Genomic DNA, 57,671 nt, shown 5'->3' on the forward strand with positions numbered 1-57,671 from the left:
ATCAAAGCAAAAAACGGCGCATGGCACAGCCATGCACGTCGCAGCGTCGAGGCGCTGCGACTTCGCGCGGCGGGGGAGAATGGTAGAAGTTTCAAGTGGAACTATCCTCCCCGCCGCAAGACGTTTTTAATTTGTCAAGTAGAAAGCGAAGAATTGGTGAGAAAGTCGTGTGGAACACACACCAGGAAAACAAAGACAGCGCTCTGGTCAAAACCACAGCGTGTAGAGATAGAGCATCAGTTATGGGACGCATCGCAATCGTTAGACGGCTTCTGCAAGCTGAACGACGGTTGGCAAACCCTGCCGCGAACGGTTGGTAACGTGAATCACTTCATCGTACATCTCGCCTCGCTGCCACAGCGTCCAGAGGATCTTCATCCAGCGGTTCGCCAAGGCCCGGTACGCACGGGGTGTGGAGTGCCCTTTATCCAACTGCTGCTGAAGGTAAGCCTTCGCCCAGCCGGAATGTCGCAGGCTTTGTCGTGCCAGATCGTCAGCGGCACTCCGCAGGGGATGCGAGCAGTTGTGGCGGAACTCCACCGATTTGCTCTTGCCGCTCCGCCGGGTGATGGGCACAGTGCCCGCCACCGCCTGCAACGAAGCGGCAGTGGGAAAGCGATTCCGGTCGTCACCGATCCAAGCCAGCAGTCGGGCGGGAGTCAACGGACCTTTGGTTCCGGGAAAAGACAACCACCACTCCGCTTCGGGATGGGTCAGGAAAACCTTTTTCATCTCGCGGATGAGGGCTGCCTTCTGGTGATGCAAAGTTCGCAGGATGGGAACCAGCATTTTGACGTGTTCAACATAGCCTGCCTGCACCGAAGCATGGGGCATGGGCACTTGCAGGCGCTGGTAGATCAGGTCCAACCGATGCATATGACGGTAATTCTGGCTGCCCAGAAAGGCTTCCAGATCGGCATAGGTGATCTTTTCAGCCTCCTGTGGGGTTGGGAACTGTTCCAGGAACGCCAGAGTGAGCGGCGAACGTACGAAGGAGAACAGGGTCAGCGCCACCGGATAATACTGGCGCAGATTGTAGATCAACTGGTTGCTCAGGCGGCGTTGTTCTCCCAGCGCACGGTCATAAGCACGGGCGAGCTGTCTGAGATGAGTGACGATCTGGCTCTGACGACTGTATGGACGGCAGTCGGGATCGCCCAACCGCAGCAGATACGCCAGCAGAAAGGCATCACCCTTGTCATCTTTGACGCGGGTCGGGCGGCGATGTGCCAGGACGTGAGGTGGTGTGATGTAAAGATCAGTCCCCTGCTGAACCAGCCAGTCCACCAGCAGTCCGTCAGAACGTTCGATGTTGATGCGGATGTCCGGCAAGGTTTTGAGCAGTTCATAGAGTTTGCTGAAACCCGCCATATCGTGTGTGATCTCGAATTGGCTGAGAACACGCCCATCGTCTGCCATGAGGCACAGATCATGTTTATCGGTCGCCCAGTCGATGCCCAGGTAATGCATGAGAAATCCTCCTCGCTTGAATGGTGGTTAAGATCACGCAGGACATGGGCTGGCCGTTCGCTTGCTAAGGCGCTCGTGGCGCGACGTTTTTACGACAGCCGCCATATCACAACGTCGGAGAACGGTCTTCTAGGGTCCTCATGGGACGGCAAGCTAAGGGTTCTCTCCGACGCTGGCAGCGTGCTCTCCGAGTGTAGTACAGGGAAGCCTGCCGCCATAGTGACCGGCAGAGGAGATGTGCGACCATACACTAATCTTGGGGCTGTGGTTGTGCGCTGTCAGACAGTCGCTCGAACACAGGTAGGTATGAGTCAACAATCGCCTCTATACCCCAAGATTAGCAAGCGAGCTAAATCCGCTCGCCACTCATGCGCCGTGGGGGCTGATGCAGCGGCTGTCGCCCCTGCATGAGTGCGGCGGTGCAGAGATGCCGCCGCACTCGTGGACGCGGTTCGCCGCGCCCACCGAACGCACCCGTGACCGGGATGCGTTCCCCATCTGCATCATGTCCGTTCAGCAGAAAAACGAGGAACAGAGGTCATGAACCATCGTCAGACAGTCACCGAAATCAGCAGACGCCTGCCGCGCCTGAAACGGCGCGACGTGGCCGAGGTGCTGGAAATCATGACGGAGTTGTGGCTGGAGACGTTGGCACAGCCCGATCAGACAGTCACCGTCGCAGATCTGGGCAAACTGACCGTCGAGGTGCAGACCGTCCGCAGCGGTGGCGCGGTAGGACGGCGCATCCTCAAACGGGTGTATCTGCGCTTTCGTCCAACGGCAAAGTTTCGCCAGGCAATCATCACCGCCTATATAGAGGAAGGACAACTCAAATGAAGAAGAAACCCAACCCGTACAGTGAACGCATGACCGTCAATCTGACTCCCGACCAGATGCGGCGGCTGGAGGAACTGCGGAATGTCCGCAGCCGTGTCGGAAACTTTGTCAGCAAGAACGACCTGCTGCGCGATGCGGTCAACTTGTACTTGGCAGCGCAAGAGGATTTGCCGGGGTCGCGTCGGGCGATTGCCAAAGGTATCGAATCGAAGGTAGACGCACTGGACACCAAAGTTGAAGCACTGACCACGCTGCTACAAGGCTTCATCGAGCGCGTGACGCGCAAACGTGAGGGCTAGATGGACAGAAAGCAGATGTGCATTGCCAATGTGCAGTACAAGAAACCGTCCGCTGACGGCGCAAAGCAGTCGAAGAATCTGCTGCGGTATCTGACTTATCGGGAGAGCCGGGATGAGGCGGCGCGGCATGTCGCCGGACGGGAACGCTGGGTCGATCATGGTATGGGTAGTTCGGTAGCCGAAATCGCGCAGCGCTGCGACGACCTCAAGAGTGAGCATGTACTGACATTCTCGCTAGTCATGAACCCTAACCCCGACCTGATAACGATGGTCGCGCCGGAGGAGCGGGAACAGTTTGTCCGCGAATTGACGGCAAGCGTGGTTGACGATTTCTTTGAAGCACGAGGGATCGATACAGGGGTCGAGATGAGCTATGTCATGCACCATCGTTTGACCGACGATCCACAAGCACCCGGACTGCATGACCCACACACCCATATTGTCTTGCCGGGGACGATGTATGACGAGGAACATGGGCAGCGCGTGCCGCTGTTTTTTAGCCGCAACCGCAAGGTGAATCACATTGACCTGCTGCATGATGTCACCGAGCGCACGATGATCGAGCAGATGGAACGTTACGTCGGTCCCGACTGGGAACAGCGTTATGACGAGTTAGCCGCCGTTCGTGAGCAGGAGCGCCAGATCATCGAGGACGAACCGCATGGGGGGATGCTTGATGACAAAGGCGCAAGCTGGGATGTCTGGTGTGGCACACGGCGGACGGATGAGCAGCAAACCGCCGTTGGCTTTTATCGCTGGTATGCAGCACCGACTGAAGACGACCCGGATAACCTCCGTCTGGAATTTCGTCCACTGGTGGCGGGACTACCACATGAGCAGGCAGCCTTTTTCGCGCAGGTACTGGCACAGGCGATGAATAGCGAGATGGACAAATTGAAGGAACTCGCGGGATTGATTAACGGGATGAGTGCTGACCAGCGGGAGGCATTGATCGAGGAAATGGGTGGATATGAACGGGTAGCAAGGGATGTATCACCCGATTTTGAACTTTAGCCGAGAAAGTACACAGGCGAGAGCAGCGCCTACCGTCGCCAAACGTGTGCGCTCCAAACCCCTGTGTACCTACCAGATAGGAATGCAACGAGTATGACACAGAATGGAACTGTGAACAAGACGGGCACATTCGACGCGCCGGGTGCCGGGAGACGCGATTTCCTGAACGCACTCTATCAAGGAAGCCCGGACAATCTTTATTTCGAACTGCGCTGCATCCATCCGACCACCGGGGAGGCACGTTCGCTATGGGGACGAATAGGGAACAAGAGCGAACTGGCAGCCGCGCTCAAACAAGCGGAGGCACTCAACCGCGAGGGGTATGGGGTGTACTTTGCTCCCTGTCTGCGCCGGATGAAGCAGGGTAAAGCAGAAGCCTCCACACTCGTTCCGGCGTTGTGGGTCGATATTGACTGTGATGGGGATACCCACCAGCGTGACCAGAGCCTAATGACGCTCAGAGGTTTCGACCCATCGCCATCCTTCATCCTCGACAGCGGGGGCGGCTGGCATGGCTACTGGCTGCTGGATGAGCCATTCCAACTTCAGGGCGAGACAGATAGGCAGAAAATCGCGGGTATGCTGCGTGGATTGTTCGCGGCATTAAGTGGCGATCCAGAATACGTAAAAACCGTGGCAGGCATCATGCGCCTGCCTGATTCGGTGAATACCAAACCTGAGCGCGGCAATGTCGTAGTTACTGTGGTCGCGAGCTACCCGGAACGGCGTTATTCACTGGCTAACTTCACCTGGTTGGAGAGTCAGCCGCGTACTGAGAAAATAGGCGGCCTGAATGTGATCACCCTGAATGGGAATGGACATCATCCTCTGCCACCACGCACTGAAAACTATCTGGCATCTGGCGCTGCGGACGGCAGCCGCAACACTGAGCTGTTCGCGGCATCCTGTCAAATGCGCGATGCGGGTTACAGCCAATCCGACGCGGAACGCGAACTCATCCCTCGCCATCTTGCCAGCGGCAGCAGTGAACGCGAGGCACTGGCGACAATCAAAAGCGCCTTCAGCCACCCGGCCCGGGATCCCATTCCAGAGCCACGACAAACCGCCCGCCAGCAGGTGGAGCAGCTCGTTAGCCGCTTTGGGCAGCCAGAAGCAGAGCGTGAACGTCCGACGATGGAGCAGATTAGCTCGGCTGTGACCGCCTGCGCTCACCTCAATGCTGTCGAGTGGGCTGCCGAGCGCCAGCGCCTCAAGATACTGTGTGGTGATGGGCTGAAAATCGCTGATCTTGACAGGCTGTATCGGGAAGCGAAGCGCGAACTAGACCGCGCCGCCTTTGCCGCCGCAATCGCAACAGAACAGTATCTCATCGCTGATGGATGTATGGTGTTTGAGAAGCAGACTGAGCGTGGCACCAGTCGCCAGATCGTCGCGGGATGGGTCGGGCGGGTGCTGGAGCGCACCTCCCGCATGGACGATGATGGACAGGTCGAACACCTGACCATGCTGGAATTGACCTGCGGGGAGGAAATGCTGACGCTGCATGTGCCAAGCGAACTCTTTGGCGACCCGAATGCCTTGCAGCGTTTTATTGCCGGACATGCGGGTGAAAACTTCACCGTCCGCGCCGGGATGATTCGCCATCTTGCGCCTGCGATTCTGGCGCTATCAGGTGCATACCCGCGTCGGAAAACGTACCGTTTCATGGGCTGGACAGAGATCAACGGTAAGTGGGTTTATGTTTCACCGGAGATGAGTGTCAGTGTCGATGGACAGTTGGGTGAGCCGCCAGAGGTTGAGCTTGAAACACGGTTGAGGGACTATCGCTTGTGCAGTGGGAACTGGCAGGACAGTTTGGAAGCATTTAGAGCAGCAATTGCTACGCTTCCCAGACACCTCGCACCGTCCTTGATTGCCTTTGCCATGCTCCCTGTCGTGCAGCGGTTCTTTCCCGCCGCCGCGACCCGCCCGGCGGTGCATCTGGTCGGAACATCCGGCAGTGGCAAATCGGAAATCGCATCACTGTTGACCAGTTTCTACGGGCAGTTCACCCGTGACACCCCACCGGGTCAGTGGGGCGATACTATCAATACCGTCGAGGCGCTGGGTTACGCGCTGGCGGATACCCTGTACTGGGTGGATGATTATAAGACCATCTATGCCGACGAACGCACCTTCACCCGCTTTTTACAGAGCTATTCACGCGGCATGGGACGTGGCAGGCTGACCCGTGAGGCTAAGCTGCGGCACGAGCGTCCCTGTCGCGGATTGCTGTTGTCTACCGGCGAGACGACGATTGAAGGGGAAGCCTCGATCCTGTCACGCATGTTAGTGCTGGAGATTCCGCCTTGGGAGAAGCGTGATCCGGGTGGCGCAGCGCTGGCGAAGCTGGAAGTGATACGCCATTATCTCCCCGGTTTCACTGCCCGCTTTATCCAGTGGATTGCGGCAGAGGCGGATGAAGGAACACTGGCCAAAGAACTGGCAAGTCGCTTTGAGTCTAATGTAAAGGGCTATCGCGACAGCCTCACGAGCAAGCTGGGACGGCAGGCGAACACCGGACGTATGGTGCAGAACTGGGCGGTACTGGTGACGACCTACCAGATGCTCAGGCAGTTCATGGCGGTATTAGACTGCGACGATGCGTTACCCTCGTGGCAGGACAGCATCGTGGAAACAGTGAAAGCTGTGCAGCAGGAACGTGCCGGGCAGGTATTCATTGACACGCTGGGGCAGCTACTTGCCAGTGGCGAACTCATGTTGGCACGCGATATGCGCGAACCGGAAGAACCACGACCCGGAACAACCATTGTTGGTTATCTCGATGAACGCTACGTGTATCTCCTCCCCGATGTCGCTCACCGCGCTGTTCTGAGGGTGCAGGCACTTAAATTCAACACCCCGGCGATTGGCGCACAATTGAAGGAAGATGGCTGGTTGATTCCCGGTACAAACAACCTGACGGTGCAGCGACGCATCCGGGGGATACCCACACGCCTCTGGCAGTTAAAAGCCGATGTTTTGGGGTATGACGACTGTGACGGTGGTTCAGTGACAGCATAACAGCGCGAATCATCGCAGTAAAGGAGCATAAAAGTGCCTGTTTCAGGTGTGACAGTGGTTCAGATGCTGTTGGCGAATCAAATAAAGCGGCAGCAAGGCGGGCGAAGGCAGAGAGGCGGGTGGTCGCCCGCTCTTTGCCATTGAGCCAATCCAGTACGCGCATCAGGTTCATGGCCGCTGCGGTCATTAAATGCTGGAGATGCACCCTATCGAGACCCCGGTAGCGAGTACGGCGCATCCCCAGCACCCCAACCGCCTGCGAAATCGTGCCTTCAACGCCAGCGCGCTTTTTGTAAACTTGCCTGAAATCCTCGGTTTGCTCGCGCTGACGGGCTGCTTGTAAAGCACTGAACTCCGGTTCAGGGATGAAACCAATCTGTCGTCCGTCTTTAGAGGTTGTGCAGCGCTCCCGCACGGGACAGACCCGACAGGCTTTGGTGGAAAACTTCGCCTGAATAGCGGGTTTGCCACGACTGCCCACTCGTTCATACCATTCGCTGCTGTGCTGTCCCTGAGGGCAGGTGACGATACGCTTCTCGAAATCCATCTTAAAGCAGGTGAGATCGAAAGCCCCCTCGGTGTTGGCCTGCCAACTGACATCGGGACGCGCCGGACCGAACAGATCAACGCCATACTCGTGTTGGGATTGGACGAAGGCTGCCCCTGAGCCGTAGCCGCTGTCCACCAGATGTTGACCGGGCAGCCGTTGCCGGGCGTGCAAGTCGGCATGGATGGGTTGGACGGCTTCACTATCCGCCTCCGTTGCCAGGGCAGTTTGTACATGGGTGATGAGGTGGGGCGCATCGTCGTCACACGTTTCCGTCAGATGCACCTTGTAGCCAACCCAGTAGGTGTTGCGTTTCTGACTGCGGCGGGCATCGGGGTCGTAGGGCGAAGTCAGGATACGCTCGCCCGGTGGCACATTTCCACTGCTACGCCAGCGCGTCTGGTCATCCTCGTCCTGGTAAAACTGAAGCACCCATATCCGCCGCAGTAATTCGACCCGTTGCAATTGGCGCAGTTCTGAGGGTGTGTCGGGAGCGTAGACCTGGGTCAGTAAATAGAGGCCATCGCGCCCAATCTGCTCACCCAGTGCCTCGCGTTCGGCTGGTTTCTGGGGCAGGCGATACTCATTAAACGGACGACTGTAGCGCTCAAACCAGTCCGGTGGCGCGAGCGCTTTGAGCCAATCCGGGGCCGTGACCGCCAGTTCATTCAGCGCGATCCGCAGGGTCTCACCGACAAATTCGATGCGGTTCAGTTCACGCACATTCGCCAGGATATGGGTTGCGTCCGTGCGCTGCTTGCCGCGTGTTTTGAGTAGTCCTCGCGACTGAAAGCCTGCCAGCATAATCTCAAAGAGCCGCACTTCGGCACCCCGGGCAACTAACCGTGACCGAAACTCACTCAACACGGAAAAGTCAAAGCCTTCATCCGTCAGTTCCAGACTCAGCGCATACTTCCAGTCAATCCGTCCCCGCACCGCATCGGCTGCCTGTCGATCCGTCAGGTTTTCGGCGAACTGCATCACCGTCACCAGTGCCAACCGCCAGGGCGCTTCAGCTACTTGTCCCACCTTTGGAAACAAATCCTTGAATTGCTCATCGCTGAATAGTGTCCCCAACTCATCTCGCATCTGCATATAGCGATTGCCTTTGCGAAAGGCGGCTTTTGCCACTTTGACGGTTTCTTCAGGCACATCGGGAATGTAGCGGGGATGCAGCGTCATGGCTTATCTCCTGTAGGTTGTGACAGCAAAATGGGACTTCTCAGCCCCATTTTCCCTCACAATCCATCCTACGTCGATTCGCCAACAGCATCTGGTTCACTTGAGAGAGGCACTCTCTCTTGTGTCGGAACTCCAAAATCACTGTCACAGGTGAACCAGCGAACCTGTCACAAAATCACTTTTGGGCTACAAAATACAGAATTCCACGTGGGATATCCAACATGCATCAACAGGCTGAATTTGCCTCTGTGACACCTGTGACGCTGGTTCATAGAAGGTGTTCAATTTTCGCCTCTAGGGGTGATCAGAATTAGATCATTTCCCATGGTTTAACAGATTCCAAGTATTGCGTCCTACTGGATCAGATCAAAGGGAATGAACACTGAACGAAGAAATACTATCCTGAAAGTGAACATAGATGAACGCAAAGTGGGGTGCATAAAGCCGCCTTGGTTATGAATAATTCCCCAAAAGAACCATCTTAAGCAATATTTTGGGATAAATAGTTGTAACATCGAGTTTAGAAACTGAACCTATCTATGATAGTGGAAAGCACAATCAAGTATGGCCTCGTCCCGAAAAGCTCTACATCGGGCGCACAAACTGAATGTGCGCCTATTTATCGTTGTTATTGCCCTCCTCATTTTCTCGCTTGATGGGCCGCCACAAGCCAGCGTTATTGCCCAGGATGCCCCGCCGCCTACCGACGACGGTGGTGCGACAGAACACACAGTTCAGCCGCCCCCGACTGACGTGCCTCCGCCCCCTACTGATGTACCACCCCCACCGACGGACGTGCCGCCTCCTCCTACCGATATGCCTCCGCCCCCTACTGACGTACCTCCGCCGCCGACGGACGTGCCGCCTCCTCCTACCGATATGCCTCCGCCCCCTACTGACGTACCTCCGCCGCCGACGGACATGCCGCCTCCTCCTACCGATGTACCCACCGAGCGACTGATCACCATCTGTCATGTCGCAGGGCGCGCCGACGACCCGGCCAGTTACAACACCTTAACGCTTCCCTACAACGCTGTATACGGTCAGGGTGGACACTTCAATGAAGATGGCAGCCCGCAGGCTGGTCACGAAGACGACAGCCTCGGCGCCTGCCCTGAGATTCCGACGCAGCAGCCAACCAGCACGCCGTCTTTGACGCCAACATCCACACCCACCAATACCCCGACGGACACGCCGACCAGCACGCCTACGATTACGCTTACGCCCAGCGCGACTCTGGAGCCATCCCATACACCTTTATCACCCACTGAAACTCCCACACCAAGCGAAACGCCGGTCACACCTTCACCCGAATCGACTGAGGAAGAAGCAGCCGTAGAAACGCCAATATACCCGGCGCTGCCGGGCATTCAGATAGGCGACCCAGCCTTGAGCAAACTCGGCACCCTGTTTCCCGGCGACACCGGCCTCCCGGGTGAACAACTCACCTGGACAGTCACCGTCAGCAACACGAGCGCGCTGCCCGAAACCGGCATCATCGTCAGCGACACCATCCGCAACGACCAGCGCATTGACGCGGTACGCACCGATCAGGGAACCATCAGCTTCAGCGGCCAGGATGTCACTGCCAATATCGGCACGCTCAATCCGGGGCAAAGCGTCAACTTCTATATAGACGTAACAGTGCTGGGCAGCCCGTCCGACGGCCTGCTGCGCAACACGGCCACCAGCAACTACGGCACAACGACTTCCGCGACGCTGGCTGTCCCCGCCGCGCCCATCAGCGACCCTGATCCGGTAGTCGTGGTCAACCCGTCTGCCGAGAATGTATTCGCAGGCAATCAGACCTGTTTCACCGCCACCTTCACCAACGGCGATGACCCAGGCACGGATGACCCCGGCTACGGCCCCTATCTGCTCGTGACGATTCCGCCCGGTGTGACCTTCGACAGCGCCACCTTCCTGGGCAGCAACCTTGGCTCGGCAGGGCTGGTGACGCTCGTGGGCACGTTCACGACAGCCAACGGCCTGACACTCATTGACCCGATTTCCGGCGCGGCGATAACTGGCCTTGACGGTGGTGAGTTGTATTTGATTAAGCTTCCCATTGGCTCGGTGGTAGAAGGCAATCCGCCGCTGGTGACGACTCTCTGCGTCACCACCGACCCGCTCGCGCCAATATACGTGCCGCTGCCCATCACCGTGACCCCGGTTTTCGAGTTCGGTAACACCCCGACGGGTGACAACGGCTCGATTGTCGGCAATACCGTGACCAAAACTATCACGCCTATTCTGGTGACATTTGAAAAGGCCAACACCGTCCCTGAAGGCGAGCGCCCGCCTGGCCCGACCTGGACATACAACTACATCCTGACGGCTACCCTCGCGCCGGGGCAAACATTGACGAATGTGAACTTCCGCGATGTGATGCCCAATCTGGGTATAGGCGGGCCGCTGCGCTTCGACTACGAAGAAGGCTCGACGATCATTGGCGGGACATGCTCGGTGACTGGCCCGACCATTACCGAACCAATACCCGCCAACGGCGCGACGCTCACGGTCAATCTCGGCAACATGACCGAGACGAGCAACACCAATCCCTGTACTGTGACCGTCACCTACAGCGGCTACATTCTCGATATTCTGGATGAAGCAGGCAACTCGCCCAACGAGCTTCCCGTCACCAACACCGCCTCATTCGACGGCGACCACCCGCTGCGTCCGGCTGGCGACCCACCGCTGACCGACAGCACCACCATCCGCGCCGAGCACAACGTCTTCCAGAAATCGGTCAACCCCGGTACGGCTGTGCCGGGAACGACATTGAACTATTCTGTCGTCTTGCAGATCACCGACTACGGCACTATTGACCAGATGGTGATTACCGATACCGTACCCGACGGCATTGACTTCGTGGTCGGTTCGGCCAACATCACTGTCCCCGGCTACAGCGGGCCAATTACGCCCAGCGTCGTCACTAACGGCGACGGTACGCTAACGGTTACGTTCTGCGTGCTGGATGCCGGCCCAACCTGTGTCGTCAACCCGCCCGCGACCTTCCCAGCAGGGACATCGGGCACGCTGACGTATCAAGGCGTGGTGCGCCAGACCTACCGCGCTACCGGCCAGCCCGTGCGCGCCGCCGACGGACTCGCCAATACCGTGCTGGCGGACTACTCGCTCACCGATGGCTCTTCGCAGCAGGACGGCTCCAGCGCCATCGTCGCCATACCGGCGGTCACGCTGGACAAAACCACGTTCAGCACCCCGGCCAACGGCGTCGGCTTCGTGCACGGCGAAACCGTGCGCTTCCGCCTGACGGCCACCATTCCATCGGGCGACACGCGCAACATCGTCATTCAGGACTTCTTCCCGCTGCCCGTGTTCGACGCGGCAGACGGCGACTACGGCATCGCCGCCGGCGGCCCGACGGCGCTGGATTCGATTACCAACACAGTCGGCGAGTGTTCGACCTACCCGCTGGCGATTGTGGACAATCCCCCGGCGCAGTTCGAGCGCTGCGGCATCTACTTCGTCGCCAGCCAGAGCGACATCCCGCTGAGCGATGTCACGCCCTACAGCGTCTCGGTGAATGCGGCCACCAACAGCATCAGCATCAACATACAGGACACCAACCAGCCCAGCGGCCCGCGGCGCGTCACCTTCGACGTGGTGATCGCCGTCATTGACCGTCCCTTTGCCGACGATCTGTACCTCTCCAACCAGGCGCGCATCATCTCGCAGAACACGCCCGGTATCACACTCATCGCCGACGCGATCGATTACGTCAATGTGGGCGCGCCCGTGCTGGAGATCACCAAAGGTGTCGCCTCCACCTCCGGCAGCGGCACCATCAGCCCGATCACCAACCCGATTGACGGCAACCTGACTGACGCCGATGCGGGTAATCTGGTCACGTATGTGATTACTGTCGAGAATGTGGGCGGCGCTCCAGCCTATGCGGCGCGCATCTTCGACGACGTGCCGCCCGACCTCGTTGGCTGCGTGCTGGTGAGTGTGACGAACGGCGGTGGGACGCCGCTCGCGTTCACGGGCAATCTGTTCGTGTCGCCGGGGATTACGCTCACCAACCCGCTGCCGGGACTGCGCGCCGGGGCCAGCGCGAACGCGGCGCGGGCGCTGGTGACGGTGACGTGCGCGCTGGCGAACGGCGTCTCGCCCAGCCAGGTGATTCTCAACACGGGCAACGTGGACTGGCGTCCGCTCGACCCGGTGACGCAGCCCGGCCTGGTCAGCCCGCCGATGGGTACGTACACGCCGATCTCGGATACGGCGACGGTGACAATCGCCGAGCCGACCATCAACAAGACGGCGGATCGCACGCTGGCGACCATCGGCGAGATCGTGCGCTACACGATTGTCGCCGACATCCCCGAAGGCGCAACCGATAACGTCGCTATCGTGGACACCCTGCCCGCAGGGATGGCCTTCGTCGGTTGCGTGAATATCACTGCCCTGGCAGGGCTGTCCAGCAGCCTCGGTGCCTTCTCCTGCGGCAACATGGCTCCCACAATTGCAGCCGTAGGCGGCCAACCGGCCCGTCAGGCCACCTTTGACCTGGGCGACCTCACCACGACTGTCGCCAGCTCCAACAGCACACTCACTGTTACGATTGTCTTCGACGCCGTAGTCACCGACGTGGCGGGCAATGTGCGCGGCACCACGCTCACCAACGACGTGGACATGACCTATACGTCAGGCAGTAGCAATTTCGCCATCACCGACGACACGCCGCCTACCGTGACGGTCATCGAGCCGACCTTGCAAATAGACAAATCGGCCAACCCGGTGACGGGCGACGCAGGCGATACCATCACCTTCACAATAATCATCAGCCACACCGCTGCCAGCAATGCCGACGCCTTTGACGTGCAGTTTTCCGACACGCTGCCTACCGACATGACCTGCGTAAGCGTGACGAACACCGCCGGGGTTGCGCCGATTACACTGTCCGGGTGTGCGACGCCCATCGCCGCTTTCTGGGACACAATCCCTGACGGCCAGAGCAGCACGCTGCAAATCACGGCGACGCTCAACAGCACGGTACAGCCACTTCAGCAAATCACCAATACTGGCAGCATTCCGGACTATGACACGCTGCCGCAGGATAACGCCACCGACCTCTCGCCATTCCATCCGGGGCCGGAAGACCGGGAGCGCAGCTACAACACAACCGACCCCGCTCTTGTGACCGTCAACCCGGTTACGGTTGCCAAGACACGCACCGCAACCAGCGAGACATTCACATCGGGCGCGAATGTCGTCATCGGCGAGACCGTGACCTACCAGGTGACGCTGACGGTGCCAGAAGGCGTGTCGAATAACGTGGTCTTCACCGACCTGCTGGACAATGGCCTGGTATTCCGCGACCTGCGCGAATCCCCCATCGGCTTTGCGACCATCACTTTCCCGGCGGGCGTCACGTCGAGCATCGGCAGCAGTACCACCATCTTGAGCAATGCCGACGCCGCTGTAATTCTTCCAGCCGGGCGGCAAACGACCTTCAACTTTGGCACCATTACCAATACCAACAGCAGTAACGGCACGCCGGAACAGATCGTCATCACCTATGAAGTCGTCGTGGTGGACATCGGCGCTAATGCGCGCGGCAGCCAGCGTAACAATGCCGCCCAACTCAGCTACACACGCGGCACTCCGCCCGGTGGCACGCAAACGCAAACCGTTTCTGCCGCGAATGTGATTGTCGTCGAGCCGACACTTTCAATCAATAAGACCGCCAACCCCGTCACGGGCGACGCGGGCGATACCATCACCTTCACGATGGTCATCAGCCACACCGCCGCCAGCAACGAGGACGCCTTCAACGTCGTGCTGACGGATATTGTCCCGGCCAACATGACCTATGTGGCCGGATCGTTCGCCAACGTCGCGGGCGTGGCCGCTACACTCAACGACAGCGCCGCGCCGACACTGACCGCGACCTGGGCATCCCTGACCGAGAATCCTGACCAGACCAGCACCATCAGTTTTCAGGCGACCATCAACGCCAATGTCGGCTCTGGCCTCGTGATTACCAACACCGCTAACGCCGTCTACGACAGTCTGCCGGAGAACGGCAGCCACCCGGCTAACGAAGAAGACCTTGACTCGCCCTACGTTGCCACCGACGGCGAGCGAGATTACACCGCTACCGACCCGGCAACGGTGACAGTAGTCGCCCCCAACTTTGCCAAGTCGGTTTTCAGCACCAGCTTCGCTGACACCGGCACCGGCCAATTCACCGGCGCGCCCGACCTGGCGATTGGTGAGCGCATTGTCTTCCGCATGGTGGCGCAGATTCCCGAAGGTGTCTCCCCCATCACCATTACCGACCCCCTGCCAAACGCGATGAGCGTTATCAGTTCGCGGGTAGTGCGCATCGGCGCGAATCTCAGCGGCTTGGCGCTGGCCGTCGGCGACCCCGGCGCTGTCGCGGGCAGCACTGTCACCTTCACCTTCGGCACACTGACCAATGCGCCAGACGGAGTGAACACTGCTGCCGACGAAATCGAAGTTGAAATTGAAGCGCGCCTGCTCGACAATGCGGCCAACAACAACGGCAATCTTAAGACCAACACGGCAACGCTTAACTTCGGCATCGGCACAGTAACCTCTTCCGTGACAATGGATGTGGTCGAGCCAGTCTTGACCGTCCTCAAGACATTCACCCCGCCGACGGTCACGGCAGGCGGCGCGGGCGGCGCGTTCACCATTACCGTCACTAACACCGGCAATGCCAACGCCCACGAAGTCACTATGACGGATACCATCAACGCCCTTCTCAACGTGACCAGCATCACCGTCAATCTGGCGGGCGCGCCCGGCACAACCCTGCTGGCAGACAATTCCACCACCGGCAGTCCGGCGGATGTGGATATGAGCTTTGACCGCCTCAACATCGGCGGCTCGATTGTTGTCACCGTCAATTACACAGTCGCGGCTTCGGTCACACCACAGAGCGTCGTCAACACAGGGATCACCACCTATGACGACCTGCCCACTTCCAGCCCGGATAATGCCTTTGACCGCAACAGCACAGCAAGCGACCCCGACACGCTCACCATCGTCCGTTCCGCCGATCTGCAAATCGTCAAGACCGTCAATGACTCAACGGTCTACGAAGGCGATACGGTGACGTTTACCCTCGCCATCCAGAACAACGGCCCCTCGGATGCCAGCAACGTCGTCGTCACTGACACGCTGCCCGCCGGGCTGACGTTCGTGAATGCCGCACCACCCATCTGCTCTGGCTCACCGCTTTCCTGTACGGTAGGCAACCTCGCCGTTGGCGCTTCGACCAATATCATCATGACGGCAACCGTCAACGCGGGGCAGGCGGGCAACATACTCAACAACGTCGCCAGTGTATCCGCCACCGAACCCGACCCCGTGCCCGGCAACAACACCGATAACGAGCCTGTAACCGTCCTCGCTTTTGCCACCATCGGAGATCGCGTGTGGCACGATATTGATGCCGACGGCGCGCAGGATACAGGCGAGGTCGGTCTGCCCGGCCTGATCGTCACCCTCACCGGAACGGACGATACCGGCGCACCCGTCAGCCTGACGACCACCACAGGCGCAAACGGTATCTATACCTTCCCCAACCTGAAAGCGGGGACATATACCGTCACCGTGACCCCGACAGCGGGTATGGTGGCAACAGAAAACACGTTCGCGGGCGATGTCACCGAAAACGACACCACACCCAACATCGTGACCGCCGCTGGCGCGAACATCACCACAGTGGACTTTGGCTATCGCGGTGACAGCAGTATCGGCGATTTCGTCTGGCACGATGCTAATGCCAACGGTATACAGGATGGAATCGAAGCGGGTATCCCCGGCGTTACCGTTACGCTGACGGGCACGGATGCTTTCGGCAATGCGCTCAACCTGACAACAACGACGGACGCGGCTGGAAACTACACCTTCGACAATCTTCTGCCCAGTGGCGCAGGCGGATACATCGTCACGGTCACGCCGCCTGCGGGCACATCACCTGTTGCCGATACCTTCGCGGGTGACACCACCGAAAATGGCATCACACCCGGTATCGTGCTGCCCGCCAGCACCGATATTGATACAGTAGATTTCGGGCTGCGCGGCAACGCCTCCATCGGCGATACCGTCTGGCGCGATGACGACGCTGACGGAGTACAGGATGCGGGCGAACCCGGTATCCCCGGCGTCACCGTCACATTGACAGGCACAGACACTTTCGGCAATCCTGTGAGCGTCACGACGACCACCGACGCCAACGGCAACTATCTCTTCGCCAACCTGCCGCCCAGCAATGCGACGGGCTACACCGTTGCCATCACGCCACCTGCCGGAGTCTCGCCCACCGCCGACACTTTCGCGGGCGACGCCACTGAAAACGGTACGACGCCGAACATCGTCCTCGCTCCCAACGCCGCCATTACCACCGTAGATTTCGGCCTGCGTGGTGCAGCACAGGTCGGCGATAGCGTCTGGCGCGACGACGACGCTGATGGCGTGCAGGATGCGGGCGAACCCGGCATCCCCGGCGTCAACGTTACATTGACAGGGACGGATAGCACAGGTGCGCCTGTCAGTTTCACGACGACCACCGACGCCAACGGCAACTATCTCTTCGCCAACCTGCCCTTCAGCGACGCGACAGGCTACACCGTCGCCACCAGCGGCGTGCCGCTCAATGGCCTCGCGCCTGTCGCCGACACCTTCGCGGGCGACACCACTGAGAATGGCACAACGCCTGCTATCATCGTGGATGCTGCCAACAACAACATCACCACTGTAGACTTCGGCTATCAGGGTACTGGCTCGATTGGCGATACCGTCTGGCGCGATGACGACGGCGACGGCGTACAGGACGCGGGCGAACCCGGAATCCCCGGCGTCACCGTCACCCTCACGGGTACGGACGCCAATGGGGGCGCGGTCAACGTCACCACGACCACCGACGCCAACGGCAACTACCTGTTCGACAACCTGCCGCCCAGCAACGGGACGGGCTACACTGTCGCCATCACCCCACCTGCGGGCGTATCCCCCACTGCCGACACCTTCCCCGGCGACACCACCGAGAATGGTACGACACCCAATGTCGTCCTTGCCCCCGGCGCGGACATCCTCACGGTGGATTTCGGGCTGCGCGGTTCGGCTCAGGTTGGCGATACCGTCTGGCGCGACGACGATGCCGACGGCGTGCAGGATGCGGGTGAACCCGGTATCCCCGGCGTCACCGTTACCCTGACTGGAACCGATAGTTCTGGCGCACCCATCAGCTTCACCACAACCACCGACGCGAATGGCAGCTATCTGTTCACTAACCTTCCCTTCAGCGACGCGGTAGGCTACACCGTCGCCACCAGCGGCGCGCCGCTCAACGGCCTCGCGCCTGTGGCCGACACCTTCGCGGGCGACGCCACCGAAAATGGCACGACACCTGCCATTATCGTGGATGCCGCCAACAACAATATCACGACAGTGGATTTCGGCTATCAGGGCACTGGCTCAATCGGCGATACCGTCTGGCGTAACGACGACGGCGATGGCGTGCAGGATGCAGGCGAACCCGGTATCCCCGGCGTTACCGTCACCCTGACAGGCACGGACGCCAACGGCGGCGCGGTCAGCGTCACCACGACCACCGACGCCAACGGCAGCTACTTGTTCGACAACCTGCCACCGAGCAACGGCACAGGCTACACCGTCACCATCACACCGCCTGCGGGCATATCCCCCACTGCCGACACTTTCGCGGGCGATGTCACTGAGAACGGCACAACGCCAAACATTGTCCTTGCCCCTAACGCCGACATCCTCACGGTAGACTTCGGCCTGCGTGGTTCGGCTCAGGTTGGCGATACCGTCTGGCGCGATGACGACGCCGATGGCGTGCAGGATGCGGGCGAACCCGGTATCCCCAGCGTTACCGTCACCCTGACAGGCACGGACGCCAGCGGCGCGCCTGTCAGCTTCACCACGACTACCGACGCCAACGGTAACTATCTGTTCACCAACCTTCCCTTCAGCAGCGCGGCAGGCTACACCGTCGCCAACAGCGGCGCGCCGCTCAACGGCCTCGCGCCTGTCGCCGACACCTTCGCGGGCGACGCCGCCGAAAACGGCACAACACCCGCTGTCGTAGTGGACGCCGCCAACAACTACATCACCACTGTAGACTTCGGCTACCAGGGTACGCAGAGCGTCTCCGGCAGCGTGTGGCGCGACGACGATGGTGGCGGCACACAAAACGGTGTCGAACCGGATTTGTCAGGTATCACGGTGACACTGACGGGCACGGATGCCAACGGGACGCCTGCCAGCTTTACGACGACCACCGACGCCGCTGGGAACTACAGCTTCGACAATGTGCCGCCCGGCGACTACATCGTCACCGTCACGCCGCCTGCGGGCTTCAGCGTGACCAACGACGCTTTCCCCGGTGATGTTACCGAGAACAGTCAGACGCCTATCACCGTCACGGCGGGCAATGACGTAACCGCCGTAGATTTCGGCTATCGTGGAACAGGCTCGCTCGGTGATCGCATCTGGCACGATCAGGATGGTGACGGCGCACAGGACGCGGGCGAACCCGGCCTATCCGGCCTCACCGTCACTCTTACGGGCATAGACCCCTTTGGAAACGCCGTCAACCTGACGACTACAACGGGCGCGAACGGCATTTACACCTTCGCCAACCTGCCCCCCAGTGGCGCAGGCGACTACACCGTCACCGTGACAACGCCACCTGCGGGCACAACGCCGACCTTCGACCTTGATGGTATCGGCACGGCCCACACGACGGCTGCTGCCCTCGCGCCCGGTCAGAATCGCACTGATGTAGACTTCGGCTATCAGGGCACTGGCTCGATTGGGGATCGCGTCTGGCGCGACGATAACGGCGACGGCGTGCAGGATGCGGGCGAACCCGGCATCCCCGGTGTCACTGTCACCCTCACAGGCACGGATGCCTTCGGCAACCCCATCAATGCAACCACCACGACAGGCGCGAACGGCATCTACATCTTCGATAACCTGCTGGTGGGCAGTTATATCGTCACCGTGACACCCCCGGCGGGCATGACTCCTACCTTCGATCTCGACGGTGTTGCAACGCCCGACACGGCGAATGTGCCTCTTACCGCAGGGCAGGATCGTACCGACGCCGACTTTGGCTATCAGGGACTCGGTTCGCTCGGTGATCGTGTCTGGCACGATCAGGATGGCGACGGCCTACAGGATGCGGGCGAACCCGGTCTGCCCGGTCTCACCGTTACACTCGCTGGTACGGACGCCTTCGGCAACGCCGTCACCTTGACGACGACAACGGGCGCGAACGGGGCATACCTGTTCGACGACCTGCCGCCCAGCGACGCAGCAGGCTACACCGTTACCGTGACAACGCCACCCGCTGGCACTATACCGACCTTTGATCTGGACGGGATTGCCACACCCGATGTTGCTGTTGCTACACTCGCCGCCAGCCAGGATCGCACTGATGTAGATTTCGGCTATCAGGGTACTGGCTCGATTGGCGATTTCGTCTGGCTCGACAGCGACTCCGACGGTGTGCAGGATGCAGGCGAACAAGGCATCGCCAACGTCACCGTGACGCTGACAGGCACAGACGCTTTCGGTAACACGGTCACATTCACCACGACCACTGATGCCAATGGCTTCTACCTGTTCGACAACCTGCTGGCAGGTGATTACCTTATCACGGTCACGCCGCCTGCGGGCATGGCAAACACCTTTGACAGCAACACGGGAGAAGACGATGATACACCCGTCACGCTTCTCCCCGGACAGGATCGTCTGGACGTGGATTTTGGCTATCATCGCCTGCCACCGCCGCCTGTGAGCGCCGCCATCACACCAACCAGCACGCCCGTCCCGACAGCCAACACACCGGAACCGGCTGCCTGCACGTTGGGCTGTACCTCAAATCAGGTCTATCACACCAACCGTACCGGCGACTGGGAAATCTTCCGCCTCGGCAGCGTCCCCGGCCAACCGGACTCGGACGCCAATCTGACGCAGAATACGGCGGATGATGTTGAACCGTCGCGTTCGCCGGACGGCCAGTGGATCGCCTTTGCCAGCAACCGCGACGGCAACTGGGAAATCTACGTCACGCCGATGGACGGCGACACGACCCGCACGCAGCGCGTCACCCGCAACACCATCGCCATTGACGCCGACCCGGTGTGGGGTCCCGGCAATCTCGTCGCCTATGAATCCACCCGCGACGGCAACTGGGAACTGTATGTGGTGGACATGGAAACGGGTGCGGAGTATCGTCTGACTGACAACACCACCAGCGACCTGAACGCTTACTGGTCGCCCGATGGCTCGAAACTGCTCTTCCAGAGTGATCGCACCGGCCAGTGGCAAATCTACGTCATGGACATTGCCACCGGGCTTGTGACGGCCCTCAGCGATGGAAGCGACAACGACCTCGACCCACAGTATTCGCCCGATGGTCAGCAGATCGTGTTCCGCTCCATCGGCGCGGATGGCAGGAGCGTCGTTCACCTCATGGACGCCAGCGGCCAGAATCGCGTGGCAATTTCCGACGCAGCGGGCGATGCCACCAACATGGCGTGGTCGCCCGATGGCAGCCTGATCGCCTACCAGTCCGATCTGGACGGCGACCTCGACATCTACGTCTATCAGCTATCGAGCGAACAGACACGCCATCTCACCGACAACACCATCGCCGACTATGCTCCGACATGGCTGTGCGGCACGACAGAAATCATCTTTACCTCCGACATCATGGGCAACCCTGACATCTTCCAGGTCAGTGCGCTGGCAATCACTGCGCCTGCCGTTGATGTAGCCGAGGAAGCCCAGCAGCTTACCGCCCATCCGGCGGTGGACATCTACCCGATGGACGCCCCCTCCGAAGAGAATGCCAGTCAGGAGGGCAGGCTGCCGTCGCTGCTCGACAGCACTCTGGGACACACCAGCTTCCTCCAGCCGGATGTCTCCATGACGCCGCCCGACCTGTCGCTGGAGCGCGGCGAACCCTGGCGACCAGTCAGAACTTGCCGGGGCTAATCCTGATGTAAGGGCACCAGCGACTGTGCCTCCTCCTAAAATCGGCGTCTGTACGTTCTCGCACAGACGCCGATTTTATTTCCGCTGTAATCCCATTCGGCTGTCATGAGATTACAGAGTTGTTACCGAACAATCGTAACTAAAGCACCGTTCTTCAAAGGTTATTTATGAATATCGTAAACCTGCCTATCGCCATAGGTCTAGTACCATTTGTCACAAAGGTAACTTCTCCTTTTGTAACATGCTGTTCTCAATAAGAATGAGCAACTTCGCATTAGAAGCACTCTCCCCCTCGCACAACGCCGGCGCGGCGATCATACAGCGCATGACCCTTCCTATCAAACATCGGCAGGCAGTACGCTGCCCCCATCCCTACGGGACGTGACCACCGAACTACCTGCCTAAAAAGCCGCCCGACAAATATGCATTCAGAGAAGCCACTGGATTAGAGGCGGCTTTTTTGTTTGACAGGCTCCTTCCCTGCGCTGTTCCCGCGTGGTTGAGCGTTGTGCTCGACACGCTGGCGAAACCAGCAATAGCAGAGGGAGTAACTTCATGCACGACCAGACGATTTGCAGCAACCGATTTGATATTCGCCCGTTTCCGCGTGTTGCGACCTATCCGACAGGCTGGGCAGGTTATCGTACTTTTGCCGAGATTATGGAGGACTGCACACCGTTGGCAGCTACTCTGATCCGAAAACATGGGATCGCGTTCCAGGATTTCCCGGATGCACTTCAGCGCGGGTTTATGGTCGTCTGGGAACGGCTGGCAAAGGATACCCAAATGTTTGCTCATGCGGACAAATACATCGTCGCACGGATTGTAGAAGCGAACTGCGGCACGAATTACTGGCGGCGGCATGATCGCCATCTCAGCCTGGACGCGCTGGAAGGTGTCATTACCGAAGATCACCCCGACGAGTGGATGATCACCGGGCTGGAAGCCAACCGCAGTGAGGTCTGGGCAGCCTGGGCAACCGCTGCTGATATGCGGATTGACATCGAACGCATCTTTGCACGACTGGTCGCCAAATACGAAGCTCAGCCAGAACCTCACCGTTTCCGCTACATAGTCGCGCTGTATTATGTGACGACACAGGTCAAGCTGGAGGATGCGGCGCTCATCGCTGGGATCAATCATCACTATCTGCTGGACGATTACGCCAGTATCGTTCGCAAGGATGTGCAGCAGGCATTCGGTGAACTGTACCGTCCAGGGTTGCGCTGGATTGACAAATTCAAACGTGGACATCAGACACCGGCATTGCTGGTGCTGGAGAAGTATCAGCGCAATCCGCGCATGATCTACGCCATCCGTTCGCTGCTGGAGGAGCAGCCGCCGACAGAGGCACGACTCCAATGTCCATGGCCCAACAACAATCAGTATCGAGCAAAGGCGCACAAAGCGCTGATGAAAGCCTACGGCTGTTCCGCATGACGGGAGCAGTCGTTTTTATTTCTATGGCTGGTGAGCAATCGCCAGTCACTATTTTTTTGCTTCAGACATAACTTGATATGGTCCATTTTCCGCCTTTTGAGACGATTTTTGTAAAATTAACGGGCGATTTGCCAAAATTGACGGTCAGATTTGCCAATTTTACACAGGTCACACGACTTGACTTTGATAAGCTGATTGCATCGGTAAAACGTGGACGTACCACACACTGAGCAGTCAGCTTTTTGATTCTGCCGAAAACTGGAATATTTCAGACACCTTCGCAAGATTTCCAACTCGAAACTGGAAAAATACGGAGGTTGCAAAGGGGTGGTTTGCTACGCTGGAACCATGAGTAAAACGGAGGAGTGCGACGTATGGAGAAAACCAACATCCCTACCCTACCGGTTCGGCAGGTAAGACGCAAAAGAATCTTTGCGATCCGGTTGACGGACAGGGAACGCGCCGAGATCGAGGCACTGGCGAAGCAGCTCAGACTGCCCGACTCGTACATGGCGCGGCATTTCATACTGGAAGCGGTGGCGTATCACCGCCAAGTTCAGCAAGGAGACCGGGTTGAAGGCTGAACCCACATCACATGAAGCAACTCTACAACTGAATAACGAGCAGGGCATGAATCTGGAAAGCGTTTATCGCTCACTGCTCAGGATTGTTGCGCGGCTGGATGAAAATGAGTACACTGAGGGTAATTCGTTGTTGCGCCAGACCACCGAGGTGGTACTCGATGATCTGGCTGACCCCGCGAGTGATGTTGGCACATCGCAGGGCTAGGAAGCATTGTACAATATGCGCCTTGCTCTTGCCGTATCACTTTCGCGGGAGCAGGGCGTTTTGTTTGGAAAGGAGAATTGGCGATGGCAACCAAATATAAGCGCCCCGAACAGACCCTCGTTGATCCGTATCGGTTTGAACCGCTGCCGGTGGATCGTCCCTGCGCCATCTACTACCGCCAGTCCACCGACGCGCAGATTGGCAACATCAACACGACACTTCAAACCGTCGATATGTTTGAACATCTCGTCCGTCAGGGTTGGGCGCGGGACAGCATCGAGATGATCGACATGGATGCGGGTGTCAGTGGGACAACCAAACTCACTGACCGCAAAGGCATGGCGCGGCTGATGGCACTCATCGAGAGTGGAGAGATCAGCCTGGTCGCGGCGCAGGAAGTAGATCGTTTCTTCCGTGACGTGACCCAAATCCAGACCAACCTGTTCATTGATGCCTGTAAACGCAACAATGTGCGGGTGATGACCCCGCGCATGGTGTATGACTTCAATCACCCGATGATGGGTGCTTACCACATGAAGATTTTCCGCGAGGAAGCGCAGCACGCGGCGGACTTCCTTGAGTATCACATCAAAGGGCGGCTGCACAAAAGTCGCGCCTATCTGCATGAGCAGGGATTATGGGCAGGACGCGCCATCATCACCGGGTACATGGTGGACATGCGTCCGAAACTGCCCGACGGCAGCCCCAACCCGAACCACCGTCGCTATGTGCCTTTCGCCCCCTGCGCCGATGCGATCCGGGTCTATTTCGAGTTGTTCAAACGCTTCAATCGCAACATGCAGAAAACCTGGGAGTACGCCGAACAACACGGACCCTTTCTGCCTGAACCGGAGGAAGTCACACGCCTGACCCCCGAAGGATTCCGTACGGACATGCGGATGGACTATCGTTCGATGTTTACCGGGCGGATTGTGCCGTCACTCTCCGGGATCGACAAACTGCTGACCAACGTGGTTTACATGGGGCATTGGGTGCATCAGGGCGCGATTACCCGCTTCTATAACCACGAACCCATCGTAGACGAAGACTTGTTTATGTTCGCCTTCAATGCGCTGTCACCGTTGGATTTTTATGGCGATCCGAACCCGGCGTATCATCCCTACCGCACCTACAACCGCCACGAGGCGAAAGACCGAACGGAAGCGCCGCCTGTGTACAGCGGTGTCGTTTTCTCAGACGATGTACCGGAATATCCGCACCACCGGATGCATACCGGGTGGAACTGCTATAACAAGGTGTACCAGTATGCGCTGCGAAATAAACGTGGAGATGTTGTTTTCAGCGTGAAAGCCAGTCGGATGGATTTGAGCATTGATACCCTGCTGCTGGAGCGTCTGAAAGCAACCACGATTGATGAAACCGCGTGGCAGGCAGCCTTAGCCAGCACTCGTGAAGATGGTCACAGTGAACTGCGCCGGATCGAAAATGAAATTCGCGGTGCCGAACGTGCCAAGACCGCCATCCTCGAAAACCTCAAGACGTTGCAGCACCCGGAGATGGTGCGTAACCTCGAAGCGAGTTATGCCGCGAACGAGCGCGAGATTGAGCGCCTTCGCGCTGTACAGATTGAATTGAGGCAGGGCAAGCGCCAGCGTGAGGTGCTGGAAGATGCCCGCCCGGTGCTGAACAAGATCATTGCCCGCTGGCAGGATGTCCCCGCAGCGAACCGCCGGGAATTGTTCGAGGCGCTGGCAGTCTATGTCAAAGTGAAACAGATGGATGAAGTGCGGCGCGAACTGACGATTTTCTGGCGGGACGGTTCGACTTCTTCGCTGATCTTCCGTTGGGGTGACTTTCGTCAGCACTGGACGCAGGCGGAATTGCAGCAACTGCGCGAGATGGTCGATGCAGCTCGTCCACAGTGGGAAATCCTGAAGGCATTTCCACACTGGAACTGGCACACCATCACCTGTCGCTACCTCAATCACTTTTCCCCGGATCGACGGTTCACACCCTACTACAAGGGTGAGAAGAAGTATCCCTACCGCATCAAGTGGCACGAAACCGAAGAATACAGGGCAGAACAGCAGGCTCTTAGTTTGGCAGCGAGTTCTACCTCTCTTCGGTCAGGTGATGGTTATAGACAACCCACAGGATGATCGCACCGTCCGCCGCCCACTTCCACGCGTGACGAAGATAGGCGAACTCGACGCGCTTGGACGCTTTCGCCAGCTTATCATGGTCATACGGGGGATTCGCCCACAGGATGCCGAATGCTTCGTTTGAGGCGACCAACCGCTCCACATCGCAGCGCACTGCTTGGGTCGGGCCAAACCGCTCCACGCACTTTTGCGCCCGTTCGCCATCCAGTTCATTCGCGTAGGGGGTGACATTCCATGCTTTCGCCGCCGCTTCGAGAAACTCCCCTTCTCCAGCATACGGGTCAAGCATCCGGGTCACGGGCGTGGCTGGCGCGACCAGGGATAGGATTGCCGCGTAGTGCTGCGGGGAGATCGGCAGATACCCGAGAATTTCCTTGCTTTGTGCGCGAGCCATTTGAAAACCTACCTTCGGAAATACAAAATGCCCGATCCGCGTTGGGTCAGGCGTTGACGAACGGAATGAGGCTGTTTCAGGGAAGCGCGATAATGGTTTGTTCAATACCGCCCGTGATGAGGCGGGTCCAAGAGTCGATATCGAGGTCAATCCCGTAGACGGTCAGCCCACCTGCGCCGCGCGTTTTTCGCACCAGCATCGCCGCTTGCCCCGCTGACCACAGATAGGAAGCCCATGCCTCGAACACGGGGATTTTGACGAGCTGCGCGACATGGCGGTGAAGCTGTCCAACCGCCTGCGCTTCGCTGACATACAGGACGAAGGTTGTCGATTTCCCGCCGTAGTTCGGATGAATGACCATCTCGTGCAGGAGGATCAGGGATGTGAACCGGGCTTCGGGAATATTGGCGAAGAAATCCTGATACATGCCCGAATTGCCCTCACCGGCTGTCAGTTCGACCGAAGGCGCATCCCACGGGACAACTGTCACCTGATCGCCCTTCGACAGTTTGGCGCGGATCGCTTCTACTGCCATGCGCGGCCCACCCATATTCAGGTAGATGCACACACCCTCATGCACTGCATATCCATAGCACCAGACGTTGCCGGTGATGCTGCCCGTCAGTTCCCCGACAAATGTCTGCTCAATGCGGACAGCACGCCCATGGACAGCAGGTTCCCGTTGAACTGATGCGAAGGGCTGCGTCTTGATGGCGCGAATCGCTGTTTGCACGGCATCCAGCGGCTCACCTTCGGCGGGCATGAGTGCAGGCTTGAGGACGCGAATGGCGAGGGGCTGCACTTCCTCCGGTGTAGAAATAGGCTCGCGCGCCGGTTCAACATCGGTGCTGATTTCCTCAGCGGGAGGCTGCTGACCGTATTCGAGCATCGTCCGCTTGATTTCCGCATCAGTTGGCGGCAGCACTGCGCCGGGCGGAACAACTGTGCCGCGCACAATCTTGATACCGGGGATCGGTTTGTGCAGGGTGAGTTCGCGCTCGAATGACCAGCAGATGCCGATCTGCTCGAAGACCACGTCGTAGCTCCAGCCGTGCTTGGCGTTGTGATGGTAGAGCTTAACGACTTTCCCGCGTGTTCCCGTCGGGATCGGCTTGCCGTCCGCCGTTTCGAGTTCGTGGCGTGCGTAAGCGGTGTCATGCAGTGCAAACAGTCGTGGAGGCGGTTCAACGATAGGAGCAGACTTGATCTGCATCCCCAGAAGGGCAGCCGCTTCATCGACCGTGCAGGGTTCATCGTCGGTGAACGGGATACTTTCGACGAGCGCGTTCATTGCGGCGACCCGCTCTGGTTCTTCAAAGCGCCACTGCTGGTTGTAGATCGCGTAAATGGCTCTGTTATGCTGCAATGCAGTGAGGATCGCGGGCAGGGGATTGCCGACACGCGACTGCGGCGGGAGGTCGAATACCCACAGGGCTTTCGTCTCTCCGAAGCGGTTATCCATCGTCGTGCGCGTGGCAAACACGCCATTCTCACCTTTCACGATTACATCGCCGTTCGCGGCTCGCTCTTTGCCGATGATCCGTCCTCCGAAAATCGAAAGAAGCGGCGACTCCGGTTCTTCTTCAGATGCTTCCGTTTCGGACTGCGTTTCGCTGGTCACTAACGCCTGAATCGCAGTGGGCAATTCTGTGCCAATCCAGTACCACTGCTTGCGGCGGGAGCTGAAGCGCGCGCCATGCCGCTTGAGCAATTCCCGGTGCGGATAGGTCTCGCCCGATAACCACCACCACGGCTTTTCAGAAGCTGTGCGCTGGCTTTTCTCCGCGATGATGCCGGTGACCGTTGTCTCACGTTCACCCGTCGATGGCGACGGCGGACGAAATCCCGTCGGATCGAAGGTCGGACCCACACGGTAGCCGGGTTCGGTGTAGTCGGGATGGCTGTTATCGGGGAACGCCCACCACTTTTTGTCGCGCCACAGGAACACGCCGGCACGGTGGCTCTGGCGTGTGATCTGTTCCACTTTTGCCAATTCATCTGCCGTCAGCGTGAGCAGGATGTGCCCATGCCGCACGACCACATCGCCATCGATCTGGACGTAGCGATACGATGCCTGTCTGGGCGATACATCGCGTGCGTTCTCGCGGTACAGCGTTAGCAGCACAGCGGTGACGGCTGTGGTGTAGCCCATTTTGTACGCGCTGACCAGCTTGCCCGTCTGCGGTGCGGTCACACGCTGCGCGCCGTAGGTGTCCACTGCGATGATATGAGCGTTCATGGCTGTGGACTCCGGTCAAAGTTGATCAAATGCGCTACTTTGCCGCGCTGCATGGCGTACTCGTAACCAGCTTTCGTACCGGGACTGTCGCCATTCCAAATGAACAAACAGCGCTGCGCGTTGTCCACCATCCAGCGGTCGCGTGCCGTGTAGCCACCAAGCAGATTGCCGCCTGACACGCGGTACAAATCGCGCGTGACCTTGATATACGATCCATGCTTGCAGCCGTAGTTGCGCGGGAAGTTGGCGATCCCCGCGACGATCACCTTCGCTTTGAGGCGGCGGCATTCTTCCACAACTGCCATATCTACGCCTTTCGGATTGTCGCCAACAACGATCGTCCAACCGAGTTGGTGGGCGCGCTGGACGGCGCGGCGGGCATAGTCGAGCATCTCGCTAGTCGCGTAGCGGTTGCCCGCGATAATCAAGTGCGTAGTCGTTTGAATGTTCATCAGCACCTCCCACAGAAGTGCATCAGGTCGGGAAATAAAAAACGCGCCACCTCTCAGCCCTAGAAGCTGAGAAGAAGCGCGGAGAGTAATCCGTTGGGTTCGCCCATCACCGGAGATTGCCGCCTGGATGCGCTCCATCCTGCCATGTGGCCGAGACAAAGCGTTGACCCTTCCAGTAGAACAGCTTCTTGTCTGCGCCGAAGGCGCTCGCTGTCCCATCCACGACGGTGTACGGTATCCGAACCGATTTGTTCGGGAGCGTTTGATACAGTCAGTGCAGCGCGAGCATCTGTAGGAGTTCGTCGGCGTTATACGCCGGGCAGTTTTACAGCGCCGTCCTTTCGATCCGGCGCAGCCTAAGCACGAAGCTTCCGTCTGCTCGATATACCGCTGTATTTTTGGTAAGGTGCGACTTTCGCAAATCTCTGTAGCACATCTGGGTGCTTACCAGCACCCGAAGGGCGACCGGAGGGCGGTTGAGCGAAGCGGCACAAGCCCAAACCGCCCTCCGAGTCGAAGCCGCAGCGATGCACCGCATCGACCGGCTTTGCTGGTGGGCTGATGTGCTACCTTGCGAATGAAGTCGCACCCGAAAACAGTGGAAAGAGCAGCGAGATCGAGCTTCTTGAGCTGAGACAAAGAACAGGGTCGCAAAAGCAACCCGATTAAATAAATAGCCCAATCTGAATTCTTGGGACGGCAGGGGACAGATGTGTTCGTTTGAGAATAAAGCTTCTCATCACAAAACTAGGATCGATACGTTGCGATGTTGTGTTTGATCGCGTAAGCGGCAGCTTCGACGCGATTGTTAACGTGCAGCTTGTCGAGGATCACACTGATATGGTTGCGTACTGTTTTGTCGCTCAGCACCAGCACTTGAGCAATTTCAGCATTGCTCTTACCCTCTGCCAGCAGTTTCAGTACATCCAGTTCGCGTTCCGTAAAATCCTTAAAGGCATCAGGCTTTGACTCGCCGTGATTCCGCATCATGGCAAGAACCCGACGAGTGACGGCTGGATCAAGCAAGGCAGCTCCTTCTCGAACCGCGTCTAGGGCTCTGACGAGATCGCCTGTGCCGCCTTGCTTGAGGACATAGCCGACTGCACCCGCCCGAATTGCATCGGCAATCAGCGCATCGTCGGCATACGAAGTGAGCATGATAACTTGTGTCTCCGGCAAGCGCTCCATGATGGTTCGGCAGGCATCGATTCCGCTGCTGCCGGGAGGCATACGGATGTCCATGATGACCACTCTTGGATGGTGGAGGTCACACAACCGGATGACATCTTCCGCGGTTCCGGCTTCGGCTACTATTTTCGTGTCCGGGATCTGTTCAAGCAGCATCCGCAGCCCCAGTCGAACGACTTCATGATCATCTGCTAGAATCAGCGTTAAAGGTTCATTCATAAGGATTTCTCTTCTGGTAAGACGAGCATCACATTTGTGCCCTTTCCCGGACTGCTTGTGATATCGAGCTGTCCACCCAGCAGGCGTGCTCGATCCCGGATGGAACGCAGTCCGTAACCTGCTGGTACCTCATCGATGGCAAAGCCTCGACCATTGTCCTCAATGAGAATAACGATCATGCTGTTTTCGCGCCGAACTGTGACTTTGACATGCCGTGCACGGGCATGTCGCAGCGTATTCGACAGACTTTCCTGCACAATGGACAGAATGTGATGAGTCTGTATCGGTTTGAAGTTCGGTTCGATATCACAAACGAGGTCGATGTCGAGTAAACCGCGGAAGCGCGGGTTTGTGATGAGGGTTTGCAAGCTTGGCACGAGTGGATCGGGCGGCGATACAGTTCGCAGCGAGATCATATAGCTACGTAAATCAGTATTCACCGCGTTCAGAACATTTTTAGCTTGCTCAAGGCGGCGAGATGCCTCTGTTCCTGCCTCCATCAAGGGTTGCATCGATTCTAGAATCAAACTTGCCGAGTAGACCCCTTGGATCGCGCCATCATGAATTTCCTGACCGATGCGTTCGCGCTCTGCCGCTTGAACGTGCTCAATTTCCATGCCCTCAATAAAATGGTCAAGCTCAATTTCGAAAATTTCCAGAGCACGAATAATCGAGAAAGCGAGAAGCAGTCCGATGAATGAGCGTAAAACTTGAACAGGGATGCCAACCACATCGTCAAACAACGGGTAGTTTAGGACATTAGCAGGAAAAAAATCGGCCCGAGGTACGATTAATCCCCCAAGTACGGCATACGCGAGTAATGCTCCCCCCGCAATCCGGAGCGTCTGATAGATAAATTGAACTTTTAGTGGGGCTATATTCGTTTGGGCTTGATATTGTAAGCCATAAGCCGCCAGCAAACTTCCAGGCAGCCCCAAAAGATAACGCGCCCAAATATTCGATGTGTTGTGCCAATCGATAATGGTGGGTTGGGAGTAGTACGCTAACCAGAAACCTACTCCCCAGATTATGCCGATGATGATGACAAGTTTCTTCAGCGATGGATAGCGTCGTTCCAGTGTGAACGCGCCAAACATCATTAAACAGAAGAAAGATAGCGCCAGCAGCGTCACCTGAATAGTTTGCAACAAATCGATCAACACGCGCGGTGTATATGCGGCTTGGATTGGAATAAACATGGCTCCCCATTCGTGAACGCCATGCAAGATTCCGAAGGCAGCCAGCCAGTACAGATCGCGCGCCAGTCGCAAACGACTGCGGCGGCGAGACTGAAGAAAAATCGCAAATCCCGTCACGAAGAATGTCAGTCCATAAAGAAACAGGACTATAGGACGGTTAATGCGAAAGAATTCGTGTAAAGTTTCGTACACAGGGGCTGATCCCGTAAACTGTAAAGAGCCTACCGCAGGTAAGCTCTTTACGCTATTGAGATGTGCTTGTGAGCCGCATTACCCCGCAAAAGCTTGGAATACGGGCGGGTAACTGAGCAGCAATCCGAGTACCACCAGCACTACCGTGATGATGAACGAGGTGGTTAGGCTGACTGCCTTGCGCTGGAAGAAGAAGTGCAGCGCCACCCAACTGATGATAAACGCGATGACCGATACACCGGTCTTTCCGCTCAAGGGCCCAACGCCGCTGTTCCACGCGAGGAAGCTCTTGATCCCCGCATTTGCTTCCGCAGCAACGATCGCGATTCCGAGTACCAGTGAACCGACACCGCTCGCGATCATCGCGGCACCGACTGCCCGATCTGCGACGCTGATGCTGGTTGTCTCCACACTACTTTGTACTGCCTGCTGAAACTTCGTGGTTTGCGTTGCCATGATCCGAGTTCTCCTCTATCAAGTAAGGTTGGTATACGAGTAGGTGATCTATGTGAGCGGTGAGGCTTTGGTGATCAAAGCGCCCAGCACTCCGGCGATCCCGGCAACAGCGAACGACAGGAGGAACAACGCGATCATGATATTGCGTGCACGCTTGCTAGCCGCCAGTTCACTGCCATATTTGAAAATGCCATAGGCGACGACGGTAGCGAGCAGCGGCGAAATCCACGCTACGTGCTCTTTCCATTCCATTCCAAATTCATGATATTCAGCGGTTTCTTCGCTGGCAAGCAGCCAATAGCGCGGATACTGCGAGAGTTCTTCGGACTGGACGGTGCGGTCAATCGTCTCCGGCGGTGCAGCGCGGTACCACGGGTACACAATGTAGGTACCAACGATGACGGTTAACCAAACGCATACTGCCATGAGGATTGTGCCCCAGCGCAGGCGACGGACACGTTCTGTAATGCCATCCGGCGTGACAAACTGCGGGCGCAGGCTGTAAAGCCCGGCGAAGCCGCCAGCAAACGCCAGCAGGAACAGCGCGCCGAACCCCATTCCATGAATTAAAGTCCAAAGTTCACGATCTGTGAGATTCATATGACCCCCTATAGAAAAGCTTTGATTTCTTTGATCGTCGGTATGGTTCCAATGTATTCCCTTTGTTCAAGTCCAAGAAGGTATAAAAGTCCCCATTTTGTCGGGACAATTCGGAAACACCGCGAGTATGATTTCAAACTCGGAAAGGAATTCCTTAGAATGGGGTTCATATGCAAAGTAGGTGAAACCGATGCGAATGATCGGAAGTGAGAATTCGCTGATGCTGCGCTTCATTCAGTGCTTGTTGTGAATACAGCGACAACCCGTCAGTATGCCGTCATGTGATTGCTTTAGGGGAAGTTTTAGTACAAGTGAGGAATGCTTATGCAGCAGATTGAACGGTCGAAGGTTGGAACGATGCCTACCGACACGGCGCGCAGCGCGTGCTCAAAAGTCAATCGTTCCTGCGTTTGGTGTTGATTGCTGGACTAAACGTTCATCTCTACGCACCAGCAACTATCTTCGACCTCTGGTTCTCGGGTTTCAGCGGATAGCCAAGCGCGGCGAACACCGCGCCTTCTTTGAACGTCAACCCATTGATTTTCCTGCGGACGTGGTTTTGATGTACAGACTTGGCTGAGATTGAAACGCTCCCTGACAGACGGGGCAGCAGAAGTAATACCGGATTTCTCCGGAGACCAAACTACCATAAGCTTGATCGGGCTCAATGGTCGCACCACACACAGGATCGCGCACCTTTTCTGTCGGCTGGACAATCGGGTCGAGAGGCAGCGTCACATGAACAACCGTGCCTTTGCCCGGTTCACTTGAGATGCGCAGCGTGCCTTGCAGCTGCTCGACGCGCTCCTTCATCCCCAGCAGACCAAACTTCTGTCTTTGCGCCAGACAATCCAGATCAGGGGGAGGGGCGAAACCTAGACCATCGTCGGTGATTGTAAGATGAACATCGTTTGCATGAAAGTCCAATTCAAGCGTAATTTGATGTGCGCTCCCGTGCCGCTGCGCGTTCCGGGTCGCTTCCTGCGCCACGCGAAACAACGTGAGTTCCTGCGATTCGCCAATCCGGCGTGCATGACCAGTGATGCCGACTCGCGTCTGAACGTTCTTGTTTTGCGCTGCTAAAAGCTGCATCGCGGGGGCAATGCCGAGCTCTTCTAGTGCGGGTGGGCGCAGATCAGCGATCAGTCGGCGCAGGTTCTCGACGTTTTCGACCGCTTGCGTACGGGCACCACTCAGCAGCGTTTTCGCACGTTGAGGATCGGTCTCCAGCCAGTTCAGTCCGAGTTCAATGCTTTGCGCGATGGCGACCAGCGACTGGACGGTATCATCATGGAGTTCGTGCGCGATCCGTGTGCGCTCCGCCTCCTGTCCATCCGTCAGGGCATGACGATAGGTCAATCCTTCTGCCTGTGCACGCTGCACATGTCCTCCCTCAATTCGCCGATTGTCGAGATTCCCCCACAGGACTGCTCAAGCGCGGACATATCGCCAGCGGCAAGCTTTGCTGTACGCTTTAATAACCGTTGCAGCGGACGCAAGACTTGTGTAAAGAACCACACATTGAGCAACAGCGATCCTGCCAGCAGTCGCTTTGGGCTGATCTTCATACGTTCATCTCTACGATCCATCGGTCAGCGCAATGATGCCGCGTGATAAGCCCGCGGTGACCGCTTCAGTACGTGTGCTCACGCCCAGCTTTTGATAGACGATTTGGAGATGTCCCTGCACGGTGCGATCAGAAATGAACAGGACTTTGCCAATTTCCTTATTCGTCAAGCCCCGGGCGGCAAACCCTAGGATTTCGAGCTCACGGTTGGTCAGCCCCTCCACCAGCACCGCTGACTCTTGGGCGTGCCGTGCCGCTTTCGCCATGACATCCGCATCAAAGGCGGTGTGACCGACGGCGACCTCTTGCAGCGCCCGATAGAGCTGCGAAAACTCAGCGGTCTTCAACACATAGCCATCCGCGCCTGCGTCGAGCAGCGCATGGACGTAGGGGGGATCGTCGTACGCTGTCAACACGAGAACGCGCGCTTCAGGGTTGTCATGACGGATACGCCGTGTCGCTTCTACGCCCGTGAGTTCCGGCATGTGAATATCCATTACCACCACATCGGGTTGCAGTTCACGCGCCAATTGAACCGCTTCTACACCCGCCGTCGCCTCGCCGATTACCTCGACGCCCACGCTCTCCAAAAACATGCGCGTTCCCTGACGAACGATTTTATGATCTTCCGCGAGCAGCACACGCATCATGAATTCTCTCTGTAACTTGGCTTACATTCATTATAGTGCTGAACTTAAATGCCAAAATACCGCCAAATGGCGTGTGTTGCGGGCCACGGGAAGGGTTAGGCTTAGAGCGAAGTAGGCTATCAGGAGACGAAATCGTGGAAAAGAAGACCTTCAAAGTGCCGAATATGACGTGCAATGGCTGCGTCAGCACGGTGCGCGGCGAACTTGAGACTATTCCCGGTGTCGAAGTGCTGGACATCAACAAACCGGCCCAGTTGGTCACCGTGCAGTGGAATCAGCCCGCATCGTGGGCAACCATCGAACAGGCGCTAACCGCCATCGAATACGCGCCCACCGAAGCATAAGGTACAAGCGCATTTCAGAAGCAAAAGCCCTTGTTGAATGACAAGGGCTTTTTGTTGCTGCACGCTAGGCCGCATTGAGGTCGAGGCGGCGCAAAAGCTGTGCGTTGAACGCAACCACGATGGTACTCACGGACATGAACACCGCGCCGATCGCCGGGTCGAGTGTGATGCCGAACGGCGCGAGCACCCCCATCGCCAGCGGAATGGCGATGACATTGTAGCCCGTCGCCCAGATCAGGTTTTGGATCATCTTGCCGTAAGTCGCCCGGCTGAGCCGAACGATTTTCACAATGTCCAGCGGATTGGAGCGCACGAGGATGATCCCGGCGCTTTCAATCGCGACATCGGTTCCGGCACCGATGGCGATCCCGACATCGGCGGTGACGAGCGCGGGCGCATCATTCACACCATCGCCGACCATCGCCACCTTAATACCGCCGCGCTGCAGTTCGCGCACCTTGTCGGCTTTGTGTTCGGGCAGCACCTGAGCGAAAAACGTATCGATGTTGAGTTCTTGGGCGACAGCACGGGCGACTGGCTCACTGTCCCCGGTGAGCATCGCGACCTTCAGACCGAGATCGTGCAGTTGGCGCACCGCTGCGCGGCTCTCCTCGCGGATCACGTCGGCAATGGCGAACAGCGCGACCACTTCGCTATCCGTCGTGAGGTAGATAACCGATTGTCCGGCGTCCTCGGCTTGCGTTTTGTCGGCTTTCAACCCGGGCGGCACGCTCAAGTTCAGTTGTTCGAGCAGGCGTGGCCCGCCGATGTAGTAAGTCATCCCATCGACAACCGCTTTGACCCCTCGCCCGGCAAGGCTCTCGAAGCGGGTGACAGCGGCGGGAGTAAGTTCATGTTCCTGCACGTATCCACGCACGGCTTGGGCAATGATATGTTCACTGTCACCTTCCAACCCGGCAGCGATGCGCAGGGCATCATCCTCAGCGATTCCATTCACTGCGACCCGCACAACACCCTGCTCACCCTTTGTGAGCGTCCCAGTCTTGTCGAAGATGATGGTATTCAGGTCTTTGGCGCTCTCTAGTGCGAGGCGCTGGCGCACCAGCAGTCCGTTTCGCGCCGATAGCGTGGTCGAGATCGCGACGACCAGCGGCACCGCCAGACCGAGCGCGTGCGGGCAGGCGATCACCAGCACTGTGACCATGTTCTTGACCGCTTCCGAGAGGCTACCGGTGAAGAGTAACCACCCAACCAAAGTGAGTGCGCCCGCCGCCAACGCGATGATGGTCAGCCAGAAAGCGGCACGCTGAGCGAGGGTTTGCGCCCGCGACTGACTTTTCTGCGCGTCCTCGACTAAGCGCATGATGCCCGCCAGCGCCGTTCCTTCGCCTACCTGCCGCACTTCAACCCGCAGTGATCCTGAGCCGTTGACCGTGCCGCCGATCACCGATTCACCGGGGTGCTTATGGACCGGGCGGCTTTCCCCGGTGATCATCGCCTCGTTGACGCTGCTTTCTCCGACCACAACGACGCCGTCGGCGGGAATGCTCGCGCCGGGACGAATGAGCAGGCGGTCGCCCACCCGAAGTTGAGCTACTTCAACCGTTTCTGTCTCGCCGGAGGGGAGCAGGCGTTCGGCGGTATCGGGCAGGAGCTTCGCCAGTTCACGGAGAGCGCCCTGCGCTTGACCCACGCTGCGCAGTTCGATCCAATGGCCGAGCAGCATCACGGCGATCAGGGTTGATAGTTCCCAGAAGAAGTCCATCATCGGTGGTGTCACCGCCATGCCCGGCATCGTTGGCGGGGCGGCGGGTGGGAACAAGAAGATCGCCACGCTGTAGAGATAAGCGGCGATGATGGCAACGGAAATCAGCGTCATCATGCCGGGCTGCCGCTGCGCGAGTTCCTGCCGTGCCATGCTCAGGAACGGCAAGCCGCCATAGAAGAAGATGAAGGATCCCAGCACCGGAGCGATCAGGCTACTGCCGGGAAATTCTGGCATCGAGAAACCCAACCATGCTTGCACCATCGGCGAATACAGCACGACGATGATGGTCAGCGGCAGCACCACGAAGAAGCGGTTGCGCATCAGCTTCGCGTGCCCCTCGTGCATCACCCCGTGACCCGCATGCTCGTGGTGTCCGCCATGCTCCATGGTATGGTGATCGTGTCCCATGCTGGTGTGATCGGGGTGCTGCGCGCTGTCCATTATCGGAACAGCGGGCTGCGGTTCAAGGATTTCATTCGCGCGGTAATTGGGATCATGAGCGGCATGATCGACGGTCTGTTCAGCAACGTGATGTGCGGTGGAATGATCAGGATGCGCTCCATGCCCATCGTGTGGATGCTCAGTGCGATGGTTGGATGAACTACTCATCGTTTTCCATTCCTATCTAGTAGCCGGTCGTTACAATACACCGTCATCATAGGGCAATGATTTGGCTTACGAACGCGCTAAATGGCGTGAAAGCCCCGTGCTGCACGAAAAGAGTCCGAATCTCGATAGGGATGACGGCAATCTGGCGAAAAGGTGAGTATCTATTTTGATACTCCCCTTCCGCTGTGCATCCGCCATTTGGCGGGGCAAATCTATGCCAAAAACAGGCGATTTGGCGGGTAAAAAACATGACAAATATCACTGATACTTCGGGTGAACAAGCTAACAGGGAGTATTCAGATGAAACATACCTTGACGGTAACGGCGCTTCTATTCGCCATTTTGACCATTGTCCCCTCCTTAGTATCTGCCGATGCACCGGTTGAAGGACGTATTGGGCGGGCGGAAGTGCGGTATATGGAAGGCATGATTGATCATCATCAGATGGCGATTGACATGGCGCTCGATTGTTTGGTGCGCACGGATGTTTCCGATTCGCTCACCGAAGTCTGTCAGTCCGTTGTTGATGCTCAGCAGCCGGAGATTGAGCAGATGCAGGCATGGCTGCTAGACTGGTACAACATTGACTATGCCCCCGTATCCATGGCAGACATGATGGGTGATGAGATGGGGGATATGGATCATGGCGGGATGAACATGGCGGGGATGCCTGCGACCGACCCCGCAGTGATGATGGGGATGTTCGCCGGTTTCAACCGTCTGGAAGGCGCTGACTACGAGGTCGCATGGTTCGAGGCAATGGTCGATCATCATGACGATGCGGTGCATATGTCTGAGCGTCTACTGGAACGCGATGCGGATCAAACTGGACACGCGGAACTACGCGCTTTAGCACAAGCCATCATCACTGCCCAGACAGGGGAAATCAACAGCTACGAAGAATTGATTGCGGCGCACGAAAATCAGTAGCTTGCCCGAAGCGACATAGATTGTCTGTGTCGCTTAACTATTTTTGTTATACTCTTGAGCGGTCTTTCGCAAAGAAAGACCGCTCAACAGCAAGATGCTTGCTCGATCCCCATGCTGCAATCCTTAACCGCTCGCTAATCTCAGCATCTACTCGACCTGTTCTTATACTCATCTATGAGTTCGGAAAGGCATGTGATGAACCAGGATAAGCGTTCGGGTTATCTTCGCTTTGGAGCGATGATCCTCACCTCGATGATTGTGATGTACGGCGTAATGTACCTGAATACCTACGAACTGTCAGATGTTCGCTGGAGCGAGACGCGCTTGTTTATGACACTGCTGATGGGCGCGACGATGGCGGTAATCATGCTCAGTTTCATGCGGAAGATGTTCAGTAACAAGCGACTCAATATTGCGATCTATGTCGGTAGTGTCATCGTTTTTCTGATCGCGCTGTGGCTGGTTCGCAGCCAAATCACGGTTGGCGACTCCGCCTATATGAGTGCCATGATTCCACATCACTCCATCGCTATCCTGACCAGCGAACGTGCGCAAATCGAGGATGTTCGCGTCAAGGAACTTGCTGATCAGATTATCGAGGCGCAGCGTCGTGAAATCGCGGAGATGAACTGGCTGCTTGAGGATATTCGTCAGAACGGCATTGCTGCCGCACAAGCTGATGCTGAAGCGCGCCCAGTGCCTGAGTTTGGGGATACACCTTGAAACCTAGCTTATGAAATTTTGGCTACATACTCCTCGCCCTACAGGCAAGGGCAGGTGCGTGGCACCAGGCGTTGGCAAACAGTCAGCGCCTGTAAACACACGCTTAGCTGGCCACGACCAGTGTTCCCTGCATCGTTGGACTGCTGCGCCCGCCACAACAGGTGTCACAGTAATAGGTGTAAACACCGGGCGTTTCGAATGTGAAGCTGAATGCCTCACTTCCAAGGGGCGGAGCGATGATATCGATCCCCAGCGCATCCACGGCAAACTGATGCTGACCGCCCCCATCGGGATGATTGGCATGGTCAAGGCTCGTCAGGTGAATGGTGGTATTCTGCCCAATTTGAGCATGAATAACCGAAGTATCGTAGCCGCCCATGTCCATCGTCAGCGCAATATGCTGATCTCCACGGGCGAGCGGGGTCGAGGCGAGCTGGTATGCCAGAACACCCAAGATGGCTGCCAGTAAAATTCGCATGGAAAGATAGAGTAACCGCCGCGACAAAGATGAGTGCCTGACAGCGTGCGTATGCTTTCTTTTAAGCCGCATTTCAACCTCCTGACACGCATTGGACTATAAATCAGGAGTTCGCGGTCGCACCACGTGCGATTAGCGGGTTCAGCGTAGGCTGTTTTGCCTATTTGAGACCCTAAGCGCACCCGCCAAATAGCGGGGTGACAGCACGCCATTCTCGCGATGTGCTCAGGGATGCTCTCTCATATACTCCTCTGACAGTATTCTTCAAGACGAGGTTAGCGATGAAAATAAAACTCGGACTTCTCTGTGTTCTCGGGCTTCTGCTCGTACTTCCCATGACCGTGAGCAGCGCACAGGAATCCCCTGTGACGCCGACGGTTGACCATGCCGCCCATCATGCCGGACAAGCTGAGGCGACGCCTGAAGCGACCGACTCTCCAGCCGACATGGGCGGCATGCAGATGGAAGGCAGTGACGAGGCAGATCACATGTCCATGATGCAGTCGATGATGTCCATGATGGAGAGCATGATGGGCATGGACATGTCGGCTGATATGCGCGATATGATGAACCAGATGCACGACATGATGAGCATGATGCATGGTGGCGAGATGGCGATGGAAGCCACGGCGACTCCGGAAATGGGCGCCATGGCGATGGAGATGGACAGCGGCTATTCAGTGGATGATCTCGCGCCGCTGGCCTTCGCCTATTACAATGGCGGGGATGTGTATTTCGTTCATCCCGAAGCGTCGGATCCCGGCGTCGCGGAAGTGTTAACCGCCATGATGGGCACGGATGTGATCACGGTCCCCAGCTTAGCCGAGGTTCCTGAAGAACTGCTCGGCGCGGTCTATGTGTTCACCAACGGCCTCGACGGTATGGGTCCGCTCGGTCATCAACCGGATGTGTTCGACTCGGTTCCGGGTGTTGAAGGCTACACCCCGCTGCGGTCAGTTCATCTCGTCACATGGCAGGACGGTGTCGAAGCGCGCGAACTGACGAGCGTCGAAGCGGTGTTGGCGGCGGAAACGGCGGGCGAAGTCGTGATTGAGGTGCCCGGCGTAGTCGTGAACATGCCCATCCTCGTGTGGCCGGACGGCCAGCGCTAACCGGCCAGCGCATTGGATGAGCGGCAGGAGACGGTCAATCCATCTCCTGCTTTTATTTTGGGTAAGAGTAGGGTGTGCTTAGCGGTTGCTGTTGTTCGGCTCGACGGACAGCGACCACAGGTAATCGACGAGTGCCCATGTTTCATCGGGGGTGAGCAGCGTGCCGAAGTTGGGCATATCGGTGCCCATGCCGCCGCGCCGGATTTTCGCGTACAGGACATCGCCGCGCATGGTGAATAGATAATTCGGGTCCGCGAAGGCGACGGGCGTTTCAGCGGTTTGAGCGGCCATAAAGCCATCCCCTCCGCCCGTTTCCCCATGGCAGGCGGCGCAGTTTTGCGCGTAATACGGCGCTGCCCTCGCGAGCGATTCTGACGCTGCTGAGCGCGTCCATAGATACGCGACGGCATCGGCTAAATCGGTTTGCGGGGTGTTCGGATTTTGCGTAAGGAGGAGCGCAATTGCTTGCTGCGGCGTGTGGGACTGCCGCCATGCGTCATCTTGAAATTCTGTCGGAATGGTGAGCGCAGCAGCGATGGTCGCGCCGCGTTCCGCCGACGGGCGTTCGACCAGCACCGGTGCGTCGTCCATCGGCATGCTGCTCATCGCACTTGATCGATTGTGAACCGACGCGTCAATATCAACGCCTTCCGCCACCAGCGCGGCGATCACGGGATCGGGGAGTGCCGTGGGGATCACATTCGGGTTCACCCGATCGCGGACGTCGATGACGCCGCGCATCCGCCAGTGATTGACGCTGCACCACGTATTGCAGTAAAAGGTGTAGGTGCCCGCCTCATCAAAGGTCAGGGTGACTTCTTTGATATGCCCCGGATCGATCTGTCCTAGATCGACACCCAGCCCCGGACCAATCGCCACGCCATGCGTGACATCGATCGAGGTGAATCGCAGCATGACCGTTTCACCCGCCGTGACGCTGAAGCTGTTCGGTTGAAAGCCGCCGTTTTCCGGGCTGGAGGCGGAAATGTCAATCGTGCGGATGCCGCTCAACTGCGGTCGCACGATGAACTGATAGCCCAGTATCAGCGCGGGCAGCCCGATCAGGATGACGCCGACGGTGAGCCGCGCGATGAATTCAGACCGCTTGAACATGCTTTATCCCAGATACAAGACCATAAACACGCCTGTGATCAGCGTGAGCAGACCGGCGACGGGCAGCATGGCGGTGAACGCTCCGCGGTGATCGGCGTAAAACTGCCGCGCGCTGCGGTAGGCGGTATTCACGGCGAACATCAAGCCGACGCTGAGGACGCCGACCTGCAGGAAGCTCAGAAGCTGCGGTGCGAACGGTGTCCATGCAGCGTCAGCAGTGCCAAACAAGTTCCAGCCCCAGCCAAACGGATCGGAAAGCACGGAGAGTGCGTAACTGCCGTTGACGAAGACAAAGCCCAGACTGAAGGCGATCCATGCGGCTAAGCCGAGCGGGACGAGCGTATAGGCGAAAGCCACGAACAGATCGCGGATTTTCATTTCGCCTGCGAGTTTCCGTCCGATCCACGCCGCCCCAGAAGAGTCCCGGCAGCAGCACCAGATTAAACAGCCACAAGCCCGCCGCATACAGCAGCCAGTGGGGGAGCGTGTCCATGTTCGCCCAATTTTGAGCCAACCCAACGCCCGAGCAGCACGGTTGAGTAGACCAGCGCGCAGCCGAGCATGATAAACGCTTTGTAGGCTTCGTCGAGCCGCCGTTCCTGAGCGACGAACAAATCACTGCCGAAGGGGCGCAGTCGGATGGTGATGTTGTCCTTCGGGCAGGTTTTGATACATTCGAAGCACAGGCCGCAGTAGGTGTTGCGCTTCAGGTTGCCGGGGTAAACCATCCACGGACAGCCATAGCCTTGGTCGTTGCCGACGACGCAGTCTTTCGCGCCGTGTTCAAGACAGGTTTTGCAGTCCCGCACCCTCAGTTCAAGCGGTGCCATCATCGCGTACAAGCCGATGAATCCACCGACCGGGCAGACATAGCGGCAGAACACACGCTTTTCGTAGACAAGGCTCAAGCCGAGTGCCGCGAGGACAAACGCCAGCAGCACCCCTGCGCTGATATGCGGGCGGGTGAGGATGATCGCGCTGAAGCTGGCGATCCCCAGAAAGCCGAAGTTTTGCAGCCACATGTTCTTGAAACGCTTCGGGAACCGTTTGCCCAGCGTGTGTAGTTTGCCGGGCGTGCGGCGAATAATGCCGCGTCGCTGCAACCATTCCCCCGGCGCGGGAAGCGGACAGACCGTACACCACACGCGCCCGAAGAACGGGACGAGGACGATGATGAGGAGCGCCCACCACACGATCCAGACGAACACGATGCCGAAATTCCGGCTTCCGGCAGGTGTGCCGAAGAACCCCGCCAGTATCGCCAGCGTGAACCCGAACAGCGTGATCAACTGCAAGGCCGGCTGAAACCAGCGCGCTTTCAGCAGTGTCTTCAGCGCTGCCGGCATAGCGGGACGCGCCGATGGTGGAGCTGGGCGGGGTAGGGTGATCATAATCGGCTCACGGAATCCAGTTGGAGTAGACTTCGACGTACTGGTCGGGGTTTTCAGGATCATTCGTGCGGACATGTACACGGAAATGATGCGGGCCATCCATCCCGGCGTGCATCGAGAAGGTGAAACTGACGGTGGCTTCGTCCCCCGGCGCGAGATGGCGGTTGCTCGTCGAGACGCGCGGCGGGCAGCAGCCTTCGAGGATTTCAATCTGCGGATCACCAAGGATGAGGAGCGTCTGATCGCCGATGTTCTTGACCTTGAATTCAGTTGTGACCGGATTGTTGTAGTGCTGGTCACCGTAATCGAAGTTTGTCTGGCTGACCTGTACGGCGGCTCTGCCTGTGACTTCGGGGGTGTAAGGTGGGCGCTGGTTGGCGAGGACGGACAGCAGAAGTGCGCCGATTACCAGGATTGCCCCAAGGCCCAGAATGAGAGGTAACCGGGAGGGGGGATGTGGCGTCGTCGTTTTCTGCACGCGGGCGGCGATTTGTTTCGCTTGGGAACTCATGCTTTGTTTGCTCCAAAATAAAGGTAAACGAGAGTGCTGATCAGGCTGACGCCGAGCAACGTCAGCGCCCGCCAGAAGGGGAAATTGTTGTTGACGACGAGTTCGCCGATCATGAAGGGATGCAGTGCCCCGCAGCTCACCGCGCAGCGGTAGCGGAACTTCCCGGTTTGATCGGCAGTGAAGGTGATCTGGCGGGTAATACCCGGTTCAACCCGCTGGTTGATCTGGTAGCCGTCCAGATAAAAGCCATGCACCACATCGGACGAGCTCAGCGTGATCGTCACCTGATCACCCTGCTGCACCTCGATACGCCCCGGCGTGAACTCGAACTGGCGCATGTCGAGGCTGAATTCGTGAGTGCCAGAGGCTCGCAGCGCGGGTAGGGGGACGAACCATACGGCGACAAAAACCAGCAGCGCGCAGAGAAGGATCAGACGGCGTTTGACGATCAGGGGGGGCATGGCGGTTTATCCCTGCGGCAGCGGCGTATTTGTCGATGGGCCGTAGGCGCTGTACGTCGCATCGACATAGGTGCGAATTTCAGGCGAAGATTTGCCTTCGCGAAGCAGACGCATCACATCCTGCGTGATGTCCACACAGATACCACAGCCCGCCGCATGCTCATCAAATGTGATGTTGCCCGCGCGATCCACATCCTGAATGTAGCAGTTCAGATTGCTCATGTGGCCCATCGAGCCGCAGCCGCAGTAGCAGGGGTACTTGGCAGTTTCTTCCATATTCGCCATCGCGAAACGGTACGCTTCGCGCACTGTCGGCGGGGCATCCGCGAGAAAGGCGGGCAATTGCGCTTCATCAGCTAAGGCGTACGGCAGATGCTGGCCGGTACAGCTCGAAATGAACAGGGGGACGGTTACCAACAGGAGAAATAGGCGCTTGATCACAATTATTTCCTATCGAAACGTGATTTGTGAAAATCCTAACTTGTCTCACCTGCGCTTTCATGCGCTGTTTGGCGCGGCGCGGCACGCCATTTGGCGGGGATCAAGGGGGCACAAAAGCAAGCAATATGACGCATGTGGGTGCAAAGACACGCTCTATAATCAGATCGATAACTGTGGATGACAGGATTGAAGTATGGCTATTCAGGTGATCCTCGCCGACGACCATGCCGTGGTGCGCAAGGGCATTCGCGATTTCCTTGAAGAAGAAGGTGATATCCAGGTGATCGCCGAAGCGAGCGACGGGGCGAAGGCGAAAGAGTTATTGAGTACCCTACAGCCCGATGTCGCCGTGCTCGACGTGCGCATGCCGCACGCGACCGGGATCGAGGTCACCCGCTGGATTCGCGAACAGAAACTGCCCGTGCGCGTCGTCATCCTGACCGCGTATGACGATGACCCGTTTGTCGTTGCGGCGATGCAAGCCGGCGCGAACGGCTATGTGATGAAGAATGCGGAAGCCGAAGAGATCACGGCGGCGGTACGGGCGGTCTATCGCGGACAGTCGGCCATCGCACCGGAAATCGCCCAGAAAGTGCTCACCCATCTCGTCGTGGGCACATCTGCCAGCACGCCGGACGAGCCGCTCACCGACCGTGAACGCGATATTTTACAACTTGCCGCGGGCGGTCTGACCAACAAGGGGATCGGCATGAAATTGTCGATCAGCGACCGTACCGTGCAGGGGCATCTCGCCAGCATTTACGGCAAGCTCGGCGTGAACAGCCGCACCGAAGCCGTGACGAAAGCCTTGCAGCTCAACATCATTCAACTGGAGCAAAAGGCGTGATGCGGTTGCCGCACCAGTTACATGGGCTGCGCGCTCAGGTACTGCTGTGGACGGTGCTGCCGCTGACGATTTTCCTGATCGTGTTTGCCCTCAGCGGCGTGAGCAGTCATCAAAGCTCGATGCGCGCGCTCGCCATTGAAGAGAATGCGCGGTTGGTGACGGTGATGGCAGAACTGGTCTCCGTCAGCGTCGAGAACCAAGCCCTGCGTCAGGATATTGACCCGGCAGCGGTCGCGGCGGATTCGCTGGATCTACACGGGATTCTGCGCATGGATCATGAGGAAGCAGTGACGACCCTCGTCCTGCTGGACGCCAATGGGCGGGTGCTGTTTCATCAGGGCGATATCCCCAGTGAGACGGCTTTACTGGCATGGGAGGGCGTGCAAGCTGCGCTCCAGCGTGAAAATGGCGCGCTGTTTCCCAGCCCTGCCTCGGAGCAGGATGATGTCATCGCCTATGCGCCGGTGCCCAATACCAACTGGGTGCTCTTGATTCGCGAAGGCTGGCATTCGGTCACTGTACCGTTGATCCAGTTTGAGCAGTTGATGCCGTTCATCCTGTTTACTGCCGCCGCCGTGTCGCTGCTGACCCTCTTTTTTGGTGTGCGCTTTGTGGTGCAACCGCTCCGGCAGCTGCGTTTGCGGGCGTTGAGCATCGGGAAAGGCGATTTCCGCGCCTATCAAGAGCACATCAGCGGCGTACAGGAGATTGAAGACTTGAGCCACGCGCTTGACGACATGGCCGCCCAGGTCCAAAGCTATCAGGCGGCGCTGCACGATTATGTCGGCGAAGTCACGCGCGCGCAGGAAGAAGAACGCGGACGACTGGCGCGTGAACTGCACGACGAAACCGTGCAAACGCTGATCGCGCTGGGGCACAAAGCGCAGATGGCGCAGCGCGCGCTGCATCGTGACCAGGCTCAGGCGGACACGCGCATCGAAGAACTGCGCGACATGATCGGCGAGGCGATTGAGGAAGTGCGCCGCTTCAGCCGCGCGCTGCATCCGCATTATCTGGAAGAACTGGGATTGGTGAGCGCGCTGGAAGTCCTTACTAAAGAGGCGCAAGCGAAACTGGAAATTCGCGGGTCGGTCGTGCGCCTGACAGCCGAACAAGAACTCACAATCTATCGCATCGCTCAGGAGGCGCTGAACAATGCCGCGCATCATGCCCAAGCTGATCAGATCGTAGTGCAATTGGGGTTCAATGCTGGGAAGGTGCAGCTCACGATTCGGGATGACGGCCAAGGCTTCTCGGTGCCGGCCTACTTCAGCGACTTTACGCGCATCGGGCATTTTGGCTTGATCGGAATGCGGGAACGGGCGCAGCTTGTCAACGGCGCGCTGACGGTGGACTCGACGCCGGGACGGGGAACCCTCGTGTCATTTTCTATTCCGCTCTGATCCTACCCGCGTAATCTAGGTATGTGGATTCACGGTTTGTCTTGTGGGCAAACCGATCCTTTAGGTTCGTATTTGCAAGTTTTGGAGGTTTCCTGTTCATGAAATTCCGTATCATTCTCCTCACGGCTCTCTTGAGTTTCCTACTGATCTACAGCGTCGGTTGGGCACAAGACCAAGCCCCAACACCGACGGCTGAACCAGCCAGTCAAGACCACGCCACCATGGGAGACATGGGGTCCATGTCCATGGCAACCCCCGAATGCGACATTCAGAGCTTTGTCTTGCAGCAGCAAGCCTACGCGAACGCCCTCGCCAATCTTGAGGCCATTTATCAAGCTGATCCCGAAACAGCGCTCATCACCGTGTACAATGCGGGGCAGACCTATCAGGATTTCGCGCTCAGCTGTGGTTTTGTGCCTTCAGAAGCCGCCAATCATGGTCACGATGAAGCGGCAGATGAACACAGCGACGAAGCCCATATGGCGCTCGCCATGGCGCTGGGTGATCCAGATCGTGGGGCGGAACTCTTCAACACCCTGCAGCCGACGACGGGGTTTGCCTGCTCGACCTGTCACCGCGTGGACAGCACGGAAACCCTGATTGGTCCCGGGCTCCTCAATGTGGGCAACCCCGGTCATGATCCGTCCAGTCATGAACACGGCGCGAGCACTGCCGAAGCGACCGAGACGCCGCATACCGAGCGCTCGATGGACGAAGTGGTTACTTATATCCGCACGTCAATTCTGCATCCGAGCGATTACGTTGTCCCCGGCTTTCCTGATTTACTCATGCCGCAAACCTATGGGCAGCTCTTGAGTGAGCAGGACGTGAACGATCTGATCGCGTATCTGATCACGCTGCCCCAGTAAGCCCAAGCGGTAGCGCAAAGTGGCGGAGGTTAAAACCTCCGCCACACAGTTATGCCTTGACGTAAAGTTGCACGAATTAGTTGTGCCGCCCCATCCCCATGCCGTGACCGCGTCCCATCATGCCGCCCATGCCGTTCATGTGTTCCATGCCCTGCATGCCCCCCATCATCGAGCAACCCGTACCGGAGAACATCGTCATGTCGGCGAGGTGGTCGTGCATCGTGGCGAGATGTTCATCCGCCTGTGCCTGCGTCAGCGTGCCAGCGGCGACCAGTTCCGTTAGATGGGCTTCCGCCGCCGCGAACATGGCATCAGTAACCACCTGCACGTCAACGCCCTGCGTTTCGGCAATCTGAGTGAGGGTTTGACCAGAGTGCAGCGCCTCGATTAGCGCAGTGGGTTCCATGCCGAGCGCTTCAGCGACCGCCGTCATTCCGGGCATGTCGTCCATCCCCAGCATCATCCCGCGACCCTGTCCCATCATACTGCCCATACCGTGCATGCCTGTCATGCCCTCCATCATGCCATAACCGCATTGGGGGGCAACCGGCTGATCATCCTGTGCCGCGACGAACAAGACACCTATACTCAGCAGCGCGACAACGGCGATCACCAAGACGAATAACTTACGCATCATTACAAGCTCCTTGCTTACCAAACACATGTGATTGTGTCTAGCATGCCAGAGCTGCATGGTAAGGTAATGTCGCTTGTGTGAAGTTTCTGTAAAGTTCAGGCGATGGGAAGCGTGAACCAGAATCGACTGCCTTTGCCAAGTCCCTCGCTGCCAGCGCCGATCTGTCCACCTTGCGCCTCGACGAGGTGTTTGGCAACCGTCAGCCCGATCCCGGTGCCGCCGCTGCCACGCGACCGGGATTTGTCCACGCGGTAAAAGCGCTGAAAGATATGAGGCAGGGTTTCACTGGATAAGCCGATGCCGGTATCGTGGACTGAAAAGCGCACTGCTTCATGCTCACTGCTGACCACGAGTTCGACGTGTCCATCGCTGGCTGTATATTGCAGCGCATTGCCAAGCAGATTGGTCAAAATTTGCATGGAACGGTCGCAATCGGCCTGTACTATGGGTAGATCTGCCGGCATGAGTACTGCAAAATCGATGGCTTTATCGACAAACTGAGGGCGCATACGCTCAACAACCGGTTTGACGATGACTTCTGGCAGGTACGAGCGGAGATCGAGCACAATCTGACCGGATTCAGTGCGGGAAAGTTCCTGCAAGTCCTGTACCAGACGCTGCAACCGATCAGCTTCGCGGTGGATCAGTTCGAAAGTCTCAGGCGTGGCGGGCAGTAGACCATCTTGCAGCCCTTCCATGTAGCCTTTGATCCCGGCGAGCGGCGTTTTGAGTTCGTGACTGACATCGCCGATAAGCTGCACGCGCATGGCTTCTGTACTGGCGAGGGATTCCGCCATGCGGTTAAAGCTCGCGACCAGTTCTGCGAATTCATCCTGAGTCTCGAGTTTGAGCCGCTGCTTATAACTTCCCCCGGCGATCTGCTGACTGAGCGCGACCAAGGAGCGGATGGGCTGCGTGATCTGCTGGCTCACGAACCAGCTTACGACCACGGCGGACAGAATTGCCGCGATACCGGCAAGGATCAAGGCGTTATTAAGGGACTGGCGAAACGCCGCCTCAAATTCGGCATCGAGTTCGGTCAGGCGTTCGCCCATCATCATGCCGGACCCCATGCCGCGCATATGCGTCATCGTCTCAGTGAAATTGACCGGGGCGACAAACGCCGTGGCGACCGAGAGTACAACCAATCCGATCAGGACGACGACGACGTAAGACAGAAACAGCTTCTGAGAGAGTTTCATCGCTTGGTGTCCGCAAACTTGTAGCCGACGCCGCGCACCGTGAGGATGAACTGGGGATCGGCGGGATCACGCTCCAGCTTCTGCCGGATGTGACCGATATGCACATCTACCACGCGATCTTCGCCGTAGAAATCGTAGCCCCATACCCGTTCGAGGAGCTGCTCCCGGCTCAGCACCATCCCGGCATAGGTTGCGAGGACTGCCAACAGCTTAAACTCCAGAGCCGTCAGCTCGATCAACTCGTCGTCGCACCAAACCTCATAGCGCTGCGTGTCGATTTTGAGGTGTTGAAAGGCGTACACCTGCCGCTCATCTTGTGGCGCTGCGCGTCCGCGCCGCAGCACCGCTTTGACCCGCGCCGTGAGTTCGCGCGGGCTGAACGGCTTGGTGAGATAGTCGTCCGCGCCAACCGTCAATCCCATGACGCGGTCGAACTCTTCCGATTTGGCGGTGAGTAAAATGATGTAGACCGCCGAGGTGCGCCGGATCGTCTGCAACACTTCGAGTCCATCCATCTCTGGCAGCATAATGTCGAGGATCACTAAGTCCGGTTGGTAGCGTTGAAACGCCGCGAGTCCCGCCGCGCCGTCCCGCGCGGTATAGACGGTGCTGCCATCCGCTTTCAAATAGGCTTCAACAACGTTGAGGATGCTCTCCTCGTCATCAATTACAAGAATGGTTGCCACTGCAAATTTGCCAATTCGCTGCTTGGGTGAGCTATCAATCCAACACAATTCTTCACTCAATGCCGCCACTACCCGGTGCAATTTCTCAAGTACTGGCGGCTGTTCCCTGAGCCACGATCCATTCGATCAGTGTTGGTGCGGTGTCAGATGGTCATCCGGATCGGGATGTCCGTAGTAATGCGGATCGTCGTCAAACTGATCGACACTCTCCTGGGTAGCGAAGTAAAATTACTCTCCGCCATGCTCACGAATGGCAACCGCGAATCGTGGGTCGAGTAGAACACCGGACACGGGGTCTCTAACCATTGGACACATCTTTCATTCTATTCCTATACACTGCTTCCAAGATAGGCAAATCTAGGAAAATGCAGAACCGCCAAATAGCGTATAAAGCAAGAAAGCCCCTTCTTGGCAGCAGGCTCATCCCTATAGAGGCGATACAAGTCATTGCTGAGCGGGGTGTTTTGATGATCATGACGGTTGTTCAAGAAACGAGGACAGAAGCGAAAAGTTGTCCTCGTCTCATCAGCATAGAATGGATCACCCGCCGTGTAGCGAGCGCAGCGTGCCGAATAGATCGAAATTGTTGACGAGGATGTGCATGGTGAGCAGCAGCGCGACAATCACGACGATCACGATGAGTATTTGGACAATCCGTTTGCGGTTCAGGGTCATGACAGGTCTCCTTTAGACGTAAGCAAGGGTTTCACGAACGGTTAAATTGGCTGCCTGCCGTGCGGGGAAAGCGCTGGCAGCAGTGGAACCGAGGATCAAGATCGCCAGCCACAGCCCTAAGCCCAAGGGCGCGACTATCAAAGGGAGCGGTGACCGAAACGACATCTCACCGAGATAGGCTCCCATCCCGAATGAAAGCGGCAGGGACACCACAACAGCGATCCCGTAGCTCATCAGCCCGATCATCACCCCTTCGCTGATCACATTTAGCAGCACGGTTCGAGAACGCGCGCCAATCGAACGCATGATGCCGAATTCGCGGGTGCGTTCGATCACGCTGGTACTCATGCTGGAGGTCAGCCCCAGCAAACCGACGACTGCCATCACGACGGCGATCAGCAGCAGGGTCACAATAAACACGAAGACATGACCGCTGGTCGCATTGTCGAGCAGGACTTCAGATACCGCCACGCGCACGCTGATTCCCGCCAGACTCAGCGCCTGTTCAATTCGCTGAGTCACGGCGGCGGTGAACTCAGGGGCGCTGGAGGTCATGGCGACCCGTACTGCGTTCGCCAGGTTCGGTTGCATGTGCGCGGCGGCGGCAAACGTTGCCGGGGTCACATAAGCGGCAGCAGGCGACAGGATTTGCCGCACCACGCCGATGACCTCCAAGCGGATAGGCTGACCTTCGATCAGCAGCGTGACCGTGCTGCCGACGGATGCTTCAGGGAAGAGCGCAAGCGCACTCTGGTTGAGCACGACGCGGTTCACATCGCCCGCTTGCAGCCAGCGTCCGCTGAGCATCGGCGTATTCATAAAGGTGCTTCCGTCCGGCACTGATCGCAAACTGAAACTACCGTGACCACCATCGGGATAGGTGCGGACAATGTCCAAACCATTTGGACGGGCAAGCGCCGCCGGGATCAGGCTCCATGACTCGACTTGCGCCACCCCGTCGACGCCACCCAGCAGCGCCCGCATTTGCTCAACGGACTGCGGCATATTCAAGCGCACTTCCAAGTCATAGTGACGGTCTGCGGCTGCCATGCGAATGTAGCTATCCCATCCGCTGCTCGTATTGAGTCCGGTCATGAACATGCCCCCGGCTGCGCCGAGCAAGCTCAGGCTGAGGATCAAGCGCGATCGCCGCCGGAAAGTATTGCGGAAGGCGAGCAGTACCGAGCTGTTGATCCCCTGTATCCGGCTGAGCCAGCTTTCAAAACGGCTCGAACCGAAAGCGGCGGCGGTCGTCCCGTAGTCGGACAGGGTGGCGCGGACGGTCACGCGGGTAGCACGGCGGATGGGGCGAATGGCGACCAGCAGCGGGAGCAGGACGCCCATCAGCAGCAGCGCTCCGTAGACCCACAGCGGCACGTCATAACGGTACACGTTGAGATTGAGCAGCTGCGCCACCACCGACGAAAAGCCACGTGCCGCCCACATGCCCGGCAGGATGCCGATTACGGCGGCGATCAAGCCTAAGCCCATGACGAGTACAAGGTACAGAGCGGCGATCTGACCGGAACGCGCGCCAATCGCTTTCATGATGCCAATCTGCCGGATTTGCTGCGCCAGCAGCCCGCCGATCATGGTAGCAGTGAGGACGGCGCTCAAGATCAGCGCCAACACACTGAAGGCGAGGAACACCAGCATGACGGTATTCATCTGGCTTTGATGCGGGTGACGAAGCGGTGGCGGGATGCGAATTTCATCGACCACCCGCCCCTGTGTGCGCAGCCACCCGGTCAACTGCTCGACCGTCGTTTCGATAGCGCTCACGCTCTCCGGCTGATTGCTGACCGTGATCTTGAGGATATGCAGCGTCGTATCCTCCCCGAACGCCGCCAGCGTCCCCGGGGTGATGTAGCCGTACACCGTTTGTTCCTGCCATGCTGGAGCGAGGCTCGGATCGTGGATCGTGCCGCTGATGGTGATCGGCTGGGTTGTGCCGTTGGGCGTTTGGACGGTCAGCGCGTCGCCAATCTGAATGCTATCCAGCAGAGTCAGTACGGCGCGTTCCACGAGGATTGTTCCATCCGGCGGCGGAAATGCACCGGCTTCCGGGCTGACCGTGCTGATGCGTGCATGCGCAAAATCCGGCACGACGAACAGCAGCAGCGGCATCCATTGATCTGGCGCGACTTCGACTCGACCATTCACCCAAGCAGTCGCTTCGGCATCGGCGATATTCGGCTGCTGGCGTACTGCCTCTATGAGCGCTTCATCGACTTGATCCACTTCGATGAACGCCGACGCCGGGTTCGTGCCGAGGTAATTCGCGTTCATTTCGCGCGTCATCACCGTGAAAGTGGACAGCATGAGCGCCACCGCGAAGACACTGGCGGCAATGGCGGCGACGAGCATCATCATGCGCCCGCGCGCTAAGCTGAGATCACGCAGGAGCTTCATCCAGCGCGGGCGGCTCATGCGGACACTCCTAGCTCACTGGCGACAATCCGACCATCCGCCAGCGTGATGAAGCGGGTGAAAAAATGGGCGAGATCGCGCTCATGCGTCACCATCACGACTGTTTTTCCCTCAGCGGTGAGGCTGGCGAAAAGGTGCATCACCGCGTCCGTCGTCTGCACGTCGAGATTACCCGTTGGTTCATCCGCAACGATGAGCGGTGGATCGTTGGCGAGCGCGCGGGCAATGGCGGCGCGCTGCTGCTGTCCACCAGAGAGATCGGCGGGGAGCTTGTCCGCCTGATCCGCGATTCCCACTTTGTCGAGCAGATGCAGTGCGCGCTCGCGCCGCTGGCGGACGGGATAGGTGTTGCAGAAATCCATCGGCAGAATCAGGTTTTCGGCGATGGTGAGCGTCGGCAGCAGTTGGAAGAATTGAAAGACGATGCCGACGTTTTTGCCGCGCCACACGGCAAGCTGTTCCTGATTGAGTTGATGTACGGGGGTCGAGGCGACGAGGACTTCGCCGGAAGTTGGCTCATCGATGCCTGTGATCATGTTGATCAGGGTGGATTTGCCGCTGCCGGAACGCCCGACAATCGCCGTAAATTCGCCCTGATCGATGGTGAGATCGATGCCATCGAGCGCGGTGAAGGTTTTCGCGCCTGTTTGATACGTTTTGGTCACACCGTGAAGCTCGATGAGTGGAATGTCTACTCTCATAGCATTGCCTCAGAACATATTGTGCTGTAGTGAACATATTGTTCGATTTCTACTATAATGGAAGGGGTGGGGCGTGGGTCAACAACCAAAGCACGGGAAATGTTCATTACCGAACATTCCTGTGAATTTGTTCTGATGGAGTGGACGATATGAACAGCGCCAAAACGGATCGCCGCTCACGGCGAACGCGACAGCTCATTGCCGATGCGTTCGTGGGGCTGATGCTTGAAAAGCGCTACAACGACATCACGGTGCAAGATATTCTGGATCGGGCGGATATAGGACGTTCGACATTCTATGTCCATTTCACCGACAAAGAGAGCTTGCTCTTGAGTCAGATCGAGCAGGTGATTCATGATCTGGGGGACTATGCGGCTCATCAAGGCATGGAGCACGGCGTGCTGCCCAGTCTTGAACTGTTCCGGCATGTGAAAGAGCAGCGCCGTCTGATGCATGCGCTCGTGTGGGGGCAAGGCGCAGACATGCTTAACCGCCGCCTACTTCAGCAAATCAGCCAACTGATCGAGACTAACCTGCGTGCGATGATCGGGGAGCAAACGGATATATCCGTACCGCTCTCTGTCGTCGCGCAGTTTGTGGCGAACACGTTTCTGCTGCTGCTGCGCTGGTGGTTTGATGAGGACATGCGCCATACGCCGGAGGAGATGAACGAGATGTACCAGCGCCTTGTTCTGCCTGGGCTTCAAGGTCTCTTGGCGTAGTGCCGTTCTGCCCGGTCGGGAGATACCGAGCGAAGAAGTCAAACCCAAGCAGTCCGGGATCAGCACGATACCCCGGACCACAACCATTCAGGCTTCATGATGGGCGTGACGATGATGAATATCCGGCAGATGCGGATGTTCATGTTCAAGCGCCTCGTGCGTATGCACATGAGAATGGGTCAGGCTGCGCGAGGTCATACCGGGATGGTCATGATGATGATGCCCATCATCATGTCGATGGCGATGATCATGGGGCACCGCCTCATGCCGGTGCAGGTGGGCATGTCTTTCGGTGATCAGGAGCGCCATCGCAAAGATCATCAGAACCAGCGCGCCGCCAAACAGCAGAGTCGGTGCATCTTGGAACAAGACAAATGATAGCACAACCCCTGCCAGGGGTGCCGTGCCGAAGACCGCGCTGGTTCGCGCTGCGCCCAACCCCCGCATCGCACGTATGAACAAGACAATACTCAGGCCATAGCTCAGACTGCCCAGCAGCATCGCGCCAAGAATCGTCGTGATCGGGGGCATCCGGTGCCCCAGCAATAATGCCAGAACAAACGAGACACTCCCTGCCCCTAACCCCTTGACGAGCACGATCGTCAGCGGGTCTTTGGCCGAGATATTCCGCGTCAGGTTATTGTCGATACCCCAGAGGAAACAGGCAGCGACAATGCCCAGTGCGCCGAGGGAGAACCCCCATGCACTTTCGGTATTCCACGAGAGTAGGACACTGCCTAACGTGACAGCGCCCACCGCCCACAAGGCGCGCCCGCTGATCGCCTCCTTGAAAACCACTGCCGCGATTAAGGCGGTGGCGACTCCTTCAAAGTTCAGTAGCAAAGAGGCAGTCGAAGCAGCCGTTTCCCGCAAACTGAACATTAGTACGATTGGGGCCACAAAACCACCGGCGACCACCGCTCCGATCAGCCATGGAACATCCAGGCGCGACAGCTTGGCTTCGGCTTCTGAATCGGTAGACCGTGTACGAAGCAGCAGTCTGAAAAGAAGAATGCCGGCACCGCTTCCTAGGTAGAGGAATCCAGCCAGAAATATGGGATCAACTTGACCTAATAACAGCTTCGCAATGGGCGCGCTTGCCCCAAACAGTGCTGCGGCTGCCAGCGCCTGGAACGTTTCATTCCGTTGAGCAACTTCCATTGATACCTACCTTTACTCGTTTGACTCTAGGTCGATAATGATACCGCTCAACAGACTGCAATCGATCATCGAATAAGGGAAAACGGTGGTGATTTTCTGCATGGTGCAACAACTCACTATAATGGTGCAAATGCCGTTTTCTGAGCAATAGAGGTTATCAAAGTGACCATACCAACTGATCAGACCCCCGATCCATCCGCTTCCCTGTTTGAGCGTATTCGTCAGTTCGACGAAGACGGACTAGAGTTCTGGTCGGCGCGTGACTTGATGAAAGTTCTGGATTATACAGAATGGCGCAACTTCAAAACTGCGCTTATCAAGGCACAGATCGCTTGCGAAAACAGCGGACAAGATCCGTCTGACCATTTTGTTGGTGCCACCAAAATGGTTGCTTTAGGATCTGATGCTAGACGTGAAGTTGAGGACATGCACCTCTCACGTTACGCCTGCTACCTCGTCGTGCAGAACGCTGATCCTGCCAAAGAAGTCGTCGCGCTCGGTCAGACCTACTTCGCCGTCCAGACGCGCCGCCAAGAAGTTTCCGATGCAGCAGCAATGGCGGAGCTAAGCGAGGATCAGCGGCGGTTGCTCCTGCGCCAGCGCATTAAGTTGCAGAACACCGACCTCGCCTCAGCAGCGAAAACGGCGGGCGTGATTACCGGACAAGATTTCGCGGTATTCCAAAATCACGGTTATCGTGGGCTGTACAACGGTTTGACGGCAGAAGCCATCCACAAGCGCAAGAAACTGAAGAAAAGCCAACACATCCTTGATCATATGAGCACGACTGAACTCGCAGCGAACCTGTTTCGCAGTACACAGGCGGAAGAGAAACTGCGTCGTGACCAGGTGCAAGGCAAAGATGCGGCGAACGCTGTACATTATGAGGCGGGTGTTGTGGTTCGACGGGCGATTGCTGAACTCGGCGGGACGATGCCGGAAGATCTCCCCACGGCAGAGAGCATCAAGAAACTGCAGCGCGCCGAGACGAAGCGTCTCGCTGCGCCGAAGACAAAGCCCAAGAAAGATGAAGACGAGTAATCACATCATGTGGGCTGCGTTTCGACCACAGCCCACACGAATACACTCCTCTATGCGGGTACCGCTTGCTTCAGCCGCGTGATCTCGTCCACGAGCAGAGATCGTTCTTCAAGATAGGTCTCGATCTCTGCTCGATGCGCACGGCGCAGCGTTTCAATCTGACTGCGCAGGCGATGGACTTCCTGTTCGAGCACGTCGCCATTGCGGACGATGTGCAGATCGGCAGTGGGCGCAACCTTCAGAAATTCGTATGCCTGCTTCGTCAGCGTGTTCGATCGGGAACGGCGTGATGTGTGTCTCAGGTAGCCGAACTCGACTAATTTGCCGAGGTTGTACGCGACCACCGAGGTTGAACCCGTGCCGGTTTCTCGGCAAATTTCACGAATGGTCGGGAAAAAGCCATTGATTTGGCTGTAGTCGTAGAGAAAACGCAAGATCGCTTGCTGTCGTTGGCTTAACACGTTGCCTCTCACCTGATTGGCTCCTCATGGTCATCATCATTATTGTGAAATCGGAATTTCGCACAAGCGTTCTGT

The 57,671-nt window shown here is 57.7% G+C and carries 45 protein-coding genes and 1 pseudogene; 19 read left to right on the top strand and 27 right to left on the bottom strand.

Annotation, left to right across the window (positions count from 1 at the left end):
* Nucleotides 1-261 precede the first annotated feature (261 nt).
* Nucleotides 262-1,470 carry an IS110 family RNA-guided transposase gene (locus IPK17_RS13355; protein ID WP_343418188.1) on the bottom strand — a complete coding sequence of 403 codons (1,209 nt, stop codon included), beginning with the start codon at nucleotides 1,468-1,470 and terminating at the stop codon, nucleotides 262-264.
* A 385-nt stretch (nucleotides 1,471-1,855) separates the two neighbouring features.
* Here IPK17_RS13355 and IPK17_RS13360 point away from each other — a divergent pair, with 385 nt between their 5' ends.
* The 5 genes from IPK17_RS13360 (at nucleotide 1,856) to IPK17_RS13380 (ending at nucleotide 6,644) form a co-directional block, all read left to right on the top strand.
* Entirely contained in the window at nucleotides 1,856-2,014 is a 159-nt protein-coding gene (locus tag IPK17_RS13360; RefSeq protein WP_343418189.1) for a hypothetical protein, read from the top strand.
* Nucleotides 2,011-2,307, top strand: coding sequence for an HU family DNA-binding protein (locus IPK17_RS13365; RefSeq protein ID WP_343418190.1), 297 nt, complete (start codon nucleotides 2,011-2,013; stop codon nucleotides 2,305-2,307). The genes IPK17_RS13360 and IPK17_RS13365 overlap by 4 nt, the downstream gene beginning before the upstream one ends.
* Nucleotides 2,304-2,606: a hypothetical protein gene (locus IPK17_RS13370; RefSeq protein WP_343418191.1), complete on the top strand. Its 303-nt coding sequence runs from the start codon at nucleotides 2,304-2,306 to the stop codon at nucleotides 2,604-2,606. The genes IPK17_RS13365 and IPK17_RS13370 overlap by 4 nt, the downstream gene beginning before the upstream one ends.
* Nucleotides 2,607-3,620 (top strand): hypothetical protein, encoded by a 1,014-nt coding sequence (locus IPK17_RS13375; protein ID WP_343418192.1) that lies wholly within the window; start codon nucleotides 2,607-2,609, stop codon nucleotides 3,618-3,620.
* Nucleotides 3,621-3,713: 93 nt separating this feature from the next.
* On the top strand, nucleotides 3,714-6,644 hold the full coding sequence (locus tag IPK17_RS13380) for a hypothetical protein (RefSeq protein WP_343418193.1): 2,931 nt from the start codon (nucleotides 3,714-3,716) through the stop codon (nucleotides 6,642-6,644).
* A gap of 82 nt (nucleotides 6,645-6,726) precedes the next feature.
* On the opposite strand, the pseudogene IPK17_RS13385 reads toward IPK17_RS13380, so the two are convergent.
* A pseudogene (locus tag IPK17_RS13385) lies at nucleotides 6,727-8,373 on the bottom strand (IS1182 family transposase); the annotation flags it as partial.
* Between the two features lie 921 nt (nucleotides 8,374-9,294).
* Here IPK17_RS13385 and IPK17_RS13390 point away from each other — a divergent pair.
* From IPK17_RS13390 to IPK17_RS13410, 5 genes are all read left to right on the top strand, one after another.
* A complete protein-coding gene (locus tag IPK17_RS13390) occupies nucleotides 9,295-21,411 on the top strand; it encodes an SdrD B-like domain-containing protein (RefSeq protein ID WP_343418194.1) in 12,117 nt (4,038 codons plus the stop codon).
* A gap of 555 nt (nucleotides 21,412-21,966) precedes the next feature.
* Nucleotides 21,967-22,851, top strand: a complete 885-nt coding sequence (locus IPK17_RS13395) for a hypothetical protein (RefSeq protein WP_343418195.1) — start codon at nucleotides 21,967-21,969, stop codon at nucleotides 22,849-22,851.
* Nucleotides 22,852-23,225: 374 nt separating this feature from the next.
* Nucleotides 23,226-23,435, top strand: coding sequence for a hypothetical protein (locus tag IPK17_RS13400; RefSeq protein ID WP_343418196.1), 210 nt, complete (start codon nucleotides 23,226-23,228; stop codon nucleotides 23,433-23,435).
* Nucleotides 23,425-23,640 carry a hypothetical protein gene (locus IPK17_RS13405; protein ID WP_343418197.1) on the top strand — a complete coding sequence of 72 codons (216 nt, stop codon included), beginning with the start codon at nucleotides 23,425-23,427 and terminating at the stop codon, nucleotides 23,638-23,640. The genes IPK17_RS13400 and IPK17_RS13405 overlap by 11 nt, the downstream gene beginning before the upstream one ends.
* A gap of 83 nt (nucleotides 23,641-23,723) precedes the next feature.
* Nucleotides 23,724-25,760: a recombinase family protein gene (locus tag IPK17_RS13410; RefSeq protein ID WP_343418198.1), complete on the top strand. Its 2,037-nt coding sequence runs from the start codon at nucleotides 23,724-23,726 to the stop codon at nucleotides 25,758-25,760.
* On the opposite strand, the gene IPK17_RS13415 is transcribed toward IPK17_RS13410, so the two are convergent.
* From IPK17_RS13415 to IPK17_RS13455, 9 genes are all read right to left on the bottom strand, one after another.
* Complete coding sequence (locus IPK17_RS13415; protein WP_343418199.1) at nucleotides 25,714-26,157, bottom strand: DUF6094 domain-containing protein; 444 nt, start codon at nucleotides 26,155-26,157, stop codon at nucleotides 25,714-25,716. The two genes, IPK17_RS13410 and IPK17_RS13415, sit on opposite strands and share 47 nt — an antisense overlap.
* Nucleotides 26,158-26,233: 76 nt before the next feature.
* A complete protein-coding gene (locus tag IPK17_RS13420) occupies nucleotides 26,234-28,396 on the bottom strand; it encodes a hypothetical protein (protein ID WP_343418200.1) in 2,163 nt (720 codons plus the stop codon).
* Nucleotides 28,393-28,848: a hypothetical protein gene (locus IPK17_RS13425; RefSeq protein WP_343418201.1), complete on the bottom strand. Its 456-nt coding sequence runs from the start codon at nucleotides 28,846-28,848 to the stop codon at nucleotides 28,393-28,395. Before IPK17_RS13425 ends, IPK17_RS13420 begins: the two co-directional genes overlap by 4 nt.
* Nucleotides 28,849-29,595: 747 nt before the next feature.
* Nucleotides 29,596-30,255, bottom strand: coding sequence for a response regulator (locus IPK17_RS13430; protein ID WP_343418202.1), 660 nt, complete (start codon nucleotides 30,253-30,255; stop codon nucleotides 29,596-29,598).
* Complete coding sequence (locus tag IPK17_RS13435) at nucleotides 30,252-31,646, bottom strand: sensor histidine kinase (protein ID WP_343418203.1); 1,395 nt, start codon at nucleotides 31,644-31,646, stop codon at nucleotides 30,252-30,254. The genes IPK17_RS13430 and IPK17_RS13435 overlap by 4 nt, the downstream gene beginning before the upstream one ends.
* A gap of 78 nt (nucleotides 31,647-31,724) precedes the next feature.
* Nucleotides 31,725-32,102, bottom strand: coding sequence for a hypothetical protein (locus IPK17_RS13440; protein WP_343418204.1), 378 nt, complete (start codon nucleotides 32,100-32,102; stop codon nucleotides 31,725-31,727).
* Nucleotides 32,103-32,150: 48 nt separating this feature from the next.
* Entirely contained in the window at nucleotides 32,151-32,702 is a 552-nt protein-coding gene (locus IPK17_RS13445) for a hypothetical protein (RefSeq protein ID WP_343418205.1), read from the bottom strand.
* A 528-nt stretch (nucleotides 32,703-33,230) separates the two neighbouring features.
* Nucleotides 33,231-34,085 (bottom strand): ATP-binding protein, encoded by an 855-nt coding sequence (locus tag IPK17_RS13450; RefSeq protein WP_343418206.1) that lies wholly within the window; start codon nucleotides 34,083-34,085, stop codon nucleotides 33,231-33,233.
* Between the two features lie 195 nt (nucleotides 34,086-34,280).
* Complete coding sequence (locus tag IPK17_RS13455) at nucleotides 34,281-34,919, bottom strand: response regulator transcription factor (RefSeq protein WP_343418207.1); 639 nt, start codon at nucleotides 34,917-34,919, stop codon at nucleotides 34,281-34,283.
* 134 nt (nucleotides 34,920-35,053) lie between these two features.
* On the opposite strand from IPK17_RS13455, the gene IPK17_RS13460 reads away from it, so the two are divergent.
* Nucleotides 35,054-35,263, top strand: a complete 210-nt coding sequence (locus IPK17_RS13460) for a heavy-metal-associated domain-containing protein (RefSeq protein ID WP_343418208.1) — start codon at nucleotides 35,054-35,056, stop codon at nucleotides 35,261-35,263.
* A 64-nt stretch (nucleotides 35,264-35,327) separates the two neighbouring features.
* Here IPK17_RS13460 and IPK17_RS13465 read toward each other — a convergent pair whose 3' ends face one another.
* Entirely contained in the window at nucleotides 35,328-37,601 is a 2,274-nt protein-coding gene (locus IPK17_RS13465; RefSeq protein ID WP_343418209.1) for a heavy metal translocating P-type ATPase, read from the bottom strand.
* 300 nt (nucleotides 37,602-37,901) lie between these two features.
* Between IPK17_RS13465 and IPK17_RS13470 the strand changes: the two genes are divergently transcribed.
* Nucleotides 37,902-38,531: a DUF305 domain-containing protein gene (locus IPK17_RS13470; protein ID WP_343418210.1), complete on the top strand. Its 630-nt coding sequence runs from the start codon at nucleotides 37,902-37,904 to the stop codon at nucleotides 38,529-38,531.
* A 195-nt stretch (nucleotides 38,532-38,726) separates the two neighbouring features.
* Complete coding sequence (locus IPK17_RS13475) at nucleotides 38,727-39,254, top strand: DUF305 domain-containing protein (RefSeq protein WP_343418211.1); 528 nt, start codon at nucleotides 38,727-38,729, stop codon at nucleotides 39,252-39,254.
* A gap of 103 nt (nucleotides 39,255-39,357) precedes the next feature.
* Here the strand turns inward: IPK17_RS13475 and IPK17_RS13480 are convergent, their stop codons facing one another.
* Nucleotides 39,358-39,708, bottom strand: coding sequence for a cupredoxin domain-containing protein (locus IPK17_RS13480; protein WP_343418212.1), 351 nt, complete (start codon nucleotides 39,706-39,708; stop codon nucleotides 39,358-39,360).
* 389 nt (nucleotides 39,709-40,097) lie between these two features.
* Between IPK17_RS13480 and IPK17_RS13485 the strand changes: the two genes are divergently transcribed.
* Nucleotides 40,098-40,844 (top strand): DUF7482 domain-containing protein, encoded by a 747-nt coding sequence (locus IPK17_RS13485; protein ID WP_343418213.1) that lies wholly within the window; start codon nucleotides 40,098-40,100, stop codon nucleotides 40,842-40,844.
* Nucleotides 40,845-40,922: 78 nt separating this feature from the next.
* Here the strand turns inward: IPK17_RS13485 and IPK17_RS13490 are convergent, their stop codons facing one another.
* The 6 genes from IPK17_RS13490 to IPK17_RS13515 all read right to left on the bottom strand — a co-directional run bounded on the left by IPK17_RS13490 (nucleotide 40,923) and on the right by IPK17_RS13515 (nucleotide 44,761).
* Complete coding sequence (locus IPK17_RS13490) at nucleotides 40,923-41,957, bottom strand: c-type cytochrome (RefSeq protein WP_343418214.1); 1,035 nt, start codon at nucleotides 41,955-41,957, stop codon at nucleotides 40,923-40,925.
* A gap of 3 nt (nucleotides 41,958-41,960) precedes the next feature.
* A complete protein-coding gene (locus IPK17_RS13495) occupies nucleotides 41,961-42,335 on the bottom strand; it encodes a hypothetical protein (protein ID WP_343418215.1) in 375 nt (124 codons plus the stop codon).
* A 62-nt stretch (nucleotides 42,336-42,397) separates the two neighbouring features.
* Nucleotides 42,398-43,303, bottom strand: coding sequence for a 4Fe-4S binding protein (locus IPK17_RS13500; RefSeq protein WP_343418216.1), 906 nt, complete (start codon nucleotides 43,301-43,303; stop codon nucleotides 42,398-42,400).
* Between the two features lie 52 nt (nucleotides 43,304-43,355).
* Nucleotides 43,356-43,859 (bottom strand): DUF1573 domain-containing protein, encoded by a 504-nt coding sequence (locus tag IPK17_RS13505; protein WP_343418217.1) that lies wholly within the window; start codon nucleotides 43,857-43,859, stop codon nucleotides 43,356-43,358.
* Nucleotides 43,856-44,320 carry a cupredoxin domain-containing protein gene (locus IPK17_RS13510; protein ID WP_343418218.1) on the bottom strand — a complete coding sequence of 155 codons (465 nt, stop codon included), beginning with the start codon at nucleotides 44,318-44,320 and terminating at the stop codon, nucleotides 43,856-43,858. The genes IPK17_RS13505 and IPK17_RS13510 overlap by 4 nt, the downstream gene beginning before the upstream one ends.
* Nucleotides 44,321-44,326: 6 nt before the next feature.
* The gene (locus tag IPK17_RS13515) at nucleotides 44,327-44,761 is read right to left on the bottom strand and encodes a PCYCGC motif-containing (lipo)protein (protein WP_343418219.1); all 435 of its coding nucleotides are present in this window, start codon (nucleotides 44,759-44,761) and stop codon (nucleotides 44,327-44,329) included.
* 193 nt (nucleotides 44,762-44,954) lie between these two features.
* Here IPK17_RS13515 and IPK17_RS13520 point away from each other — a divergent pair, with 193 nt between their 5' ends.
* The 3 genes from IPK17_RS13520 (at nucleotide 44,955) to IPK17_RS13530 (ending at nucleotide 47,880) form a co-directional block, all read left to right on the top strand.
* On the top strand, nucleotides 44,955-45,608 hold the full coding sequence (locus IPK17_RS13520; RefSeq protein WP_343418220.1) for a response regulator: 654 nt from the start codon (nucleotides 44,955-44,957) through the stop codon (nucleotides 45,606-45,608).
* Complete coding sequence (locus tag IPK17_RS13525) at nucleotides 45,608-47,011, top strand: sensor histidine kinase (protein ID WP_343418262.1); 1,404 nt, start codon at nucleotides 45,608-45,610, stop codon at nucleotides 47,009-47,011. Before IPK17_RS13520 ends, IPK17_RS13525 begins: the two co-directional genes overlap by 1 nt.
* Before the next feature lie 245 nt (nucleotides 47,012-47,256).
* Nucleotides 47,257-47,880 (top strand): c-type cytochrome, encoded by a 624-nt coding sequence (locus tag IPK17_RS13530; protein WP_343418221.1) that lies wholly within the window; start codon nucleotides 47,257-47,259, stop codon nucleotides 47,878-47,880.
* A 76-nt stretch (nucleotides 47,881-47,956) separates the two neighbouring features.
* Here the strand turns inward: IPK17_RS13530 and IPK17_RS13535 are convergent, their stop codons facing one another.
* The 6 genes from IPK17_RS13535 to IPK17_RS13560 form a co-directional block, all read right to left on the bottom strand.
* Nucleotides 47,957-48,517 carry a hypothetical protein gene (locus IPK17_RS13535; protein ID WP_343418222.1) on the bottom strand — a complete coding sequence of 187 codons (561 nt, stop codon included), beginning with the start codon at nucleotides 48,515-48,517 and terminating at the stop codon, nucleotides 47,957-47,959.
* Nucleotides 48,518-48,612: 95 nt separating this feature from the next.
* Nucleotides 48,613-49,719: a sensor histidine kinase gene (locus tag IPK17_RS13540; RefSeq protein ID WP_343418223.1), complete on the bottom strand. Its 1,107-nt coding sequence runs from the start codon at nucleotides 49,717-49,719 to the stop codon at nucleotides 48,613-48,615.
* The gene (locus tag IPK17_RS13545; protein ID WP_343418224.1) at nucleotides 49,716-50,405 is read right to left on the bottom strand and encodes a response regulator; all 690 of its coding nucleotides are present in this window, start codon (nucleotides 50,403-50,405) and stop codon (nucleotides 49,716-49,718) included. Before IPK17_RS13545 ends, IPK17_RS13540 begins: the two co-directional genes overlap by 4 nt.
* 540 nt (nucleotides 50,406-50,945) lie before the next feature.
* The gene (locus IPK17_RS13550) at nucleotides 50,946-51,080 is read right to left on the bottom strand and encodes a hypothetical protein (protein ID WP_343418225.1); all 135 of its coding nucleotides are present in this window, start codon (nucleotides 51,078-51,080) and stop codon (nucleotides 50,946-50,948) included.
* Nucleotides 51,081-51,092: 12 nt separating this feature from the next.
* Complete coding sequence (locus tag IPK17_RS13555) at nucleotides 51,093-53,510, bottom strand: ABC transporter permease (RefSeq protein WP_343418226.1); 2,418 nt, start codon at nucleotides 53,508-53,510, stop codon at nucleotides 51,093-51,095.
* Entirely contained in the window at nucleotides 53,507-54,211 is a 705-nt protein-coding gene (locus tag IPK17_RS13560; RefSeq protein WP_343418227.1) for an ABC transporter ATP-binding protein, read from the bottom strand. Before IPK17_RS13560 ends, IPK17_RS13555 begins: the two co-directional genes overlap by 4 nt.
* A 149-nt stretch (nucleotides 54,212-54,360) precedes the next feature.
* Between IPK17_RS13560 and IPK17_RS13565 the strand changes: the two genes are divergently transcribed.
* Nucleotides 54,361-54,933: a TetR/AcrR family transcriptional regulator gene (locus IPK17_RS13565; protein WP_343418228.1), complete on the top strand. Its 573-nt coding sequence runs from the start codon at nucleotides 54,361-54,363 to the stop codon at nucleotides 54,931-54,933.
* A gap of 87 nt (nucleotides 54,934-55,020) precedes the next feature.
* On the opposite strand, the gene IPK17_RS13570 is transcribed toward IPK17_RS13565, so the two are convergent.
* Complete coding sequence (locus IPK17_RS13570; RefSeq protein ID WP_343418229.1) at nucleotides 55,021-56,094, bottom strand: DMT family transporter; 1,074 nt, start codon at nucleotides 56,092-56,094, stop codon at nucleotides 55,021-55,023.
* 162 nt (nucleotides 56,095-56,256) lie between these two features.
* Here IPK17_RS13570 and dinD point away from each other — a divergent pair, with 162 nt between their 5' ends.
* Complete coding sequence (dinD, locus tag IPK17_RS13575; RefSeq protein ID WP_502748749.1) at nucleotides 56,257-57,135, top strand: DNA damage-inducible protein D; 879 nt, start codon at nucleotides 56,257-56,259, stop codon at nucleotides 57,133-57,135.
* Nucleotides 57,136-57,185: 50 nt separating this feature from the next.
* On the opposite strand, the gene IPK17_RS13580 is transcribed toward dinD, so the two are convergent.
* The gene (locus IPK17_RS13580; RefSeq protein ID WP_343418230.1) at nucleotides 57,186-57,596 is read right to left on the bottom strand and encodes a LexA family protein; all 411 of its coding nucleotides are present in this window, start codon (nucleotides 57,594-57,596) and stop codon (nucleotides 57,186-57,188) included.
* Between the last annotated feature and the right edge of the window lie 75 nt (nucleotides 57,597-57,671).

This window comes from Candidatus Flexifilum breve (assembly GCF_016713355.1).

Bases quoted from the DNA above. Each gene is read 5' to 3' on its own strand.
- IPK17_RS13445 (WP_343418205.1), bottom strand. From the start codon at position 32,702: ATGAATCTCACAGATCGTGAACTTTGGACTTTAATTCATGGAATGGGG.
- IPK17_RS13420 (WP_343418200.1), bottom strand. From the start codon at position 28,396: ATGAACGCTCATATCATCGCAGTGGACACCTACGGCGCGCAGCGTGTG.
- IPK17_RS13430 (WP_343418202.1), bottom strand. From the start codon at position 30,255: ATGAATGAACCTTTAACGCTGATTCTAGCAGATGATCATGAAGTCGTT.
- IPK17_RS13365 (WP_343418190.1), top strand. From the start codon at position 2,011: ATGAACCATCGTCAGACAGTCACCGAAATCAGCAGACGCCTGCCGCGC.
- IPK17_RS13395 (WP_343418195.1), top strand. From the start codon at position 21,967: ATGCACGACCAGACGATTTGCAGCAACCGATTTGATATTCGCCCGTTT.
- IPK17_RS13470 (WP_343418210.1), top strand. From the start codon at position 37,902: ATGAAACATACCTTGACGGTAACGGCGCTTCTATTCGCCATTTTGACC.
- IPK17_RS13360 (WP_343418189.1), top strand. From the start codon at position 1,856: ATGCAGCGGCTGTCGCCCCTGCATGAGTGCGGCGGTGCAGAGATGCCG.
- IPK17_RS13370 (WP_343418191.1), top strand. From the start codon at position 2,304: ATGAAGAAGAAACCCAACCCGTACAGTGAACGCATGACCGTCAATCTG.
- IPK17_RS13410 (WP_343418198.1), top strand. From the start codon at position 23,724: ATGGCAACCAAATATAAGCGCCCCGAACAGACCCTCGTTGATCCGTAT.
- IPK17_RS13465 (WP_343418209.1), bottom strand. From the start codon at position 37,601: ATGAGTAGTTCATCCAACCATCGCACTGAGCATCCACACGATGGGCAT.
- IPK17_RS13390 (WP_343418194.1), top strand. From the start codon at position 9,295: ATGCCGCCTCCTCCTACCGATGTACCCACCGAGCGACTGATCACCATC.
- IPK17_RS13510 (WP_343418218.1), bottom strand. From the start codon at position 44,320: ATGCCCCCCCTGATCGTCAAACGCCGTCTGATCCTTCTCTGCGCGCTG.
- IPK17_RS13355 (WP_343418188.1), bottom strand. From the start codon at position 1,470: ATGCATTACCTGGGCATCGACTGGGCGACCGATAAACATGATCTGTGC.
- IPK17_RS13375 (WP_343418192.1), top strand. From the start codon at position 2,607: ATGGACAGAAAGCAGATGTGCATTGCCAATGTGCAGTACAAGAAACCG.
- IPK17_RS13530 (WP_343418221.1), top strand. From the start codon at position 47,257: ATGGCAACCCCCGAATGCGACATTCAGAGCTTTGTCTTGCAGCAGCAA.
- IPK17_RS13400 (WP_343418196.1), top strand. From the start codon at position 23,226: ATGGAGAAAACCAACATCCCTACCCTACCGGTTCGGCAGGTAAGACGC.
- IPK17_RS13550 (WP_343418225.1), bottom strand. From the start codon at position 51,080: ATGACCCTGAACCGCAAACGGATTGTCCAAATACTCATCGTGATCGTC.
- IPK17_RS13555 (WP_343418226.1), bottom strand. From the start codon at position 53,510: ATGAGCCGCCCGCGCTGGATGAAGCTCCTGCGTGATCTCAGCTTAGCG.
- IPK17_RS13505 (WP_343418217.1), bottom strand. From the start codon at position 43,859: ATGAGTTCCCAAGCGAAACAAATCGCCGCCCGCGTGCAGAAAACGACG.
- IPK17_RS13475 (WP_343418211.1), top strand. From the start codon at position 38,727: ATGAACCAGGATAAGCGTTCGGGTTATCTTCGCTTTGGAGCGATGATC.
- IPK17_RS13380 (WP_343418193.1), top strand. From the start codon at position 3,714: ATGACACAGAATGGAACTGTGAACAAGACGGGCACATTCGACGCGCCG.
- IPK17_RS13500 (WP_343418216.1), bottom strand. From the start codon at position 43,303: ATGCCGGCAGCGCTGAAGACACTGCTGAAAGCGCGCTGGTTTCAGCCG.
- IPK17_RS13490 (WP_343418214.1), bottom strand. From the start codon at position 41,957: ATGTTCAAGCGGTCTGAATTCATCGCGCGGCTCACCGTCGGCGTCATC.
- IPK17_RS13520 (WP_343418220.1), top strand. From the start codon at position 44,955: ATGGCTATTCAGGTGATCCTCGCCGACGACCATGCCGTGGTGCGCAAG.
- IPK17_RS13535 (WP_343418222.1), bottom strand. From the start codon at position 48,517: ATGATGCGTAAGTTATTCGTCTTGGTGATCGCCGTTGTCGCGCTGCTG.
- IPK17_RS13565 (WP_343418228.1), top strand. From the start codon at position 54,361: ATGAACAGCGCCAAAACGGATCGCCGCTCACGGCGAACGCGACAGCTC.
- IPK17_RS13525 (WP_343418262.1), top strand. From the start codon at position 45,608: ATGCGGTTGCCGCACCAGTTACATGGGCTGCGCGCTCAGGTACTGCTG.
- IPK17_RS13495 (WP_343418215.1), bottom strand. From the start codon at position 42,335: ATGAAAATCCGCGATCTGTTCGTGGCTTTCGCCTATACGCTCGTCCCG.
- IPK17_RS13440 (WP_343418204.1), bottom strand. From the start codon at position 32,102: ATGGCAACGCAAACCACGAAGTTTCAGCAGGCAGTACAAAGTAGTGTG.
- IPK17_RS13570 (WP_343418229.1), bottom strand. From the start codon at position 56,094: ATGGAAGTTGCTCAACGGAATGAAACGTTCCAGGCGCTGGCAGCCGCA.
- IPK17_RS13455 (WP_343418207.1), bottom strand. From the start codon at position 34,919: ATGATGCGTGTGCTGCTCGCGGAAGATCATAAAATCGTTCGTCAGGGA.
- IPK17_RS13540 (WP_343418223.1), bottom strand. From the start codon at position 49,719: ATGAAACTCTCTCAGAAGCTGTTTCTGTCTTACGTCGTCGTCGTCCTG.
- IPK17_RS13415 (WP_343418199.1), bottom strand. From the start codon at position 26,157: ATGGCTCGCGCACAAAGCAAGGAAATTCTCGGGTATCTGCCGATCTCC.
- IPK17_RS13425 (WP_343418201.1), bottom strand. From the start codon at position 28,848: ATGAACATTCAAACGACTACGCACTTGATTATCGCGGGCAACCGCTAC.
- IPK17_RS13560 (WP_343418227.1), bottom strand. From the start codon at position 54,211: ATGAGAGTAGACATTCCACTCATCGAGCTTCACGGTGTGACCAAAACG.